The sequence below is a fragment of the Rhodopseudomonas sp. RCAM05734 genome (assembly GCF_052658035.1).
Genome location: NZ_CP199742.1, coordinates 2,833,151 through 2,886,750 on the forward strand (window position 1 = coordinate 2,833,151; position 53,600 = coordinate 2,886,750).

A 53,600-nucleotide genomic window follows, 5' to 3' on the forward strand; every position below is an offset into this window, starting at 1 on the left:
GGTGCACGGCTCGTCGGGATCGAGCGGCGGCACCATTCACGCGCTGTCGTCGGCGCTGCAGCAGCGTGGCGTGCAGACCTATGCGGTCGACATTCGCGGCCACGGCGCGTCCGGAACGCGGGGCGATATCGGCTATGTCGGCCAGCTCGAGGACGACCTGGCCCGCCTCGTCGCCGTGATCAGGCGCGACAACCCGACGGCGCCGCTGACGCTGATCGGCCATTCCTCCGGAGGCGGCTTCGCGCTGCGGATCGCGGGCTCCCCGATCCAGAATCTGTTCGACCGCACCATCCTGCTGGCGCCCTATCTCGGCTACGACGCGCCGACCAACAAGCCGGACGGCGGCTGGGCCCGCGCGGATGTCCCGCGCATCATCGGACTGCTGGCGCTGAGCAAGCTCGGCATCACCTGCTGCGACCACCTGCCGGTGGTGGCCTTCGCCGTGCCGCCGGGTTCCACGAACAGGCTGGTGGCGACCTACAGCGAAAGGCTGCGCAGCAATTTCGGCACTCACAGCGACTTCCGCACCGACCTCTCTGCGGCCAGCAAACCCATCACCGTCTTGTCGGGTACCGACGACGAACTGATGGAATCCGGCAAGTACGAAGCGGCGCTGCGCAGCGTATCGCCGTCCATCAAGGTTCGCTTGCTTGACGGCATCGACCACATGGGCATTGTCGCGGATTCCCGCGCGGTGTCGGTGATCGCCGACGAGGTCGTCAAATCCGAGGTGAGCACGCGATGAGCATCGATCTCCACGAGGCTGCCGCCGCGCTGCATGATATCGACGACATCGTCCAGCGCGTCAAACGGTCCCGCAGCTATCAGCTCGCCAGCCTGATGCTGATGCTATGGGGACCGCTCATAGCGCTGGGTTACGCGGTGTCGTGGGCATGGCCGCGTTATGCCGGTTATGGCTGGGTGCTGATCGATCTCATCGGCGTCGCCGGCTCCTACGCCATCAGTGCGCGCGGTCGCGCCAGCGACGGCACACATCGCTTCGATGGCCGCATGTTCGTGGCCCTCGTGCTGTTCTTCGGCTTCGGCCTGTTGTGGAGCATCGGCATCGTGCATTTCACGCCGCGCCAGTTGGGCGCGTTCTGGCCGATCTATTTCATGCTGGTCTACAGCATCGCCGGGCTGTGGCTCGGCGCGGCCTTCGTCGCCATCGGCCTCGGCATCACCGCGCTGACGCTGGTGGGATATTTCTTCGCCGGCCCCTGGTTCGAACTGTGGATGGCGGTGGTCAACGGTGGCGGGCTGCTGCTCGGCGGCTTCTGGATGCGGCGGAACTGACATGGCCGAGCTTGACGAGATCATTCACCAGCCGCTGCGGCTCAGGATCATGGCGGCGCTGAACGCGCTGCCGGACGGGCAGGGGATGGATTTCCCCCGCCTGAAGAAACTGACCGGCGCCACCGACGGTAATCTGGGCGCGCATATCGAGACGCTGTCGAAGGCTGGCTATGTCGGCGTCGACAAGGCCTTCGTCGGCAAGAGGCCGCAGACCACGGTGACTGCGACGGCGGCGGGGCGCGGCGCCTTCGCCCGCCATGTGGCGACGCTGCGCGAGATCATCGCGGGGGCTGGGGGCTAAAACTGTCATTCCGAGTTCGCGCGGGGCTGGCGCCGCGCACACCCCGGAATGACAGGGCGCGTGTTGCAGCCCCCGCCGTCCGCGGCTAAACCCTGCGCTTCCTCGCGCAAACCAGTCTGGCTGCATCCCATGAACATTCTTCTTCTCGGTTCCGGCGGGCGCGAACATGCGCTGGCGTGGAAGATCGCGGCGTCGCCGCTGCTGACCAGGCTCTGGTGCGTGCCGGGCAATGCCGGCATCGCGAAAGAGGCCGAGTGCGTGGCGCTGGATATCACCGACCATGCCGCAGTGATCGCCTTCGCCAAGGCTAATGCGGTGGATTTCGTGGTGGTTGGGCCGGACGCGCCGATCGCCGCGGGGATGGTCGACGATCTCAACGCCGCCGGCTTCAAGGCGTTCGGCCCGACCAAAGCCGCCGGCCAGCTCGAGAGCTCGAAAAGCTTCACCAAGGCGCTGTGCCGGGACAACAACATTCCGACCGCGGCCTATGGCCACTTCCACAGCGCCGATGAAGCGAAGGCCTATATCCGCAAGCAGGGCGCGCCGATCGTGGTCAAGGCCGACGGTCTCGCCGCCGGCAAGGGCGTGGTGGTCGCGATGACCGAGGCCGAGGCGCTGGATGCCGTCGACATGATGTTTTCAGGCGGCTTCGGCGAAGCCGGCGCGGAAGTGGTGGTCGAGGAATTCATGCAGGGCGAGGAGGCCTCGTTCTTCGCGCTGTGCGACGGCGAGCACGCGCTGGAGCTTGCCACCGCGCAGGACCACAAGCGCGCCTTCGACGGCGACAAGGGGCCCAATACCGGCGGCATGGGCGCCTATTCGCCGGCGCCTGTGATGACCGAGGCGCTGCGCGCACAGGTGATGGAGGAGATGATCAAGCCGACCCTGCGCGCGCTGGGCGCCATGGGCACGCCCTACAAGGGCGTGCTCTACGCCGGCGTCATGGTCACCGCGCAGGGCCCGAAGCTGGTGGAATACAATGCCCGCTTCGGCGATCCGGAATGCCAGGTGCTGATGATCAGGATGATGTCGGATCTTCTGCCGGCGCTGATCGCCTGCGCCGATGGGCAGCCGAAGAATTTCAGCCTGCGGTGGTTCGACGACGTGGCGCTGACGGTGATCATGGCGACCAAGGGCTATCCCGGCGACTACGGCAAGGGCTCCGAAATCCGCGGTCTCGCCGCCGCTGCTGCCATCGAAGGCGTGGAGATTTTTCACGCCGGGACCAAGGCCGATAACGACAGGATTTTGGCCAACGGTGGGCGCGTGCTCAACATCTGCGCGTCCGGCAAGACCGTGCGCGAGGCGCAGCAGAAGGCCTATGCGGCCGTGGACCTGATCGACTGGCCGGAAGGCTTCTGCCGCCGCGATATCGGCTGGCAGGCGGTGGCGCGGGAAGCGAAGGGTTAGAGATGCACGGCGTCTTCGCCCCAGGTGCCGTTGTCGTCCCCGCGCATGCGAGGACCCAGTAAACACAGGCGCTGGTGATTACTGGGTCGCCCGGTCCTGGCGCGCAATTGCGCGCCGGCCGGGCGATGACAGTTGAGCGCGGGGCAGTCGCGCCAAACGCCCCTATCGCCTTGCCTTGAAAAATTCCCGCAGCATTGTCGCCGATTCCTGTTCTCCCACCGCCGAATAGACCTCCGGCGCATGGTGGCATGTCGGCGACGCGAAGAAGCGCACGCCGGAATCGACCCCGCCGCCTTTCGGATCCATGGCGCCGAAATATAGCCGGCGGATCCGCGCGAAGGAGATCGCCGCGGCGCACATGGTGCAGGGCTCCAGCGTCACATAGAGATCGCAGTCGGTCAGGCGTTCGCTGCCGAGCAGGCGCGCGGCGTCGCGGATGGCGAGGATTTCGGCGTGGGCGGTGGGATCGCGGTCGGTCAGGGTGCGGTTGCCGGCCGAGGCGATCACGGCATTATCGCGCACGATCACGGCGCCAATCGGCACTTCGCCGGCTTTTGCGGCGTTTTCGGCCGCTTTCAGCGCCAAATCCATGAAAGAGGGTGCGTTCATGCCTCGTATCACATCGAAAACTCTGCTAGGGAGTGCATTCAGCAAAGTGGATACCGGTTTTGCGTGACAATGCGCCCCAAGGTTGAGCGCGCAATGTCGAGTGCGAATCCATCTGCACCGCTCAACCCCATTCAGCCTCAGCTGCAGTGAGACCCTTCATGCCCCGCGACAACGACAGAAGCAACGGCCCCTCGCGCGGCCGACCGCCCGGCGGCAAGGGCGGCGGCACCGGACCGAGCAAGGGCCGCTCCGGCGCCGCCCGCGGCCCCGACAAGAAATTCGCCAAGCGCGACGGCACCTATGCGCCCAAGCCCCACGATGCCGGCGGCAGCGAGCGCAAGACCTACGGCGCAAAACCCTATTCCGGTCCGGGCAAGCCCTATGCCGGCAAGCGCGAAGGCGCGCCGCCGCGCCGCGACGACGACCGCGCCCCGCGCCGCGACTACGGCGACGCGCCGCGTCCGCGCTTCAACAAGGATGAGCGCCCGGCGCGCAGCTTTGGCGGCGACCGCCCGCAGCGCAGCAGTGGCGGAGATCGTCCGGATCGCGGCCCGCGCAAGGAGTTTTCCCCGCGCAGCGGCGGTGGCGAGAAGCGCCCGTACCAGTCGCGCGATGGCGGCGGCGAGAAACGTCCGTACACGCCGCGGGAAGGCGGCGGTGAGAAGCGGCCCTATACGCCGCGTGGCGATGCGCCGCGCGGCGAGCGTCCGAGCTTCAAGCGCGACGATGCGCGCAATGAGGGCCGTCCGGCGGCGCGTTTCTCCGACAAGAAGTTTGGCGACAAGAAGCCTTATTCCGCGCGCGATGGTGGTGGCGACAAGCGGCCCTATACGCCGCGCAGCGATGGTGATCGGCCGCGTCCGTCGGGCGATCGCCCGTACAGTGCTCGTCCGTCGCGCGACGGCGATCGTCCGTTCAGCGGCGGGCCGAAGAAATTCGGCGACAAGAAGTTTTCCCGCGGTGCGCCGGACCGTGGCGGTCCGCGCAAGAGCTTTTCGGACCGTGGCGATCGCGGCGAGAGCCGAGGCCCGGATCGCGGCGAGTCCAAGCCGTGGCAAAAGCGCGAGGAGGGCGGCCGCGATGCGCGTCCGGCGCGCGATGGCGCCCGCAGCTTCGACAAGCCGCGCTCTGACCGGCCGCGTGAGGATCGTCCCGCTGGCGACCGTCCGCGCTTCGAGCGTCCGCGCGAGGAGCGTCCAAAATTCGACCGGCCGCGCGAGCGTCCGAGCAATGATTTTCACGAGCATCCGCGCAACAACAGCGGCCTCGAGCGTCCGCGCCGCGAGAACGAGGATGACAGCCGCATCTTCGCCAAGCGTCCGGCCTTCGGCGGTCGTGGCGACTATCGCGAGCGCAAGCCCGAAGAGCGCCGTCCGCCACGCCCGCCCGCGCCGAAGAAGGCCGGCGAGCGCGTGGCAAAAGTGGTGTCGCGCGCGGGCCTGTGCTCGCGCCGGGATGCCGAGGAATGGGTCACCCAGGGCCGCGTCGCGGTCAACGGCCGTATCATCAATTCGCCGGCGCTCGATGTGACCACCCGCGACGTCATCACCGTCGACGGCAAGCCGTTGCCGGCGCCGGAGCGCACGCGGCTGTTCATGTATCACAAGCCGCGCGGCCTGATGACCACCCATGCCGATCCCGAGGGACGGCCGACGGTGTTCGACCATCTGCCGGAGCATCTGCCGCGGCTGATCTCCATCGGCCGACTCGATTTCAACACCGAAGGCCTGTTGCTGTTGACCAATGACGGCGGCCTCGCGCGTACGCTGGAATTGCCCGACACCGGCTGGCTGCGCCGCTACCGCGTCCGCGCCCATGGCGATGTCACCCAAAGCCAGCTCGATCAGCTCAAGCACGGCGTCGAGGTCGACGGCGTCAAGTACGGCTCCATCGACGCCAAGCTGGAACGCGACCAGGGCGCCAACGTGTGGCTGGTGTTCGCGATCCGCGAAGGCAAGAACCGCGAAGTGCGTAACGTGCTGGCGCATCTCGGCCTCGAGGTGAATCGCCTGATCCGGATTTCCTACGGCCCGTTCCAGCTCGGCGAGCTGGAAGAAGGCGGCGTCGAGGAAGTCAAAACCCGGGTGCTGCGCGAGCAGCTCGGCGAGAAGATTGCGGAAGCCTCCGGCGCCGATTTTGCGCGGCAGATTCCCAGCAAGGGCGATCCGTCGGACGATCCGATCATCGTCAAGAAGCCGGAGTTCAAGCGCTCCACCGTGGAGGACCGCAAGGGCCGCCGCGTGCTGGTGCAGCGCACCGGAAGCGACGAATCGCGGGCGCGCAACGAGGAAGAAGCCTCGGGCTACGGTCCGCCGAAGCGCCCCAAGCGCGGCTATCACGGCAAGCGCGATCTGAAGCCGCGCGACGAGTGAGCTGGCTGCGTGATGTCGATGCGATCGATTTTTTGTAGCGTTCCGACCGCAATGTCCCCTCCCCCCTTGCGGGGGAGGGTCAGGGAGAGGGGTGAGCCACAAGCGACATCGCCCGCGGCTCCCCCTCTCCCGTCTGCGCTGCGCGCAGCCACCCTCCCCCGCAAGGGGGAGGGGACCAAAACATGCAGGCCGCGGCTTTGTTACCAACGATGCGAGCCCTCTAATGCGCGTCGTTGGCGGGCGGCTGAAGGGCCGCAACATTGCGTCACCGCAGACCCAGGCGATCCGCCCCACGGCGGACCGGCTGCGCGAGGCGCTGTTCAACATCCTGATCCATGCCTACGACAATCCGGTGCTCGACGCCCGCGTGCTCGACCTGTTCGCCGGCACCGGCGCGCTCGGTATCGAGGCGGTGTCGCGCGGCGCCGGCTTCACGCTGTTCGTCGACAACGGCGCCGAGGCGCGCGCGCTGTTGCGCAACAATGTCGAGGCGCTCGGCCTCGGCGGTGTGACCAAAGTGTATCGCCGCGACGCCGCCGATCTCGGGCCGGCGCATCCGGTCGAGCCGTTCAGCCTCGTGTTTCTCGATCCGCCCTATCGCATGAAGCTCGCCGAGAAGGCGCTGGCGTCCTTGCGAGACGGCGGCTGGCTGACGCCGGACGCGCTACTGGTGGTCGAGGAGCACAAGGCCGCCGGCTTCGTCGCGCCGGACCGCTTCGAAGAACTCGAACGCCGCGCCTATGACGACACCGAGTTCACGTTTTTGAGGTTTGCCAATACGTAGATCGTAGGATGGGTAGAGCGCAGCGAAACCCATCTTCTCCTGGTGCTCGCTACTGATGGGTTTCGCTGCGCTCTACCCATCCTACAAGAAACGTTGAGGAGAGCTTGATGTCCGTCACGCCGAACTACACTTGGGATCATGTCCATATCCGCACGCCGAATGTCGAAGCCACCGCGCAGTGGTTTGCCGACATGCTCGGCGCCGAGATCGTGCGTGCCCCGGGCCGCGTCAATATCAAGCTGGGCGACGCCATGATCTTCCTCGCGCCGGTCACGCCCGACATGGGCGTCAATCCGCCGCCGGTGACGCCGTATCAGGGGCTGGATCATTTCGGGCTGAGCGTGACCGATATCGACGCGGTCGCGGCCTCGTTGAAGGCCAAAGGCGTCGAGTTCACCAAGGAGCCGTTCACGCTCAATCCAGGGGTGCGCATCTGCTTCATCCGCGCGCCGCAGGGCGTGTCGATCGAATTGCTGGAGCGCAACGAGAAGTATCAGTGAGCGTTGGGGGACGCGCCTGCCTCACACAGGCTGTCATGCCCCGCGAAAGCGGGGCATCCAGTAGACACAAGTATCGCGTAAATCACTGACGCCGCCGGATACTGGATCGCCCGCTTTCGCGGGCGATGACAGCCGAGTTTGCGGCGCGAAAAATTCATCTCCGCCCGAACAGTTTCTCGATATCCGCCAGCTTGAGCTCCACATAGGTGGGGCGGCCGTGGTTGCACTGGCCGGAGTTCGGCGTGTCTTCCATTTCGCGCAGCAGCGCGTTCATTTCCTCGGGCCGCAGCCGGCGGCCGGAGCGCACCGAGCCGTGGCAGGCCATGGTGGCGGCGACGTGCATCAGCCGGCGCTCCAGTGGCAAAGCTTCATCCCATTCCGCCATGTGCTCGGCGAGATCGCGCAGCAGCGCGCCGGCATTGGTCTTGCCGAGCAGCGACGGTGTCTCGCGCACCGCGATGGCGCCGGGGCCGAAGGAGTCGATGGCGAGGCCGAACGACGCCAGTTCCTCGGCGCGGTCGACCAGCTTCTCCACGGTGCTCTCGTCCATCTCGACGATCTCCGGAATCAGCAGCAATTGCCGCTGCACGCCGTTGCGAGCGATCGAGGCCTTGAGCTTCTCGTAGACGATGCGCTCGTGGGCGGCATGCTGGTCGACCACGATCATGCCGTCGCGGGTCTGCGCGACGATGTAGTTCTCGTGGATCTGCGCCCGCGCGGCGCCCAGCGGCCGGTCGATCAGGTCTGGATCGGGGGCCACCTCGAAGCGCACATCGGCGGAGGGGCCGCCGACATCGAAGGCGGCCTGGCCGGGTTCGGCAAGGGCCGCGCTGCCATCGAAGGATGGCATCGGGCCTGTCGCATAGTTGGCCGGATAAGACGGCGACGCCCGCCAGTCCCAGTTGGTTGCCGGGCGCGGCGGAAAATTCGGCGCGAAGTTGGGGCGGAACGAGGCCAGCACCGCGCCGTCGCTGTTGGCGGCGGTGCGACGCCCCTCGCGGGCGAGGCCTTCCTTCAGCGCGTGCACGATCAGTCCACGCACCAGCCCGGCATTGCGGAAGCGCACCTCGGTCTTGGCCGGATGCACATTGGCGTCGACCTCCTGCGGGTCCAGCGTCACGAACAGCGCCACCACCGGATGCCTGTCGCGCGGCAGATAATCGGAATAGGCGGCGCGCACCGCGCCGATGATCAGCTTGTCGCGCACCGGCCGGCCGTTGACGAACAGATACTGGCCGAGCGCATTGGCGCGGGTCAGCGAGGGTGCTGCGGCAAAGCCTTCCACCACCACGCCTTCGCGCTCGGAGCGGACCTCGATGGCGCTGAGGCGAAACTCGGCGCCGAGGATATCGCCGAGCCTTGTCAGTTGGCCCGCGGGGCCGGGCAGTGCCGCCGCCCAGGTCACCGGTGCGCGCTCTTCGCCGGCCATGGAGAAGGCGATGTCCGGCCGCGCCATGGCAAGGCGGCGGATGACCTCGCGGATCGCTTCGGCCTCGGTGCGGTCGGTCTTGAGGAATTTCAGCCGCGCCGGCGTCGCATAGAAGAGATCGCTGACCTCGACGCGGGTGCCCTTGGTCAGCGCGGCCGGCACGATGGGTGCCTTGACGCCGCCCTCGACGCTCATCGACCAGGCATGCGGCTCGCCGGCGTGGCGCGTCGTGATCCCGAGCCGGGCCACCGCGCCGATCGACGGCAGCGCTTCGCCGCGAAAGCCCAGCGTGCGGATCGCCAGCAGGTCCTCGTCGTCGAGCTTCGAGGTGGCGTGGCGGTCGACCGCTAGCGTCAGATCGGCATGGGTCATGCCCCCGCCATCGTCGGTGATGGCGATCTTTCGCCGGCCGCCGCCGTCGGTGAAGATGTCGATGCGGCTCGAGCCGGCGTCGATGGCGTTCTCGACCAGTTCCTTGACCACGCTGGCCGGGCGCTCCACCACCTCGCCGGCGGCGATGCGGTTGACGATCATTTCGGGCAGCTGGCGGACGGGCATGGCGCGACTCTGGGGGCGGGCGCCCAATTTAGGCGGTTTTATCGGGCTGCGGGAGGGGCAGGCAGGATCTCTCCCCGCTGTTATCGCGCCGAGTTCCGTTCCCCGGACGTGGTGCAGCGCGTCCAGAACACGGACACAGCGAATTTATTGTGACGGCGCGCCGCCCGGTATATCGTTTGGAAAAGCTCTAAAAAACACGGGAAAAACGCCATGTGCACGCTGTTCGCCCATCAGCCGTCGCGCGACTACGAATCGCAAACCCGCTCCTTGCGGATCGGCGGCCATTCCACCTCGATCCGGCTGGAAATGTCGTTCTGGGACACGCTGGAGGAGATTGCCGCGCAGCAGGGCCTCAGCCTGGCGAAGTTCTGCACCACCTTGCACGACGAGGTGCTCGATCATCGCGGCGAGGTCAGCAATTTTGCCTCGCTGCTGCGCTGTTCCTGCCTGATCTACCGCTCGCGCGCGGCGTCGGCCGCTGTCGGCGCCTTCGACGCCACCCAGATGCTGGACGCAGCGGAGTAGGGGCGACGGTTTTCAACCGTGTCCCGGACGCGGTGCAGCGTTCTTACGCTGCTCCGCAGATCCGGGACCTTACCAAGCTCGGAGCCTGAGGCGGTCCCGGATCTGCAGTGCACTACGCCGCCGAGAGGCGTCGCATTGCACTGCGTCCGGGACACGAGTCCCATGAGCTATGTTCGCTCCCTCAAATATCCTTCTTCTGCATCGCGCCGGCGATGTGGTCGGCCTGGCGGATCGCCAGTGCGACGATAGTCAGGGTCGGGTTGCACGCCGCGCCCGATGTGAACTGGCTGCCGTCGGAGACGAACAGGTTCTTGATGTCGTGGGTCTGGCCGAACTTGTTGACCACGCCGTCCCGCGCCTTAGCACTCATGCGGTTGGTGCCCATGTTGTGCGTGCTCGGATAGGGCGTGGTCGGATAGGTGACGGTGGCGCCGATCGCCTCATAGACCGCCGCGCCCTGTCGGTAGGCGTGGTCGCGCATGGCGATGTCGTTGGGGTGGTCGTCGTAATGCACGCTGGCGACCGGCATGCCGAACTTGTCCTTGGCCTTGGGATCCAGCGTGATGCGGTTGGTTTCCTGCGCCATGTCCTCGCCGACCAGCCACATCCCGGCCATCCGCGGATATTGCTCCATGGCGCTGGTGAACGGCCGACCCCAGGCGCCGGGATTGAGGAACGCCGCCATGAACGGCAGGCCGAGCGACAACGTCTCCATCTCGTAACCGCCGAGGAAGCCGCGTGACGGATCGTGCCGCGCCTCGTCGCGGATGATGCCGGCCATGGTGGTGCCGCGATACATGTGCACCGACTTCTCGAATGCCGCATAGACGCTGCCGGTCATGTGCCGCATGTAGTTGCGGCCGACCTGGCCGGAGGAGTTGGCAAGGCCGTCGCTGAAGGTGCTGGAGGCGCTATTGAGCAGCAGGCGCGGGCTCTCGATCGAATTGCCGGCCACCGCGATGATGCGGGCCTTCTGGCGCTGCGTCTTGCCGGCATCGTCGGCATAGACCACTGCGGTGACCTTGCCGGAGGCGTCGTGCTCGATCTTCAGCGCCATGCAGCCCGGTCGCACTTCGAGATTGCCGGTGGCTTCGCCCTTCGGGATTTCGGTGTACAGCGTCGACCACTTGGCGCCGGACTTGCAACCCTGGAAGCAGAAGCCAATCTGCTGGCACGAGCCGCGCCCGTCGCGCGGCTCGCTGTTGATTGCCATGCGGCCGGTATGGACCTCCTTGTAGCCGACCTTCTTAGCGCCGGCTTCCATGACCTTGTAGTTGTTGTTGCCGGGCAGGCCGGGGATGTTGTTGGTGCGCGTCACGCCCATCTTGTTCTCGGCGCGGGCATACCACGGCTCCAGCTCGGCGAGCGTGATCGGCCAGTCCAGCAGGTTGGCGCCGGGCACGTTGCCATAGACGCTGCGGGTGCGGAATTCATGCTCGTCGAAGCGCAGCGACGCGCCGGCCCAGTGCACAGTGGAGCCGCCGACCGACTTGACGATCCAGGCCGGCAGGTTGGCGAAGTCTTTTGCGACGCGCCACGAGCCCGAAGTGGTGCGCATGTCGGTCCAGGCGAGCTGCGTGAAGCTCTCCCATTCGTTGTTGACGAAGTCCTGGATTTCGTTGCGCGCGCCGGCCTCCAGGATCACCACCTTGATGCCCTTCTGCGCCAGTTCATTGCCGAGCGTGCCGCCGCCGGCGCCGGAGCCGACGATCACCACCACGCCATCGTCATTGAGATCGAATTTAGCCATGCTGTATCCTCCCAACCTTTGTTGCGCGATGTCGTTCAGGCCTTCGGCAGCCAGTCGATGTCGTTGAAGCCGCGCTTGATGTAGCCGCCATGCTCGGCCGAGGAGCCCTCGTAGCCGAATTTCGGCCACAGCTGCTCCTGGTTGTAGAGCGACACCACGAGGTCGCCGCGCAACGTCTTGAAGAACGCGGTCTGTTCGATGCCCTGCAGCAGCACGACGCGATCGGCCTCCCACGGCACCTGTGTATAGGCGACCTTGTGGCGGTCCTTGGCGTCGGCATCGAGCCGGCGCACGCCGTCTTCCAGCATCGCCTTGACGGCAGGATCGGCGGCGGCCTTGCCATCCCACGGCTTGATGGCGGTGATGTAGTAGCTGTCGCCGAGGAAATCGTGCGGATAGATATCGCGCGCCACTTTGACCATGGTTTTCAGGGTCGCGGGCGCCAGCGCGGTGGCGTCGGCGGCCCAGGCATCCTCGATGCCGGCGGCGCCGATCGCGGCGGCTACGGGCACTGCGGTCGCTGCGCCCTGAAGAAAGATCCGGCGGCTGTACTGGCTGCGTCGATCAACTTCTCTCATATGATCCTCCCTGAAAGTATTTTTATAATCTTGGTCGTTGAGCTGCTATCCGAAACGTCCGCCCTTCTCGATCACCTCGATCTTGTAGCCATCTGGATCGGTGGCGAAGAAGAACCGCGCCATCGTGCGGCCGTCATGCTTGAAATCGCGCAGCGGTCCCGGCGACAGCTTTTCACGTTCGAAGCGCGCGTGCTCCGCATCGACGTCGTCGACGACGACGGCGAGATGGCCGTAGCCGTCGCCGATCACATAGGGCTCCTTGCGGTCGAAATTCACCGTCAGTTCCAGCTCGAACGGCGAGGAGGGGTGGCGCAGATAGATCAGCGCGAAGTCGGGCCATGCCAGTCGCTCGGCGATTTCAAGCCCGAAGGCTCGGGCGTAAAAATCCAGCGCACGGGCTTCGTCGAGCACGCGGATCATCGAATGCACAGGCTTGGCCATTCAGTTCAGTCCCTTGAGATAGTTGATGACGGCGGCGCGAATCTCCGGCTTCGACTGGCGGTAGGCCATGTTGCTGCCGGCGACGACCGCCTGCGGATTGGTGAGCCAGGCATCGAGCCGGCTTTCGTCCCAGACGAAATGCGCCTGCGCCAGCCCCGCCGAATAGCGAAAGCCGTCCTGCTTGCCGGCCTCGCGGCCGATCACGCTCGCCAGCGACGGTCCCTGGCGCGGCGGGTCGGCCAGATTCGTGGTATGACATGTGGCGCATTGCTGCTTGAACAAAGCGGCGTCATCGAGCGGCTTGGCGGATGGCAGCGCCATCTGCGCGACGGCCATGTCGATCGACAGCAGAGCGCTGCAAAATGCCAGTGTCGTCGGAACAATCGTTCGCCGCATCATGCTCACCGTTCTTTGCAGCAAGCTTAGGTCGCGTCATCCGGCCAGTGGTAGTAGCCGGCTGTTGTGAGCAGAACAAAGCGAAACTGCAGGGAGCGGGCGCGGCAGTGAGACCCGGATCGGCACCGGGCTTTGCCGCATATAAGACGGAGCCCCACAAAACCATCGCGAAATGACCGCTCTGTCTCTCAATTGCGGACACAGCCGGCGGCTTCCATGGCCATGCGTCCCCGCGACAGACGTTCGTGCGTGACGGTGCCGTAACATGCGGGCGGCGCAACCATCCGCGGCACCATTCATCGCGCGACATTCCAGGAGAAGCGAATGAAGATTGTAAAAACTTCGGCGATCGCACTCACCCTCTCGGCCATGCTGGCCGGCCCGGTTCTGGCGCAGGGCGCCGCATCGGGGACACATACCGGCGGAACCGTGCAGCAGGGCGGCGCGATGCAGCGCGGCGGCGCGGCGGGAGGCGCCGACACTGAACTCAATGCCGCGACGCCCGGCGGCAAGGCGGGCGCAGGCGCGGCCACCAAGGGCACGGTCGGCTCCGGCAATGGCGGCATGGCCCGCGGCACCGCCGGCGCCACCGGCAGTGCAGCTCCCAACGCCGCGCCCAACGGGTTGGGAGCCGGCGATCCCGCCGCAGGGACCAAACGATAGCAGGTCGCGATCATGCTCTAACAATCGCGCGCGGTCGGGCCGCGCGCGTCTCAACGGCTCTCCCGCAAGGGAGGGCCGCTTTCGTCTGTGAGGATCAGTCGTCAAACCCGCCGGAGCCGCGCTTCGATTTGACGTCGCTGCGGCGCTTCTTGCCTTCGAGGCGGCGGGTCTTGGAGCCCAAGGTCGGCTTGGTCGGCCGCCGGGTGACCGGCCGGAATGCCGCCTCGGCCAGCAGTTCGGTGAGCCGCTCGATCGCGTCGGCCTTGTTGCGCTCCTGGGTGCGGAAGCGCTGGGCGTGGATCACGATCACGCCGTCCTTGGTCATGCGCTGCCCGGCGGCCACGCGCAGCCGGATCGCCATATCCTCGGGGATATTCAGCCGCTTGGAGTCGAAGCGCAGTTGCGCCGCGGTGGAGACCTTGTTGACGTTCTGCCCGCCCGGACCGGAGGCGCGCACGAACGTCACCTCGATGTCGTTCTCGTCGATGGACAGGTTTCGCGCAATTCGCAGCATGGGTCACCGGCGCACTCCCGGGATGGGAATCGACGGGAGCAGGATAGCGGAGTTTCGAATTGTTTGCGCCAAGCAGCAGGGGCGTTCCCCGGATACTGTGCAACGCGCTGCACTTGCAGCGTGGTGCGCCGCTGATCCAGGGGCCCCGGTATCGCTTCAAAGAAAGCGGGATCCCGGATCTGCGGAGCAGCGTTTCGGCCGATGCTGCGCATCGTCGCTCACGCCGCACCGCGTCCGGGAAACCAGCCGGCGCCAGTCCGCCTCAGTTCGCCTTCGGTGCCGGGGCCACCGGCTCTGCCGCTGCGGCCTGGGCGCGGCCGACGCTGACGGTGAGCAGGCCATCGCTCCACAGCCGCTTCGCTGCGGCCTTGGCCTGGTCGAGGGTGACGGCATCGACGATGGCGTTGCGCTTGTCGATATAGTCGATGGGCAGCTTGTCGAGCTGGTACTGCAGCAGCGCGGACGCGAGCTTCGAGGAGGTGTCGAGCGCCAGCATCTGCGAGCCCTTGAGATAGGACTTTGCCTCGTCGAGCTCCTGCTGCGTCGGACCTTCCTCGGCCATCCGCTTCACTTCGCGGTTGATGGTGTCGACGGTCTCGGTGGCGCGGTCGGCGCGGGTCGCGGTGTTGCCGATGAAGATGCCGGAATGCGCCATCCACAGCAGCGAGCCGTAGACGGAATAGACCAGGCCGCGCTTCTCGCGCACCTCGTGATACAGCCGCGACGACAGCGTGCCGCCGCCGAGAATGTGGTTGACGATATAGGCGGCCATGAAGTTGGGGTCGTCGCGCTTTAGGCCCGGGCTGCCGAAGGTCACCACGGTCTGCGGCACGTCGAGCGCGATCGACACGCGCTGCGGCGGTTTGGCGGCGACGATGTCCGGCACTGCAGTGAGTTCGGCCTTGGCCGGCAGCCCGCCAAAGGTCTGGTCGAGCAGCTTGCCCAGCGTGGCGGCGTCGATATCGCCGACCACGGCGACGCGCAGCGTGTCCTTGGCCACGACGCGGCGCTTGTAGTCCCTGATGTCGTCGACAGTGATGGTCGGCACGCTGGTCAGGGTGCCGCCGGGCTGGCGGCCATAGGGATGCTCGCCGAACGCCACTTCGAGGAATTTGCGGCTGGCCAGCGAGCCGGGAGTGGAGCTCTCGCGGCGCAGGCCGGACATGATCTGGGCGCGGATGCGCTCGACATCGGGGGCATCGAAGCGCGGCACGGAGAGCGACAGCCGCAGCAGGTCGAAGGCCTCGTCGCGGTTCTCGGTCAGCATGCGCAGCGAGCCGCGCAGGTAATCGCGGTTGGCGCTGTAGCTGAGCTCGATGGCGCGGCGCTCGAGCCGCTCGTGGAAGGTCTTGGAATCCAGATCGCCGGCGCCCTCATCCATCAGGCTGGCGACCATGTTGCTGACCCCCGGCTTGCCGGCGGGGTCCTGGGTGGCGCCGCCGCCGAAGGCGTATTCCATGGCGATCAGCGGCACGGTGGCGTCCTGCACGAACCACGCCTGGATGCCGCCCGGCGACACCAGGTGCTGGATCTTCGCGGCAGCCTGCGACGGCGTGGCCGGGAACAGGGTTCCGAGCGCGAGGCCGGTGGCGGCGATCAGCGCAACGCGACGGGTGAGATGGATGCTGTGCTTCACGACCGCTTCTCCTCGCGCTTCGGCGCGGTGGTGTCCTTGACCAGATAGCCGGTAACCGAGCGCTTCTTGTCGAGCCATTTTTCGGCTGCGGCGCGCACCTGTTCGGCGGTGACGGCGCGGATGCGATCCGGCCAGGCGCGGATGTCGTCGACGGTGAGGCCGGTGGTCAGCGCCGCGCCGTACCAGCGCGCCAGCGTCGCCTGGTTGTCCTGCGCATAGACGGCCTCGGCAATCGGCTGCGTTTTGACGCGCTCCAGATCCGCCGACGGCGCCGGGTTCACCGCCATGCCTGATATTACCGCGTCCATCGCCTTTTCCACGTCGGCGAATTCGACGCCTGGCTTGGGCGATGCCGAGATCATGAACTGCGCACTGTCCAGCGCCGTGCCCTGGTAGCCGGCGCCGGCGTTGACCGCGAGCGGCTTGTCGATCACCAGCGCACGATAGAGGTAGGAGTTGCTGCCGCCACCCATCGGCTGCGCCAGCACGTCGAGCGCCGCACTTTCACCCTTCGCCGCGGTGGTGGCCGACGGCACCAGGTAGGAGCGCCGCAGGCTGGTCTGTTCGACGCGCGGGTCGGCCAGCGTCACGGTGCGCGGACCTGCAGGTGTCGGCTCCTGCGGACGGATGCGATGCGCCGGGATCGACGGCTGCGGCGCGACCGCGCCGAAGGTACGCTCGGCCAGCGGGCGGACCTCGGTGGCGTCGACGTCGCCGGCAATCACCAGCGTGGCGTTGTTGGGCGCGTAGAAGCGCTTGTAGAAGGCCAGTGCGTCCTCGCGGTCGAGCTTCTCGATCTCCGAGTGCCAGCCGATCACCGGGCGTCCGTAGGGATGGTTGAGATAGAGCGCGGCCATGATCTGCTCGGACAGACGCGCATCCGGGCTGTTGGCGACGCGCATGTTGTATTCTTCCAGCACGACGTCGCGCTCCGGCAGCACGTTCTCGTCCTTGAGCACGAGGCCGGACATGCGGTCGGCCTCGAACTCCATCATCTTGCCGAGCTGGTCCTTGGTGACGCGCTGGAAGTAGCCGGTGTAGTCGGTGGAGGTGAAGGCGTTCTCGCTGCCACCGACGCGCTGCACCGTCTGCGAGAACTCGCCGGCCGGGTGTTTCGCGGTGCCCTTGAACATCAGGTGTTCGAGAAAATGCGCGAGGCCGGACTTGCCGGCGGTCTCGTCGGCCGAGCCGACCTTGTACCAGACCATCTGCGTCACCACCGGGGTGCGATGATCGGGGATCACCACCACCTGCATGCCGTTGCCGAGGGTGAAGGTGGTGGGTCGCTCCGAAGTCACGGTCTGGGCGCTCGCGCCGGCGATCGGGGTCAGCAGCAGTGCCAGCGTGGCGAAGGATCGCAAGGCGAGTCGGGATGATGGTGACATGGCGGGGCTAGCAGCTCCTCGGCGCAGTTTCGCGATCTCGCCGCACGCATTCGCGCGCGCAAGCCGATCGCCATGAAATGATTAAAGGGGGAGAGTGGCGCAACGGCGCCGCGCTCAATACTTGCCCGTCATCGGGTTGATGTCGGCCGAATTGCGCATGACTTCCTTCGGCCCGGTACCATAGGCGTAGTTGGGCGAAGGGGTCTGGTAGCCGACCGGAGGCTGCGTCAGCTCGCCGCGTGACGGCTCGCCCTTGAACTCCGCGGTCTCGCTCTTGTTGCCGCCGCCGAACATGTTCTTGAACATGCCGCCTTCATAGCCAAGCTGCTTCGGACTCAGCACGATGTTCTTGTTGGGGTCGCCCGGAGAGCTGACGTCGTTGGCCGTCGATGTCCTGCGCACACGCTTCGGGGCCATCTCGGCCGGGGTCAGCGGGCGCGCGGAAGTGAGCGCGGTTTCGCCTGGCGCGTATTTATCGTTAGCGCCGGCAGCCGCGGCCTTGCGCGCGGCAACGTCGGGATCCTTCGGCCAGTTCGGCACCTGAAGCTTGGCCGAGCTGTCGGGCGGCGGCAGGTCGATCTTGGGCGGCACCACCAGCGGCGAGCGCTCGCGATAATCGATGCCCTGGTTCTCCATGTTCGTGCCGCCGAGGCCGCTCATGATATTCTTGATGACCTTGTCTTCGAAGCTGGTCTGGTCTTCCTCGTCGTCCTGGGCGCGGGCCATCCCGGTGGACAACACACAGCCGAGTGCGAGGGTGACGGCGGCCAGCCGCGCGGTGCGCTGCAGCGCACCCGATGAGATCCGCAACCTCCAACCGTTCTGTTCGGTCTCGCGCATCGCGTTCATCCTGTTCAGTTTTCCGGCGGGGCGCCGACCGGCAGCTCCGCTTGTGCGGTATCGCCCCGCACCCGCCCGTATCTGCCGTGATCAGGGCGCTTTTGCGGCGGGTGTCCCGAAGAACGAGTCATACAGCAGGGCCGCAACCCCGGCAACGATGGCGCAGTCGGCAAGGTTAAACACGTACCAGTTCCAGGTTTTTCCCGAGATCTGGACGTGCAGCAGGGCGAAGTCGACCACCGCGCCCCAGGCGAAGCGGTCGATGCCGTTGCCGATGGCGCCGCCGATGATCAGCCCCAGCGCCACGGTGGCCAGCCGGGTGGTCGATTTCGCCATCCAGATCGCCAGCACCACGATCGCCACCGCCTTGACCGCCACCAGCACGGTCTGGCCGGTGGCGCCGGATTCGGCGAACCAGCCGTAGCTGATGCCGGTATTCCAGGCCAGCACCAGGTCCAGGAACGGCGTCACCGCCACCGCGCCGCGGCGGCCGAGGTCGAACACGAACAGCAGCCAGAGTTTCGAGGCTTGGTCGAGGATCAGGGCAGCGACCGCGGCGAGGATGCCGGAGCGGAGCAGGGGGGTCACACGGACACCCCCAGCGCCTTCCATTCGCGCAGCGCCTGGGCGTCGCGCGGGGTGACGTCGGGATATTCGGCGTCTTCGCCCACCGTCGGCAGGATCTTCCACGACCGCGCGCATTTGGTGCCGATCGCCTTCTCCACCACCACGGCGACGCCGGAGACGTCGTTGAGGGTGAAGGCGCCGGCCGGCGCGTCGTCATTGGTCATCATGGCGTTGGACGTGATGAACACCTCGGCGAGATCGATATCGGCGAGGATGCCGAATGTCGCCTTGTCGGACACATACAGCAGCGGCGAGGCCTCCAGCGACGAGCCGATGTTCTTGGCGGCGCGTTCGACCTCCAGCGCGCCGGTGACCACGCGGCGGACGTTGCGGATGATCTCCCACTTCGCGGCCAGCGCGTCGTCGCGATACTGGCCGAGGCCTTCGGGAAATACCGTCAGATGCACCGAGGGCTCGGCATCGGGCCTGTACATCCGCCAGGCTTCTTCCGCAGTGAAGGACAGGATCGGCGCCAGCCACTTCAGGATCGCATTGCACAGCATGTCGATCGCCGTCAGCGCCGCCTTGCGCGTCACCGATGACGGCGCGTCGCAATACAGCGTGTCCTTGCGGATGTCGAAATAGAACGCCGACAGTTCGGTGTTCATGAAGGTCGACAGCGAGGCTACGACGGTCTTGTAGTCGAACGTCTCGTAAGCCTTGCGCACGATGGCGTCCTGCTCGGCCAGTGCGTGCAGCATCAGTCTTTCCAGCTCGGGCATCTCGTCGAACGCAACGGCGTCGGCCGGCTTGAAGTGAGCCAGCGTCCCGAGCATCCAGCGAACGGAATTGCGTAGCTTGCGATAGGTCTCGATGGTGGTCTTGAGGATTTCCGGGCCGATGCGCTGGTCGTCGGCGTAGTCGGTGGCGCAGACCCAGAGGCGCAGGATGTCGGCGCCGGATTGCGCGATCACCTTCTGCGGCTCGACGGTGTTGCCGACCGACTTCGACATCTTGCGGCCGTTCTCGTCGAGGGTGAAGCCGTGGGTCAGCACGATGTCGTAGGGCGCGCGGCCGCGGGTGCCGCAGCTTTCCAGCAGCGACGACTGGAACCAGCCGCGATGCTGGTCGGAGCCTTCCAGATACATCACGGTGTCGTCGCCGCCGTCGACCTTGCGGTGGATGCCGGCGAGGCCCGGGAAGTTCTGCCGGTCTTCGAGCACGAAGGCGTGAGTGGAGCCGGAGTCGAACCAGACGTCGCAGATGTCGTCGACCTTTCTCCATTCCTCCTTGGCGCGCTCGCCGAGGAAGCGCTCGCGCGCGCCTTCGGCATACCAGGCGTCGGCGCCCTCGCTCATGAAGGCTTCCGCGATCCGCAGATTGACGGTCTCGTCGATCAGGATCTCGGCGGAGCCGTCGCCCTTCTCGCGCACGAACACCGCGATCGGCACGCCCCAGGCGCGCTGCCGCGAGATCACCCAGTCCGGCTTGGTGTTGATCATGCCGTTGATGCGGTTCTGCCCGGCCGCCGGCACCCATTGCGTGACCTTGATGGCCTCGAGCGCGCGATGGCGCAGGGTGTCGCCCGGTTTCGCCTTGCCGTCGTCGACGATGTCCTTGTCCATCGCGATGAACCATTGCGGCGTGTTGCGATAGATCACCGGCTTCTTGGAGCGCCAGGAATGCGGATACTGATGCTTCAGCCGCGAGCGGGCCAGCAGCATGCCGGCCTCCATCAGCGCCTTGATCACCGCCTCGTTGGCGTCGCCCTTTTCGCCCTTGTCGTTGATCACCCGCTTGCCGGTGAAGCCCGGCGCCTGCGCGGTGAGCGCGCCATTCTCGTCGACCGTGTAGGGGATAACAGAACTGATGCCACGCGCCTCGAGCGCGCGCGCATTTTGCATCCAGATATCGAAATCCTCGCGGCCGTGGCCGGGCGCGGTGTGCACGAAGCCGGTACCGGTATCGTCGGTGACATGGTCGCCGTCGAGCAGGGGGACGGTGAACTCATAGCCGCCGGCAAAGCCCGCCAGCGGATGGCGGACTTCCAGCGCGTCAAGGATCCCGGAGTCGACATCGCCGCTCTTTTCATATGCGGTGACGCGGGCCTGCTTGAACACGCTCTCGGCCAGCGCGTCGGCAAGGATCAGCAGTTCGCCGGGCTTCACCCAGTTGTCGTCCGGCGCCTCGGTGACCTTGTAGAGGCCGTAGGCGATCTTGTTGGAGAAGGAGATGGCGCGGTTGCCGGGCAGCGTCCATGGCGTGGTGGTCCAGATCACCACCGACGCCTTGGCGAGCCTGCCGAACTCCGCCTTGACTGGAAACTTCACCCACACCGTATCCGACGTATAGTCCTCGTACTCCACTTCGGCTTCCGCGAGCGCGGTCTTTTCCACCACGCTCCACATCACCGGCTTGGAGCCGCGATACAGCGTGCCGTTGGCCGCGAACTTCATCAACTCGCGGGCGATCTGCGCTTCCGCGAAGTAATCCATGGTGGCGTAGCGGTGGTCCCAGTCGCCGATGATGCCGAGCCGCTTGAACTCGGTGCGCTGCACGTCGAGCCACTTGCCGGCATAGGCCCGGCACTCCTTGCGGAAGGCGATCATCGCCGCCGCGTCCTTGAAGTCCGGCTTCGGCTTGCCCTTGGAGCGGTAGTTCTCTTCCTCGATCTTCCATTCGATCGGCAGGCCATGGCAGTCCCAGCCCGGCACGTAGTTGGAATCGAAGCCGAGCATCTGCTGGCTCTTGGTCACCACGTCCTTGAGGATCTTGTTGAGCGCGTGGCCGATATGGATGTTGCCGTTGGCATAGGGCGGGCCGTCATGCAGCACGAATTTCGGCTTGCCCTTCGACTGCTTCCGCAGGCTGCCGTAGAGGTCGATCTCCTGCCAGCGCTCGAGCACTTTCGGCTCGGCCTGTGGCAGGCCGGCGCGCATCGGAAACTCGGTCTGCGGCAGGTACAGGGTCTTGGAATAGTCGGTGGTCTCGGGTTTCGCTGAAGTGTCGGACATGAAGGCTCTGGCTCGGCTAAATGGCGCGGAAACGCGTGGGGGACGCGATGAACGGCAACGATCCCGGTCTTGCGCCGAGCAATGCTCAGGCGGAAGCCGGGCCGATAATGCGGATGATGGGGCGCCGTGCAGACATCCCGCACTCAATAGCAGCCGGCGGGGGGAAGCGCAAAGGCTTGAGAGGGCTTGGGCAGCAGTCTGGGAGGGCCCTGGAGCCGTCATCCCCGCCGAAACGCAATTGCGCTTCGGCGGGAGGTGCCGAGCGCAGCGAAGGCCTCGAAGGACGACGGCGGGCCGCTCGGACGGCGCCGAACAGCATCCTTCGAGGCTGGCCGAAGACGGCGAGCGCCTCAGGATGACGGTTGAGTTTGTTTCAATACCTTGGCCGGATTGCCGCCGACAATCGCCCCCGGGGCGACATCCCTTGTCACCACGCTGCCGGCGCCGATCACCGCGCCATCGCCGATGGTCACGCCGGGGACGATAATGGCACCGCCGCCGATCCAGACATCGGCGCCGATGCTGACCGGGCGGCCGAATTCGAGGCCCTCGGCCCGGGTTTTGGCGTCGCGCGGGTGGTCGGCGGCATAGATCTGCACCGCCGGCCCGATCTGGGTGCGGTCGCCGATGGACACCGTGACGACGTCCAGGATCACGCAATTGAAGTTCAGGAACACCCCGTCGCCGAGGCGGATATTGTAGCCGTAATCGCAAAAGAACGGCGGGCGGATCACGCAGTCATTGCCGACCGCTCCGAAATGCGCCTTCAGCAGCGCCAGCCGCTCCTTGACCGGCCGGTCGAGCACGGCGTTGTAGGCGGCCAGCCAGGCCTTGTTGGCCTTCTCGTCGGCGCTCAGCTCGGGCGAGCCGGGACGATACAGCTCGCCGGCCAGCATTTTCTGTTTCTCGGTCCTGCTCATCCCACCACTCCCAGCTTCGGAAATGCATCCGGGGCCGCTGCCAGTGCGGCGCGGGCTTTTGCGCTGTCGTCGTTCATCTGGCGGATCAGCGGCTCGATGCCGTCGAATTTCAGCTCGTCGCGGATGAAGGCGATGAAGGCCACATCCAGCGTGGTGCCGTAGAGGTCGCCGGCAAAATCGAACAGGAAGACCTCCAGCAGCGGTGCGCCGTTGTCGAAGGTGGGACGGCGGCCGAAGCTGGCGACGCCGTCGAAGCGCTCGGAGCCGCGGCCGACCCGCACCGCATAGATGCCGTGCTTCAGGCCGCAACTGGCGGGCAGGCGGATATTGGCGGTGGGATAGCCGAGATCACGGCCGAGTTTCTTGCCGTGGATCACCTCGCCGGTGACGAACCAGGGCCCGTCGAGCATCCGGGTGGCCTCGGCGAGCTCACCCTCGGCCAGCGCCATGCGGATGGCGGTGGACGACACCGGGCGCTCGTCAATGTCGATATGCGGCTGCACGTCGACCTCGATGCCCAGCCGCGGCGCCTCGGCAACCAGCAAGGCGGGGGAACCGACCCGGCCCTTGCCGAAATGGAAGTCGTAGCCCACCGCGATGCCGCCGATGCCGAGCCGGCCGATCAGGTCATGGTGAATGAAGTCTTGCGCGGTGGTGCCGGCACGGCCCTTGTCGAAGGTCATTACCACCGCCCCGGCGAGGCCGGTGCCCGCCAGCAGCCGCAGCTTGGTGGTCTCGTCGGTCAGCCGGAATTGCGGCGTGTTGGGGCTGAAATAGCTGCGCGGATGCGGCTCGAAGGTCACCGCCAGCGCCGTTGTCTTATGCAGCTTCGACATTTCCAGCGCGGCCTGGATGACCGCGCGATGGCCAAGATGGACGCCGTCGAAATTTCCCATCGCCACCACGCATCCCCGGGGGATGGCGGCGGCTGGCGTGGTGTCGCGGATGACGCAAAAGCTTGATGTCATGATGGGATTCGGGATCATTGCGGCGGGCGCGGGACCGTGGCGCACTGCCGGCCGGGAAGTCAAGCCGGCGCAGATCTTGGGGGTTGTTCGAGTTTTAGGTATTCGTTGCCGGGGGGCAGTTAACGCGCTGTTTAACCACAGGTGCTAATCCTTCAGCGGGCTGCGGAAGACAATTTCGCTGTCGATCCAGCGCCCGGACGTATTTGCCTCTCTGGCATCTATTCCAGTGTGTTTTGCGCGTCGTATCAGGGGGAATGAAGATGGCGGTTGATTTGTCGATGACGGTGCTGGTGGTGGACGACTATAACACCATGATCCGCATCATTCGCAATCTTCTGAAGCAGCTGGGATTCGAACACATCGACGATGCCAGCGATGGCTCGATGGCGCTCGACAAGATGCGCACCAAGAAATACGGCCTGGTGATTTCCGACTGGAACATGGAGCCGATGACGGGCTACGACCTGCTCAAGGAAGTCCGCGCCGATCCCAACCTGTCGCAGACCCCGTTCATCATGATCACCGCGGAATCCAAGACCGAGAACGTGATCGCCGCCAAGAAGGCCGGCGTGAACAACTACATCGTCAAGCCGTTCAACGCGGCGACGCTGAAGACCAAGATCGAGGCCGTGTTCCCCGACACCGTGCCGGCGTAAGGCGCCCCTTTTCCCGGACGCGCTGCGGCATTCCTACGCCGCTGCGCAGATCCGGGATCCCTGTCCAATCAAATAAAGCTGGCCCCCGGATCAGCGGCGCACCACGTCGCAAGAGCGACGCGTTGCACTGCATCCGGCGAACGCGTCTGAGCGTGCGTCGAAGCCCCGTTTCGTCGCCCTACCACTTCAATTCCCGCATCAGCGCCTTTGGCGGGGTGCCGAACAGCTCCTTCACCGCCGCAGGCTCCATCCGCTCGATGCCTTCGAACTCGCCGGCGTGAATGCCGCGGGTGATGAACAGGCAGTCGATGCCGAATGCGTGGGCGCCGGTCAGGTCGGTGCGCACGGAATCGCCGATCGCCAGCACCCGGTCGAGCGGCGTATCCAATCCACGTTTGGCCTTCGCCAGCGCCATGGCCTGGTCGTAGATCGGCCGGTGCGGCTTGCCGTAGAACACCACGTCGCCGCCGAGTTCGCGATACAGTTCGGCAATGGCGCCGGCGCAATAGATGAGGCGGTCGCCGCGCTCGACGATGATGTCGGGATTGGCGCAGACCAGCGTCAGCTTGCGCGCCAGGGCCTGCTGCATCATCTCGCGATAGTCTTCCGGCGTTTCGGTCTCGTCGTCGAACGGACCGGTGCAGACGATGTAGTCGGCCTGTTCCAGCGGCGCGAACCTGGCATCGAGCCCGCGATGGATCGAATTGTCGCGGTCCGGGCCGATCCAGTACATCGACTGGCCGAGCCGGCTGGTGACGAAATTGCGGGTCAGGTCGCCGGACGAGACGATGGCATCGTAGACATCGTCGGCGACGCCGAGTTTCCGCAATTGCCGCTGCACCGAATCCGCAGGACGCGGCGCATTGGTGATCAGGATCACCGTGCCGCCCTGCGCACGAAACGTGTGCAGCGCCTCGCAGGCCTCGGGGAACGACTCCAGGCCGTTATGAACGACGCCCCAGATATCGCTGAGCACGACATCGACGCCGGCGACGAGGTCGCGCAGCTGCGCGACAAAACGCAATGTGGTCATGAGAAGGATTGCCGATCAGTTCGGGCCCGTGGCGCGGCGCGCCAGTGCAGCATTGCCGGTGGTGCGCGGCGGCTCGGACCGGGCCGGCTCGATTCTGGGTTCTGACTTGATCTCAGGCTTGATCTCAGTTCTGGCAGGCTTGGCTGAACCATTGGTATCCTGTGGCGCGTGGGTGGACGGCTTCGCGGAGCCGCCGCCATTCGGCTGCTCCGGCCGCAGCGGACGGGGCGCCGCGAACAGAAACCCTTGCCCGAAGCGGACGTCATAGTCGAGCAGATCGATGACCGCGCGCTCGCCCTCGATACGCTCGGCGATCAGATCGATGCCGAAGCGGCCGAGCAGGTCGGACAGGTCGGCCGGATGGATGTCCGCCGTAGAACTCTGCTTCGGGTCGAGCAGCAGGGTTGCCGGTACCTTGATAAAGCGCACGCCGCGATCGGCCAGTTCGCGCGGCTCGATCCGGAGATCGGCGACATGGTCGATGGAGAAACGGTAGCCGCGCTGCGCAAGGGCTGCCAGATGCTCGCTCTCCACCGGGCCGAGGTTGCGGAAGGTGGCGTGCTTGAATTCAAGCACGAAGGACGAGGCCAGCGCACGGTTGGCCTCGAGGAAATCGATGCATTGCGCGAAGGTCTCGGCGTTGGACAGCGTCACCGAGGCGATGTTGCAGAACACGCCGACGTCCTTGTTGCGGACCATCAGCCGGCGCAGCACCTGCATGCAGCGAAGCATCACGGTGTGATCGATCTGCGCCATGACCCCGGCGGATTCCGCCGCGGCGATGAAATCGTCGGCGACGATGATCTGGTCGTTTGCGTCGCGCAGCCGGGTCACCGCCTCGTAGAAGCGCACCTTGCGCTGCGGCAGCGTCACCATCGGCTGCAGATAGATGTCGATGCGGTTCTCCGCGACTGCGGCCTTCACCGTCGCCATCAGCTGCGCATCGCTGGGTGCCGCGGCCGGGACCGTCGCGGTCGTGGCCGGCTTGTCGGCGATCACGCTGACGGTGTCTTCGGCGACAATGGCGGCTGGAGGCTGCTCGACGGCTGCGACCTTGTCGGCGGGGCTCGGCGGCGCCACCGGAATGTAGGCCGTCGGCGCCGAGACGGCGACAGCCGGCTGGGTCGCAAGCATGTCCTCGTGGTTGGCCACCGAACTGGCGAGTTGCTGGACCAGCGTGCCGAGCTCGTTGATCTCGCCGATGACAGACTGGATGCGATCCTGACCGGTGGCGTTGACGGCGGCAATCTTGCCCTCGACGGCGGCGAGACGGCGACCGAATTCCGCGATCTGGCGCGCCAGGTCGGCGGTGCCGCGCGAGAGGTCGCCGATCTGGCTGCTGGTTTCGCTGCGATCCTGCAGCCGGGTCGAGATGGCGCCGTAGAGAATCAGCAGGGTCAGCGCCGTCAGGGCGATGATCGCCGACTGCGACGCGCTGACGCCGGCCCCGGCATACAGCACCATGCCAAGCGAGGCCGCGACCAGCACCATGCAGATGGTGATGAACATCGTGGAGATGCGAATCATGACGCGCGCAACATCCTCAGGCCTGTCTCCGGGTGTCCGCGAGAAGCCATGCAGGATCGCATAAGCCCATCGCTTTCCGAAGCTTAGCATTATTGCTGATTCGGAAAGCCGCGTTGTGGCGCCGCAACCGCGCCGTGCACGGAAATCAGGCGGTGGCGCGGCCCAGCGTGTCGGCCATGGCGGCGCCGCGCGCCCCCATCGGCAGGCCCGGTCCGACGGTGGTATCCACCGCCGTCTGGTGCTCGATCTCGGAGTTCAGCTCGGCGCCGTACAGCACGATGATGGCCGACATCCACATCCACATCATCAGGCCGATCGCGGCCCCCAGCGATCCGTAGGTGGCGCTGTAGTTGCCGAAGTTGGACAGATACCACGACAGCAGCGAGGAGCCGGCAATCCACAGCAGCGCCGCGACGACGGTGCCGACGCCCAGCCACTGCCAGCGCGCTCCGGGCCGGCTCGGGCCGAAGCGATAGAGAATGCCGAGTGCCAGCAGCAGCAGCACCAGCAGCACCGGCCAGCGGGCCAGGCTGATGATGATCTTGCTGTCGTAAGCGAGGCCAATTCTGTCGAGCGTCAGCGGCAGCGCCACCACCGCGCCGACCATCAGCAACAATGCCGCGATGGCCCCGGTGGTGAAGGCCAGCGACAGCAGGTTCAACTGGATGAAGCTGCGCTTCTCGCGCTCGCCATAGACGACGTTCAGCGCGTCGATCACCGCCTTGACGCCGGCATTGGCGCTCCACAACGCCAGTGCGAGACCGAACAGGAAGGTGAGGCCGAGGCTGGTCTGGCCGTTGCCGAGCACGCGCGCGATCTGATCCTGCACGATCTGGAACGAGCCGTCCGGCAGCATGTAGGCCAGCGTCTGCAGGTTGTCGGCGATGGTCGCGGGGTTGGCGAACAGGCCGTAGCAGGAAACCAGCGCGGTGATCGCCGGAAACACCGCGAGCAGGCCGAAGAACACCACGCCGGCGGCAATCGCCAGCAGGCGATCCTCATTGGTGCGGTCATAGGTGCGCCACAGGATGTCCTTCCAGCCGGCCGCCGGGATCTGCAGCGGCGTCTCCGAAAAGCGGCCGCGGCCACGCTGGGCCAGTTCGCGGGTGAACGTCGCGGGCGGCGGCACGCCGGTATCGCCGATCTGCGGCGGCACCTCGCCGGCCGGCGGATCGGCCGGCGCCGCCGATGCGGCCGACGCCCCATACCAGCGCTGCAGGGTGAGGGCGATGAAGGCGGTGGCGGCGATCAGAACCAGGCTTTCGGCGGTGCCGGATCGTCGGGCGGGCATCAGGCGTCAGCTTCGGCCACAGGTCTCGCCATGGGCTGTCTGCCCAGCGAACGGCGCCGGGCGAGCGCCCAGCCCATCAGGGTGGCGGCCACCACCAGCCCGGCCTTGGTGGCGGTGGAGGGTTGCACCGGGGCGTGAAGGCGTTGCTGCGATGACGGGCGGAATTCGGCAGCCGGGCTCGGAGACGTCCGCAGCACGCCGGTGGCCGTATCGCGCGCGGTGTCGGCGCGGTCGGGCTGCGGGCTGGCATTGACCGCAACCCGCAGCCGGCTGCCGAGGCTGACGATCGGCCTGGTCTTCTGATTTAGCCGGCTGGCGGCCGCGGCCGCGCAAATGATCGCGAGAACGAGCAGCACCGCGGCGCTGGCGCCGAACGCCTCGAACAGGCCATAGCGCAGCTCGACCCAGCGAAACAGCGCGGCGACGCCGACCAGCAGCAGCGCGATGGCGAAGATTCCGGCCGCGGCGTAGAGGCCTGCGGCGACCCCGTAGGACACCACGGCACCCTGGCTCTGTGCCATCCGGTCGCGCGCATAGGATTCGGTGGCGCGTTTGACTCGACTGATTTTGATCGCCAGCCCCGTCCGGATCAGGGCACTTGCGAGTGGATGCATGGTCGGATTCCTCGGTTCATCAAACGGCGCCGAAAACGGCAGCCCGGCGGATGAACGAGGAGGCGCGGCGAAGGTTCCAGGGGGAGAAGGCGTGTGGATGGTCTCGTGGCGCTCACGCCGCCCATGGGCGCCGCATCTTTAGTTTGAGCCTATTCGGGTGCTTTCACGGAGCCCAGTGGCACGTCCAGCGTGTAGACGAAACCTGTGGGCTCATAGGCCAGCGTCACCTCGCCCTTGAGCTGCTTGCCGAGGGTTTCCATCAGCCGGGTGCCGAAGCTGCGGCGGGTCGGAGGATGCACCTTTGGGCCGTCGGTTTCGGTCCAGGTCAGCCGCAGCCGCTCTGTCACCTCGTCGACAGACCACGCGATACTGACCCGGCCGGCCGGCACCGACAGCGCGCCGAATTTGGTGGTGTTGGTGCACAATTCGTTGAGGGTCATGGCCAGCGCCAGCACCGCGCCGGAGGTGATCTCGATCGACGGTCCGTGCTGCGAAAACCGGTTGCTGCCCTTGCTGTCATAAGGCTCGGTGGCGCCGCGTACGATGGTCGCCAGGCTGGCGCTCGACCAGCGCGCCTGCAGCAGCAGATCGTGGGCGCGGCCCAGCGCTAGCAGCCGGCCTTCGATCGCCTGCTGGCCATGCTCGATGGAGGTGGCGTTGCGCAGGCTCTGCGAAGCGATGGCGCTGACAGTGGCCAAAGTGTTCTTGATGCGGTGGTGCAATTCCTCCAGAATCAGCTTCTGCAGCTTCTCGGCCGCCTCGCGTTCGCGGGCGTCGATGCCGACCTGGGCCAGCAGCGCCTGGGCGTCGATGTTGGCCTGCTCCAGCAGCAGCCGCAGGCCGGTATTCTCGGCCTTGAGAAAATCCTGGGGCAGACTCGGGCCAGACATCGGTTCGCATTTTCCGGAGGTATTTTGCTACGTCGTTCGCCCGACATTACGGCGGTTCGGAGGTCCGGGGTAAGAAATCTTTCCGCTACCTCAACGGGCCAATCCGGCTGCCGGAGGTGCGGCCGGCGGCTTGCCCGGTTTCGGCGCGGCTGGTACCACCCGCCGCATGAGTGAAAAACCCAAAAAGCCCCAGAAATTGCGTGCCCGGCTGCCGCGCGGCCTCGGCGACCGCGGCCCCACCGATATTGCCGCCACAAGGCGCATGATCGAGACCATCCGCGAGGTCTATGAGCGCTACGGCTTCGAGCCGGTCGAGACGCCGACCATGGAATTCACCGACGCGCTCGGCAAGTTCCTGCCCGACCAGGACCGGCCCAACGAGGGCGTGTTCTCGTTCCAGGACGACGACGATCAGTGGATCTCGCTGCGCTACGACCTGACCGCGCCTTTGGCGCGCTATGTGGCCGAGAATTTCGACCATCTGCCAAAACCCTATCGCAGCTACCGGCAGGGGTATGTCTACCGCAACGAAAAGCCCGGCCCGGGCCGCTTCCGCCAGTTCATGCAGTTCGACGCCGACACGGTGGGCTCGGCCTCGCCGGCGGCGGATGCCGAGATGTGCATGATGGCGGCGGATGCGATGGAAGCGCTGGGGATTCCGCGCGGGTCGTATGTGGTGAAGGTGAATAACCGCAAGGTGCTTGATGGCGTGATGGAGAGCATCGGGCTGGGCGGAGACGACAAGGCCGGTCAGCGGCTCACCGTGCTGCGGGCGATCGACAAGATGGACAAGTTTCCCGTCGATGAAATTAAGAAGCTCCTCAGCGCCGGTCGCTGGGACGGCGGCGAAGAAGGCAAGGGCGATTTCACCAAGGGAGCGGGACTCGACGCCGGTCAGATTGACGCTTTGCTATTTTATTTAGGGGCGCAGTACAGCACAGGTTTTTCAGGTGGAAGTTTAACCTCGTCTGAAAAGATAAAGATCGCTTGGAACGCAAGGTTTGACGCTTGGAAAAAAGCGGTCGGCACATCGGCGAGCGGCCTAGCCGGCGTTGAAGAGCTTCGTGAAATCGCGGACCTCGTTGTTGCTGGCGGCTTCCTCGAGGATCGTATTCGTTTTGAATCCTCCGTCGTCCGCGGCCTCGAATATTACACCGGCCCGGTTTATGAGGTCGAACTCACCCTCGAGACCAAGGACGAAAAGGGCCGCCCGGTGCGCTTCGGCTCGGTCGGCGGCGGCGGGCGTTATGATGGCCTCGTGTCGCGCTTCCGCGGCGAGCCTGTGCCGGCTACCGGCTTCTCCATCGGCGTGTCGCGGCTGCAGGCGGCGTTGACGCTGCTCGGCAAGATCGACACCACGCCGGCCTTCGGTCCCGTCGTCGTCACGGTGTTCGACCGCGACCGCATTGCCGACTATCAGAAGATGGTCGCGCAATTGCGCAACGCCGGCATTCGCGCCGAACTCTATCTCGGCAATCCCAAGAGCATGGGCAACCAGCTCAAATATGCCGACCGCCGCAACTCGCCCTGCGTGATCATCCAGGGCTCCGACGAGAAGGCCGCAGGCGAGTTGATGCTGAAGGATCTGATCCTCGGCGCCGAACTGTCGAAGCTCGGGGAAGGCGACCGCGAAGCGTACCTCGCGAAGCAGGGCGAAGCGCAGGTCAAGGTGCCGGAGGCGGCGCTGGTTGAAGAGGTGCGCAGGATTCTGGACAAGCACGCCGTGAAGTGGGGATGATCGAACCTCGGCTGTCATCCCCGCGTAGGCGGGGATCCAGTATTCCGAAATGCCAGTGTTCAAACATGAGCTTTGCGGAATACTGGGTCATCCGCTTTCGCGGATGACGACATCCATGCAGGATGCGAAACCGCGTGTCGGACGCGCGGACATGTTTCAACGCAAGAGCAACGGGAGACGACAATGCCTGAGATCACCATCAACCTGGCCGCCGGCCGCACCGACGAGCAGAAGAAGGGCATGATGCTCGACATCACTGCCGCGCTGGTGAAGAACCTCGGCGTCCCCGCGGAGGCCGTGGTGATCCAGATCAACGAGGCGCCGCACAACAACAAGATGAAGGGCGGCCAGACCTTCGTGGAACGCTACGCCGCGGCTGCGGCGGCGAAGAAGTAGGGCGGCTTTCTTCCCCTCTCCCGCCTGCGCAGCTACGCTGCTTGGAGGAGAGGGGAAAAGCGATCTACCCGAACACCGCGACGTTCTGCCGGCTGGCCATGATCGGCCGGCCGCGTGCGTTCCACAGCGTCATTGCCTGGCTGGAGTAGCCTTGGCCGATCTGTTCGGCGACGTTACGGATCAGCCACCAGCCGTCGTCGGTGGCGATGTCGTCGGTCAGCATGTCGATCGACCAGGTCATGGTGCTGATCGGCGCCGGCGCACTGGACATCACCGAGGCCGCCGGCGGTGGCGCGTCGGCCAGCGCCAGCAATGCCACCAGCGACGGCGCCACGGCATCGCGGTGGCGCAGCCACAGCGTCATCTGCGGATCGGTCGCGCCGCTGAACGGCAACGCGCCGGCCACGTGACGACCCTCGATATGTTCCAGGAAGCGCAGCATCGGCGGCGCGCCGCGAAAAAGTCCGGGCATTGCTCCGGCGCCTGCGGCTGCAGTGAGCCGAGTTCGGTATGGGCGAAGGCCGACGGCCGCGCTGCGCCGAAGCACAGCATCGCGCGGGTGGCGAGGCCGGCCTCGCCGATCAGGTCGACGCCGGCGAACACCGTGGATTTTCCCTTGCGCAGCAGGGTCGGGCGCAGTTGCAGCGCGCCGGTCGCCGGGCCGATGAAGGCGAACTGCGCCGAGCGCAACGGCGGCAGGTCGGCGAACGCGCGCTGCGCGGTCTCGGTACACAATGCGGCGGCAAGGCCGCCATAGACGGTGCGGCCCTGCAGCCAGTCGTCGCCCACGGTGATGCCCCAGTCGTCGCCGGCGCGCTCCAGGCTGGCCATCAGGTCGCTAAATCCGGTCATGGGCAATCCTCGTTGCTGGCGGCTTGCTGCGCCTTTGCATGATCATCGTCATATACAGGAAATCGGGCGGCGTCGGCAAACCTTCCGACCGTCTTGTCTGCGGGCGGTCGCCGGCCTAAAGACAGGCCATGGACGCACGCGACATTATCAAGACCGGACTCAGCGCCGAACGCAACCTCACCGTCGCCGCGGAGAACACCGTCCGGCACTTCGTGCCGACGATGCCTGCGGTCTATGCGACGCCGATGATGATCCTGGAAATGGAATTGACGTCCGGCGATGCGCTGGACGGGCATTTGCCGGAAGGCTGGGTCACCGTCGGCACCGAGGTCAATATCCGCCATCTCGCGGCGACTCCGATCGGGCGCGTGGTGCGCACCACGTCGCGCGTCGTCAGCGTGGAAAAGCGGGTGATCCGTTTCGCGGTCGAGGCGTTTGATGGCGAGCGCAAGATCGGCGACGGCACCCATGCCCGCGGGCTGGTCAATGTCGCGGAATTTTCCGCGCGGTTCGGCGCGCGCTGATCCCGGCCTACTTCGTCGGCATCAGGCCCTTCAGCTTTTCCATGTCCTTGATGTTCATGCTGAAGCCGCCGGGCATCACGATGTCGCCGGGCTGCTGCGTGGCGGCGCAGGCGCCGAGCCACTTGGCCTCCAGCGTCATGGAAGTGTCCTGCGGCATGCCGGCCGGCGGCTTGTCGTTATGCGAGGTGACCTTGACGGCATAGGCGGAGTTGAAGTCGCCGGTGACCTCGGAATGCGAGGTCATGGTGGTGCCGTTGAAGCTGCACACCGCATCCGTGCTGTAGCCGGTCGCGGTCTTCTGGGTCTCGTTCTTCGCGCACTTTTCCTTCGACATCGGCGAGAATGTCGCGGTCATCTGCTTGTCGGTGGCCTCGTCGGTGCAGTGCTGCATGGTGATTTCGGGCGTCGGCGAGCCGGCCCGCACCATCTTCAATTCCCACAGCCCGGCCTTGCGAGTCGGCAGTTCCACTGCGGAAGCGAGCGCTGGCAGTGTCGCGAGCAGCAGCCCGGCGGTGCAGAAGGTGAGGGCAGGTCGTCGCATCATGGTTCGCTCCGTGACGAGGATGAGCCTTGAAGATGAGCCTTGAAGATGAGCCTTGCAGATTAGCCTTGCAGATTAGCCTCGAAGATGAGCCGTGCCGTCGCGCTCAGTAGCGAACGCGCAGCGGTCGGTCCGATGCCCCATAAGGCACCCAGCGGCAGGCGAACGAGATGTAGCCGCCGTAATAGGCCTGGGCGCCGAGGAACTTCGCCACCTTGCCGTAGCGCGCGCAGTGATCGACCGCCATTGCGCGGACGTCGCTCTGGCTGACCAGCGAATAGGCGATGATGCCGCCGGTGTCGTTGCCCTTGAACGGCGGCACGGTGTCGGCGCGCGCGGCGCTTCCCAGCACACAGAGAACAGCAGCAGCCAGGATAGCCGGCCGAATCATTCGCATCGTCGTCTCCATTGTCGTTGCCGCTACCTTAGAGCGCATCGGGGGCCGTGAAAAGAACGCCGGCAGATCCGGCCGGGTTTGTGCGCAGGGTGTTGCCGCGGTGCACTTGACCTCGCCCGGGCTTCGCGGCACCGTTCGGAACCATCATCAGCCGGCGGATTCCCCATGCGCGACCTCATCTCATCCTGGAAGAAAGCTGCTGTGGCGACGATCGCCGGCGTCGCATTCGGGGTGCTGGCTCTGGCGCCCGGCGCGCAGGCCGCCAACCCGCTGGAACTGAATTTCGGCCTGTTCGGCCCGAGCTATGACGGCCGCGTTGCCGACTGCCAAGCCGGCCTGTCGAGCATCAGTTCGCAGTTCGCCGAAAAGGAAAGCACGTTCTGGAACTCGGCGCTGCAGATCACCGGCTACGCCAATGTCCGCGAGACCGCGTTCCGGCCCTGGCAGTCCGACAACATTCCGCGCCGCTATTGCACCGCCAGCGCCATGCTGAACGACGGCAAGCTGCGCACCGTGCATTACTCCATCATCGAGGACGGCGGCTTCGCCGGTTTCGGCCAGGGCGTCGAATTCTGCGTGGTCGGCCTCGATCGCGACTGGTCCTACAATCCGGCCTGCAAGGCCGCACGGCCCTGAACCTGACGCGGGCTATTGCGTCCCGCGGATCGGATTTTGTTCTTGAGATGTTCTTGATGGCTGGCTAGGCTTGTCCCGGTCAGGGCTGGGGCGCGTGATGTTTGATCGATTTCCTCTGCTGATTGCGCTGTGCGTGGCCGCCTTCGCGGCGCTGGCCGGCCCGGTGGCGGCGCAGGACCGCCGCCAGAACGCACCCGGCGAATTCGATTTCTACGTGCTGTCGCTGTCGTGGTCGCCGTCGTTCTGCGAGGCGGCGCAGGAGCGCGGCAATGCCGGCCGCGCCCAGATGCAGTGCGGCGGGCGGCCCTATTCCTTCGTGGTGCACGGGCTATGGCCGCAATACGAGCGCGGTTTTCCCGATTATTGCCAGCGGCCGTCGCCGCGGCTCGACCGCAACATCATGACCTCGATGCTCGACCTGATGCCGGCGCCCGGCCTTGTCTTCAACGAATGGGACAAGCACGGCACCTGTTCGGGGCTGGGGCCGCGCGGTTATTTCGAGACCATTCGCAAGGCGCGCGCCGCGGTGAAGATTCCGGCTGAATTCCTCGCACTGGCCGATCCCAGGACCATCGCGCCCCTGGCCATCGAGGAGGCCTTCATCAAGGTCAATCCGGGCCTCAGCAATGCCGCGATCGCCGTCACCTGCGACCGCGCCCGGCTCAGCGAGGTCCGGATCTGCATGAGCAAGGACCTCCAGTTCCGCGCCTGCGAGGAAACCGACCGCCGCGCCTGCCGCCGCGACAACGTGGTGATGCCGCCCATGCGCGGCGGGTAGGGGCGGCAAGCACCTTGCGGTCGTCCCCGCGCATGCGGGGACCCGGTACACGCTGGCTTTGCGGCTCCATCAATTCGCCGGTGTTTACTGGATCGCCCGGTCCTGGCGCGCAATTGCGCGCCGGCCGGGCGACGACAGCGGAGTGAGCGGCTGGGTCGGCCACACGACCATTCTTTGCTGAATCCGCCGCGTTAGCGTAAAGCCTGCCGCATGAATTATCGCCACGCCTTTCACGCCGGCGGCTTTGCCGATGTCATCAAGCACATCGTCCTGGTCCGCATTCTCAGCTACCTCAGCGAAAAGCCGTCGGCCTTTCGGGTCATCGACAGTCATGCCGGGGCCGGGCTCTATGACCTCAGCGGTGAGGAATCCCAGCGCACCGGCGAATGGCTGACCGGCATCGCCCGGGTGATGCAGGCGCGGCTGTCGGAAACCGCGCTCCCGCTGGTCGCGCCCTATCTGGACATCGTCCGCTCGTTCAACCCGCCGCGCGAACTAAAGACCTATCCCGGCTCGCCGCTGATCGCCCGCAGGATGCTGCGGCCGCAGGACAGCTTGGTGGCCTGCGAGGTCGAGCCCAAGGCGCGCAAGCAGCTGATCGGGGCGCTGCGCCGCGACAAGCAGGCCCGCATCGTCGATCTTGACGGCTGGGTCGGGCTGCCGGCCTTCGTGCCTCCGAAGGAGCGCCGCGGCGTGGTGCTGATCGATCCGCCGTTCGAGGCCAAGAACGAATTTGAGCGCATGGCCGCAGGCTTCGACGAGGCCTTCGCCAAATGGGCGACCGGCATCTATGTGCTGTGGTACCCGGTCAAGAGCCGGCGGGCCACCGACACGCTGGCGGATCACGTCGGTCACACCGTTGCCGCCGCCGGTCCCGGCAAGGTGCTGCGGCTGGAATTCAGCGTGGCGCCGCAGGCGCCCGATGCCGGGCTGACGTCGGCCGGCCTGCTGGTCGTCAACCCGCCCTGGAAGCTGATGGCCGATCTCAAGGCGATCCTGCCCGAGCTGGAAAAGCCGCTGGGGCAGGGCGGCGCCGGCCGCTTCCGGCTCGAGACCGTCAAGACCTGAACTACACTCAGTCCGGTACTGTAGCCTACCTTCGCGGCGCAACCGCGCACCGATCCGCATCAGGGCGGTAGTCAATCCGTCACAAACCGTATTATGCTACGGCCATTGGACTGGCTTTACGTTCCGTCTCCGCGAATGGGGGCGGCGGAGTGACAAGGCCTCGGGTTTGCGCGAAGCGGAAATTGTCGCCGGCTTCGCGAGATGGCCGAGCTTTCCGGCAGTGATGTCCGGTCGCGCCGATACGTGGGCGTAGCGGCGGAGCATTGCGGGGAGAGGAGTTTCCCGATGGCCATGAGCGGGACGGTCAAGTTCTTCAATGGCGAGCGCGGCTACGGCTTCATCAAGCCCGACGACGGCGGTCGCGACGTGTTCGTGCACATCACCGCGGTCGAGCGCGCCGGCCTGAAGGACCTCGCCGAAGGACAACGCATCACCTTCGAAGTCGAGCCGGACAAAAAGGGCAAGGGCCCCAAGGCGGTCAATCTGGTGATCACAGCTTAAACGCAACCGTCTGCCGCAAACTCACGCCGTCATCCCCGCCGAAATGCAATTGCGTTTCGGCGGGGATGACGGCGATGGAGTTGCCGGAGAGCAAAAAAATCCCGGCCGCCGCGGCAGCCGGGAGTTCGAATGCATATTTTTTTATACTTGGAGCCGTGATGACTAGAAGTGATAGTTGACGCCGAGGCGGACGGTGCCGAAGTCGAGGCCGTTGCTCGCATTGGTGAGCGTGTAGTCGTTGCTCGACAGGTTGACGTAGAGATATTCGATCTTGGCGGTCCAGTTCTGGTAGATGCCGACTTCGGCACCGACGCCGACGGCGTAACCGGCCGAGGTCTTGGACTGCTGCAGACCGGTGATGAGCGATTCGCCCTGCAGGCTGCCGAAGGCGAGACCGCCGGTGCCGTAGATCAGGACGTTGTTGAAGGCGTAACCGATGCGGCCGCGCACGGTGCCGAACCACGGGTTGGAGAACTTGTAGCTGGCGAACTTGTCGTCGGCGCCGGTGGCCTGCATGTCGCCTTCGAGGCCGAACACGATGTTCCCGCTCTGCCAGTTGTAGCCGCCGGTCACGCCGCCGGCGATGCCGGAGGGCTTCGCGCCGGTGTTGGAGACGTTGCCCCACTCATAGCCCAGGGTGCCGCCGAGATAGGGGCCGGCCCAGCTGTAGCCGTTGAGCGGCTGGTTCACCGTATAGGGCGCGCGCGAGCGGTACGGAAGGTCCGCCGCCGACGCTGCCGCGACGCTGGCAACGGTGATGCCTGCTGCCATGACGGCCGCTGCCGCAAACGTGAACTTGGTCATCTTACTCTCCACAACGCTGACTCGGCAGTTCCGGCGGTCGGTTCGGGGCATGCCCGACCAAATCCTTAGGGTTACGAAACTGCATCTTTTCTCGAGACAAGTTATCGAGAGTTTTAACTTAAGCAGTTCTTAAGGGCCCGTTTCGGCGCCTTATTGGCGTTAATGAAGTCTTACTTGCGGCAGCCGGATGGAATGAGCGAGGCGCTGGCGATGATCCGCTGCAGTGCCTAAATTGGTCCCATGATTCAGGATCCCACCCCTTTCCCGGAGCCGGCCGAACCCGCGGCGGAGCCGGGTTCCACCGATGCACCGATCCAGCCGTCCACGGCTGCGCAGGATCTCGATCCGGCCACCGTCACCGCCGAGGACGATGAGGATTCGCGGCTGCCCGACGTGGTGGACGATTCCAGCGAGCCGGTGCTCGAGGGGCCGCTGGCGGTCGGTCGCGCGGCCATCGAACATGCCGTGAAACATGCGCCCACCTCGCCGGGCGTCTACCGCATGCTCAACGCGGCCTCCGATGTGCTCTATGTCGGCAAGGCCAAGAACGTGAAGAAGCGGCTGTCGTCCTATGCGCGGCCCACCGGCCATGTGATGCGCATCGCGCGGATGATCGCGGCCACCGTGGTGGTGGAGATCATCTCGACCGCCACCGAGACCGAGGCGCTGCTGCTCGAAGCCAACCTGATCAAGCAGCCGCGGCCGCGCTTCAACGTGCTGCTGCGCGACGACAAGTCGTTTCCCTATATCCTGATCTCCGGGGATCACTGGGCGCCGCAGATTCTCAAGCACCGCGGCGCGCAGTCGAGGCCCGGGCGCTATTTCGGTCCGTTCGCCTCGGTCGGCGCGGTCAACCGCACCATCACCGCCTTGCAGCGCGCGTTTCTGGTGCGCTCCTGCACGGATTCGTTCTTCGAGAGCCGGACCCGGCCATGCCTGCTGTACCAGATCCGGCGCTGCGCCGGCCCGTGCACCGGCGAGATCGACTTTCCCGGCTATACCGAGCTGGTCAAGGAGGCCAAGGATTTCCTGTCCGGCCGTTCCCGTGCGGTGAAGCAGCCGCTTGCCGGCGAGATGGAGAAGGCATCGGATGAACTCGCCTTCGAGCGCGCGGCCTTGTACCGCGACCGCTTGGCGGCGCTGTCGGCGATCCAGTCGCAGCAGGGCATCAACCCGCGAACCGTGGAGGAGGCCGACGTGTTCGCCATCCACCAGGAGGGCGGCTATTCCTGCGTCGAGGTGTTCTTCTTCCGCACCGGGCAGAACTGGGGCAACCGGGCGTATTTTCCGCGTGCCGAAAAATCCTTCACCCCGGAGGAGGTGCTGTCCTCGTTCCTGGCGCAGTTCTACGACGACAAGCCGCCCCCCAAGCTGATCCTGCTGTCGCATGGCATCGAGGACAGCGACGTGCTGGCCAGCGCGCTGACCATCAAGGCCGGCTTCAAGGTCGAGGTGATCTGCCCGCAGCGCGGCGAGAAAAAGGAACTGGTGACCCATGCGCTGACCAATGCCCGTGAGGCGCTTGGCCGCAAGCTGGCAGACACCGCCACCCAGGCGCGGCTGCTGCAGGGCATGGTCACCGCGCTCGGCCTGCCGCACGTGCCGAAGCGCATCGAAGTCTACGACAACAGCCATATCCAGGGCACCAATGCGGTCGGCGCGATGATCGTGGCCGGGCCCGACGGCTTCATGAAGAACCAGTACCGCAAGTTCAACATCAAGTCGGAGGGTCTGACGCCGGGCGACGATTACGCGATGATGAAGGAGGTGCTGCAGCGCCGCTTCAAGCGGCTGCTGGCGCCGCCGCAGGACGGCGTGGCCAAGGCCAAGGACGAGGATTTCCCGCAGTGGCCGGACCTGGTGATCATCGACGGCGGCCGTGGCCAGCTCAACGCGGTCAAGGAGATCTTCGACCAGCCGGCGCTGACCGACGTGACGCTGATGTCGGTCGCGAAGGGGCCGGAACGCGACGCCGGCCAGGAAACCCTGTTCATGCCGGACCGCCCGGCGATCAAGCTGCAGCCGCGCGACCCGGTGCTGTATTTCATTCAGCGGCTGCGCGACGAAGCCCATCGTTTCGTGATCGGTTCCCACCGCAAGCTGCGCAAGAAGGATATTCGCGAGGCCGGCCTGCAGGAAATCCCCGGCATCGGGCCGACCCGCAAGCGGGCGCTGCTGCACCATTTCGGCACGCTGAAGGAGATCGAACGCGCCTCGGTGGGCGATCTCGGCAAGGTTCCCGGCATCTCGGCGGAAAGCGCGCGCAAGATTTTCGATTTTTTCCACGCTCAGGGCAGCCGAGAGGTTGCCGACCACCGTCCGAAGATGGACGTAAAGTAATGCGCCGGCGACACGAAAGTCCCGCGCGAATGTCGTCGGTCCGGCCTATAAGATTTCCCGGGGGCGGTTGACCTCCGCGCCTTGGCAGTATTGGTAAGACGAATGACCGCTGCAACCACACGAGGGACTGTGAACTCCGCGCTGTCCCTGCCGAATCTGCTGACCTATGCCCGCATCGCCGCAATCCCGGTGGTGGTCGGATGCCTGTACGCCCAGTCGGTCCAGGACGGCCCGCTCTGGCTGCGCTGGGTGGCGCTGGCGGTGTTCATCGCCGCCGGGATTACCGATTTTCTCGATGGCTATATCGCGCGGATGTGGGACCAGCATTCGGCCTTCGGCCGCATGCTCGACCCGATCGCCGACAAGCTGCTGGTGGCGTCCTGCCTGCTGATGCTGGCGGCGGATACCAGCATTCACGGCTGGACGCTGTGGGCCGCCGTCGTGATCCTGTGCCGCGAGATCCTGGTGTCGGGCCTGCGCGAATATCTCGCCGCCTTGCGCGTCAGCGTGCCGGTGACCAAGTTGGCCAAGTGGAAGACCACGATGCGGCTGGTCGCCATCGGGTTCCTGCTGGCTGGTGAAGCAGGCGACATGGTGTTGCCGTTCACGACCCTGACGGGGATCGTGCTGCTCTGGCTGTCGGCGCTGCTGACCATCTACACCGGCTACGACTATTTCCGCTCCGGCATTCATCACCTCATCGCGGAGGATGCATGAAGGTTCTGTATTTTGCCTGGGTGCGCGAGCGTATCGGCAAGGCCGAAGAAATCGTCGAGCCGCCGGCCGCCGTGCAGACGGTGGGCGACCTGATCGGCTGGCTGACCACGCGCGGCGAGCAATATGCGTACGCTTTCGAGACGCCGAAGGTGATCCGCGCCGCCATCGACCACACCCACGTCAAGCCGGAGACCATGATCGCCGGCGCGCGCGAGATCGCCTTCTTCCCGCCGATGACCGGCGGCTAGCGTCGTCATGACGACCGCCGCCACCATCCGCATCCAGCAGGCCGATTTCGACATCGCGCAGGAGATCGCCGCGCTGACCGACGGCCGCACCGATATCGGCGCAGTCGTGACCTTCAGCGGCATCTGCCGCGGCAACGACAGCGGGCAGGGCGACGCCACCACGGCGCTGATGCTGGAGCACTATCCCGGCATGGCGGAAGCCGAGATCGCCCGTCACGCTGACGAGGCCATGACGCGCTGGCCGCTCACCGGCCTCACCGTCATTCACCGCGTCGGGCGGATCGTCCCCGGCGAAAACATCATGGTGGTGCTGACCGCGTCGGCGCATCGCCAGGCGGCATTTCAGGCGGCGGAGTTTCTGATGGACTATCTCAAGGCACACGCGCCGTTCTGGAAGCGCGAGGAGACCGCCGAGGGCTCCGGCTGGATCGAGGCCAAGAGCCACGACGATGCGGCCGCCGCGCGCTGGACCAAATCCTGATGGCTAAAAAGACAAAGGTCGCGGCGAAGAAGGTAGTGAAGCGCAAACCCGCCCCGGCGAAGCCGGCCAAGGTCGCCGCCGCGCCAAAAGTCGGCATCGGCGAACTGGTCACGCTGTTCGATTTCGTCCGCTATGGGGTCAGCCGCTTCGTTGCGGCGAAGCTGGTGTTCGCCCACGGCACGACCGATCCGGTGGCCGAGGCCGCCTTCATCGTCTGCGAAGTCCTGCATCTGCATCCAGACCAGTTCGAGACCTTTGCCACCGCCCGCGTCACCGCGGTGGAAGCGCGGCAAATTCTCGACGTGATCGACAAACGCGTCAGCACGCGAAAACCTGCCGCCTACCTGGTCAACAGGATCTATATGCACGGCATGCCGTTCTATGTGGACGAGCGCACCATCGTGCCGCGGTCCTTCATCGGTGAATTGCTGGACTCGCATTTTTCCGGAGAGGACGGCTCGCTGATCGACGATCCCCTCGCGGTGGAGTCCGTGCTCGATCTGTGCACCGGCTCCGGATGCTTGGCGATCCTAGCCGCCCGGGCGTTTCCGAATGCACGCATCGACGCCGTTGACCTGTCGAAGGACGCGCTCGCGGTCGCGGCACGCAATGTCGCGGATTACGGGCTGGAGGAGCGCATCACGCTGTACCAGGGCGACCTGTACAAGCCGCTGCGCGACACCCGCTACGACCTGATCATCAGCAATCCGCCCTATGTGGATGCGCAGGGCATGGCCGACCTGCCGCGCGAATGCCTGTTCGAGCCGCGCATGGCGTTCGATGGCGGCGACGACGGCATCGACCTTGTCAGGCGCATCGTCGAAGAGGCCGGCGATCACCTTAATCCCGGCGGCGGCCTGCTGTGCGAGGTCGGCCGCTGCCAGCCCACGCTGGAATATGCCTATCCGGACGCCGGATTCCTGTGGCTCGACACCGAGGACTCCGAGGGCGAAGTGTTCTGGCTGCCGGCGGCCAGCTAACGAACGAACCAAGGCGCCGATGTTTTGGTCCTTCTCCCGGCCACGCCGCTGCGCGGCGCCGGGGGAGAGGGGATCCGTCATTGCGGTCGTGCAGCTGTAACGGGTTTCGCCAGCGCTCCGCCCGTCCTACAAGATCCTCATGTTGAGCACGGATAAATCCCAAGCTTTTACGCGCGCGGCCTGGCTCGGCGAGTTCCGCGCGATGCTGGCGCTCGGCTGGCCGTTGGTGCTGACGAATCTGGCGCAGATCGCGCTGACCACCACCGACGTGCTGGTGCTGGGCCGGCTGGGCGCCTCGGCCTTGGCGGCCGCGGCGCTCGGCGTGAACCTGTATCTGGCGATCCTGATCTTCGCCATCGGCCTCATCACCGCGACGTCGCCGATGATGGCGGACGCCGTGGGCCGCAAGCTGCATGTGGTGCGCGATATCCGGCGCACGTTCCGGCAGGGTCTGTGGTCGGCCGTCATCATTTCGGTGCCGGCGTGGATCGTGCTGTGGCACACGGAACAGGTTCTGCTGCTGTTCGGCCAGGAGCCGCAGGCGGCGGCCGACGCGCAGACCTTCGTGCGCCTGCTGCAATGGGGCTTTCTGCCGACACTTGGGTTCATTGCGCTGCGCTCTTTCGTGGCAGCGCTGCAGCGGCCGACGTGGGCACTGGTGGTGACCGCCGTCACCATTGCCTTCAACATTGTCGCGAACTGGGTTCTGGTGTTCGGTCATCTCGGCTTGCCGGCGCTGGGGCTTCGCGGCTCCGGCCTCGCCACCACGCTGTCGAACCTGTTTCTGTTCGTCGCCTTTGCGATCGTGATCAGTTTCCATGGCAGATTCCGCCGCTACCATCTGTTCGGGCGCTGGTGGCGCGCCGACTGGCCGCGCTTCCTGAAACTGTGGCGGCTCGGCCTGCCGATCGGCGCGACCATGGCGTTCGAGATCACGGTGTTCAATGCCGCGGTGTTCCTGATGGGCCAGTTCGGCACCGCGGCGATCGCTGCGCATACCATCGCGATCCAGATCGCTTCGGTGACCTTCATGGTGCCCATGGGCCTGAGCCAGGCCGCCACGGTGCGGGTCGGTCGCGCCCATGGCGCCGGCGACCGCGATGGCGTCACGCGCGCCGGCTGGACCGCCTTCGCGCTCGCCATTGTGTTCATGGCCTCCATGAGCGCGCTGATGATCCTGGCGCCGCGGACGCTGATCGGCGCCTTCATCGACACGGGCGACGCCGCAAACGCTGCCGTCGTCAATTTCGCGGTGTCGTTCCTGTTTTGCGCCGCCGTGTTCCAGATCGCCGACGGCGCGCAGTCGGTCGGCGCCGGCATGCTGCGCGGCCTGCAGGATACCAGGATGCCGATGCTCTTCGCGCTGCTCGGCTATTGGGGATTCGGCATGTCGCTCAGCCTGCTGTTCGCCTTCCAGCTCGGCTTCGGCGGCGTCGGCATCTGGATCGGGCTGGCCGCCGGGCTCGTCGTGGTCGCGATCATGATGATCAGGCGATGGACGCAGCGGGCGCGGCTCGGGCTGGTGGGAGTGTAGTTGCCGCCGTGAACGCTGTTGTCTTTCCCTCTCCCCCGCGCGCAGCGAAGCTGCGCGAAGGTGGGAGAGGGTGGCTTCGCGAAGCGAAGACGGGAGAGGGGGCGCACTCACTCGGAAACAAGAGCCCCCTCTACCGGCTCGAATGCGCTTCGCGCCTTCGATCCACCCTCTCCCACCAACGCCGCTGCGCGGCGCCGGGGGAGAGGGGAAGAAGAGGCGCTTTCGCTCAGATCACCTTGCGGATCCAGTTATGCGGGTCGGGCGCGCGGCCGTACTGGATATCGACCAGCTGCTTGCGCAGGCCCATCGCGACCTCGCCGGCGACGCCGCCGTTGATGGTGAAGTCGCCGCTCGCGGAGCGCACCGTGCCGATCGGCGAGATCACCGCGGCGGTGCCGCAGGCGAACGCCTCTTTCAACTTGCCGCTGGCGGCATCGGCGCGCCACTGCTGGATCGTATAGGCCTCCTCGCGCACCGTCCGGCCCGCGTCGCGCGCCAGCGCGATGATCGAATCGCGGGTGATGCCGGGCAGGATGGTGCCGAGCGGCGGCGTCGAGAGCGAGCCGTCGTCGAACACGAAGAACACGTTCATGCCGCCGAGCTCCTCGATGTAGCGGCGCTCCAGCGCATCGAGGAAAACCACCTGGTCGCAGCCGTGATCGATGGCTTCGGCCTGCGCGCGCAGGCTCGCGGCGTAATTACCGCCGCACTTGACGGCGCCGGTGCCGCCGACCGAGGCGCGCGTGTAGTTCTCCGACACCCAGATCGACACCGGCGCCGGGCCGCCCTTGAAATAGGAGCCGACCGGGGAGGCGATGACGGCGAAGATGTACTCCGCCGAGGGCTTCACACCGAGGAAGATCTCGCTGGCGATCATGAACGGCCGCAGATAGAGGCTGCCTTCGCCACCTGGAATCCAGGCGCTGTCGATGCGCACGAGTTGCTCGACGGCTTCGACGAAGGTCGGTTCGGGCAGCGGCGCCATCGCCATGCGCTCGGCCGAGTTCCTGAAACGCCGGGCATTGGCGTCGGGGCGGAACAGGTTCACGCCGCCGTCGTCGCGCCGGTAGGCCTTCAGGCCTTCGAAAATCTCCTGCGCGTAGTGCAGAACGGCGGTGGCCGGGTCGAGCGGGAAACTGGCGCGGGACCCGATGCGCGCGCCATGCCAGCCTTCCACCTCGTTATAGCGGACGATCGCCATGTGTTCGGTGAAGACCCGGCCGAAGCCGGGGTTCACCAGCTTTGCCGCGCGATGCTCTTCGGTCACCGGATTTGCTTCGGGCTGAACGTCGAACTTCAGCAAGGCCGCGCCATCGATTTTGTCGAACGAAATTCCCATGGACCTAACTCCTGGCTTGCGGCGCAGCGGCTGGGCGGCAGCGTCGGTGTTTCTACGCTCACTTCGCGCTCTGCAACACAGTATTGTTGCCGGTCACCCGCTTTTGCGGATGACGCGAAATTCAGTATGGTGAGACGGTTGTCACGCGACAATCGCCGGTGGTGGATGCGCAGCCAGGCTGCGTATCCGTTGTATCGGGCGTTTCTGACCGCCGCGCGGCGAAGGTTCTAATATTTCGTCGCGATGGGTCGTTTTGTAAGATTGAACCCAAGATATGTCAATATGCCTGACATAAATTTCAAGAACGCCGCTTCACGATCGCCTGACGCGGTCGCTGGCGGGCCGTCCCCGGATGGGGCGCCGAAACCGCGCTGGGACGTCATCGAGCTGTTGTTCTTCGCCTATCGCGACTTCGTCGGCGATCCCGATCACGTGCTGGATGCCTTCGGCTTCGGCCGGGCGCATCACCGCGTGGTCCATTTCGTCTACCGCTATCCCGGGCTGAAAGTGGCCGACCTGCTCGACGTGCTGCGCATCACCAAGCAGTCGCTGGGCCGGGTTCTGAAGCAATTGCTCGACGAAGGGTATATCGTCCAGAAGGCCGGCGCCGCCGACCGGCGGCAGCGTCTTCTTTTCGCCACCGCCAAGGGCGAAGCGCTGGTGGCGCAACTGGCAGGCCTGCAGACCGATCGCATCACGCGGGCGCTGCGGGACTTCAAGCCGGCGGAGGTCGAGGCGGTGAACCGCTTTCTGATCGGAATGATTGATCGCGGCGATCCCGACAAGGTGCTGCAGGGCATCCTCGGGGCCGGGCCCGAACGAACCGCGGGATAGCAAGGGAATGATGCTGAACCTCGCTGCCAAACGAACGCCGCAGCCGTCGGACGACGCGCCGCACCTGCTGCTGGTCGACGATGACCGGCGTATCCGCGACTTGCTGTCGCGCTTCCTGGCCGGCGAGGGCTATCGCGTCACGACCGCCGCGAGCGCCAAGGATGCCCGCGCCAAGCTGCTCGGGCTGAACTTCGACATGCTGATCCTCGACGTGATGATGCCCGGCGAGACCGGCTTCGAACTGGCGCGCTTCATCCGCACCTCGTCGGCCGTGCCGATCATCATGCTCACCGCACGCCACGAGGCTGAGGCGCGCATTGAGGGCCTGCAAATCGGCGCCGACGACTATGTCGCAAAGCCGTTCGAGCCGCGCGAACTGGTGCTGCGCATCGGCAATATCCTCAAGCGCAGCGCCCCGGCGCCGGTCGAGCGGCTGGAGTCGATCGCCTTCGGGCCGTACATCTATCACCTGGAGCGCGGCGAGCTGCGCCACGGCGAGGAGATCGTTCATCTCACCGACCGCGAGCGCGAGATGCTGCGCGTGCTGGCCGCCGCGCCCGGCGAGACCGTGCCGCGGGGCGCGCTGACCGGCGGCGACGGCACCGTCAACGAGCGCGCGGTGGACGTGCAGATCAACCGGCTGCGCCGCAAGATCGAGCTCGATCCCGCCAATCCGCTGTTCCTGCAGGCGGTGCGCGGCATCGGCTATCGCCTGGTCGCGGCGCCGTGAACTTTCTCCAAGGCGATCCATTTGCCCGAAGCGACCTTGCTTCACCTCGCCCCGCCGCGCGAAGCGAAGCTTCGCTAGGCGGGGAGAGGTCGTCTCGAAGGCGCGAAGCGCGTTCGAGGCGGGTGAGGGGGAGTCGGCGTTTCACTCGCTGGCTCCCCCTCACCCAGAGCCTTCGCTGCGCTCAGGCTCCGACCTCTCCCCGCAAGCGGGGCGAGGTGACGTCTGCGTTTGGGGCCCGCCCATGAGTACCCTCGACACCAGCCTCACGCTGATCCGCACCGCAGGGCGGCGCGTCTCCGCGGCCAATGGCTGGATGGGCCGCCGCTTCAACAGCTTCATGCCCAAGGGGCTGTATGCCCGCGCGCTGCTGATCATGATCGTGCCGATGGTGATCCTGCAGTCAGTGGTCGCCTTCGTGTTCATGGAGCGGCACTGGAACACGGTGACGCGGCGGTTGTCGCAGGCAGTGGTGCAGGACATCGCGGCGCTGATCGATGTCTATTCAGTCTATCCGCAGGACAAGGATCGCACCCAGCTGCGCACTATCGCCCAGCAACGGCTCGGCCTGGTGGTGGACTTCCTGCCGACCGGCGATTTGCCGGCGCCGGGCCCGAAGCCGTTCTTCTCGCTGCTCGACCAGGCGCTGTCGGTGCAGATCGGCCGGCAGATCGCGCGGCCATTCTGGATCGACACCGTCGGCCGCTCCAATGTGGTGGAGATCCGCATCCAGCTCGACGGCGCGGTGATGCGGATCTTCGCGCAGCGCAGCGCCGCCTATGCGTCGAATTCGGAGATCTTCCTGTTCTGGATGATCGGTACTTCATCGATTCTGCTGATCGTCGCGATCCTGTTCCTGCGCAATCAGATCCGCCCGATCCTGCGGCTGGCGGATGCCGCTGAGAGCTTCGGCAAGGGCCGCGAGGCGCCGAACTTCCGGCCGCGCGGCGCCCGCGAGGTGCGGCGCGCTGCCAATGCCTTCATCGAGATGAAGGCGCGCATCGAGCGCTCAATCGAGCAGCGCACTGCGATGCTCGCCGGCGTCAGCCACGACCTGCGCACCATCCTCACCCGCTTCAAGCTGGAGCTGGCGCTGCTCGGCGACAGCCCGGAAATCGACGACATGCGCAAGGATGTCGACGAGATGGCCGGCATGCTGGAGGCCTATCTGGCCTTCGCGCGTGGTGACTCGGGCGAGCAGGCGCAGCCCACCGACATGGCGGCGGCGCTGGAGGAGTTGCGCAGCGACGCCGAGCGCAACGGCCATGCGGCCACCGTGCAATTCCATGGCCTGCCGGTGGTCACGGTGAAGCCGGCCTCGTTCAAGCGCTGCCTCGGGAACCTCGTCTCGAACGCAGCACGTCACGCCAACGCCATCGCCATCACCGGGCATCGCGACCATCGCTATCTGACGGTGACTATCGACGACGACGGCCCCGGCATTCCCGCCGACATGCGCGAAGAGGTGTTCAAGCCGTTTTTGCGGCTCGATGACGCCCGCAACCAGGACGAAGGCGGCACCGGTCTCGGCCTTGCCATCGCCCGCGACATCGCGCGCTCCCATGGCGGCGACATCACGCTCGGTGACAGCCCGATGGGCGGCTTGCGCGCAACGGTGCGGGTGCCGGTGTAGTTGGCGATTTCGTTTTCTTCACACACGCCAACGTCATCCTTCGAGGCCGTCGCTCTTGCGACGGCCTCGAAGGATGCGCTGCCAGCGCTTGCGTCCGCATCCTTCGAGGCTCGCCGAAGTCGGCGAGCACCTCAGGATGACGGCGTGTGAGTTTGCGATTGCTACTTCGCCAATTCCCGCGACCGCTTGGTCGCAGCCGCCACCGCGCGCTCCAGCAGCGGCTGGAAGCCATCCGCGCCCATCAACACCTCAAGCGCAGCCGCCGTGGTGCCGCCGGGCGAGGTGACGTTCTTCCGCAAGGTCGCGGAGTCCAGTTCCGAGCGGTGCAGCAACTCGCCGGAGCCGGACACGGTGGCGCGCGCCAGCTTTGTCGCGAGTTCGGGCGGCAGGCCGGCGGCGACGCCGGCGCGGGCCAGTTCTTCGGCCAGCAGGAACACATAGGCCGGCCCCGAGCCGGACACGGCGGTGACCGCATCCATCAGCGCCTCGTCATCCACCCATTCCACTGCGCCGGTGGCGCGCAGCAGTGCGTCGGTGGTGGCGCGCTGCGCTTTGCTGACATCGCTCGCGGCGACCGCCACGGTTATGCCGCGGCCGATCGCCGCCGGCGTATTGGGCATCGCCCGCACCACCTTGCCGCCGCACACATCGGAAATGGTCTTGATCGGCGTACCGGCCATGATCGAGATCACCAGCGTGTCCGGGCCGGCGAATGATCTGAGCATCGCGCCGGTCTCGCGAAACATCTGCGGTTTCACGGCGACGACGAGCGTGGAGACGGCGCCGACCTCGGCGGCGAGGGGGTTGATACGCACGCCGCGCGCGGAGAGCGCCTTGATGTCATCGGACGGGAACGGATCGATCACCGCGACGTCGCCGCCGTCGAGGCCCTGCGCCAGCCAGCCGGTGAGCAGCGCGCCGCCCATCTTGCCGGCGCCTGCCAGCACGATGGGGCCGGTGATATGAGTGAGCGCTTGCGTAGTCGATGAGGTCATAGCGAAATCCCGAGGAGCGAAATACGCCGGGACCATATCACCGCAAATGCCGCAGGGTAGCCCGCAGCGGGCTAGACCAGGCTCTTTTTCATAAAGAACCGCGCCCCGCCGCGCGGATAATCGTCGAGTGCGCCGAACACTTCGTAGCCCTGCTTCTCGTAGAACGCGCGGGCCTGAAACCAGTAGGTGTCGAGCCACACGCCGACGCAGCCGCGTTCGCGCGCGATGTCTTCGGCCTGGGCGAGCACCCTGGCGCCGAGATCCTGGCCGCGGAATCGCTCGGGGATCACGAACAGTTCGACGAAGCACCAGTTGTAGGCGGTCTTGCCCCACAGCCCGCCGGCCGGCTCGCCGGTGACCGGATCGTTGATCAGGATCGCCAGCGGCTGATAGCCGGACGGCCCGACCGACTTGTCGTTGTAGTCCATCAGCGCCTTCACCACGACATCGCGGTGGCTGTCGTTCGGTTTGGCGGGAACGACAATGGTCGGCTGCGGCGTCGTCATGGTCAGCTTACGCCTCACCCATGGTATCGAACATGGCCGCGGACATCGCCTCCGACGCCGACTTGCCGGCCCACACCACGAATTGCATCGCCGGATAGTAGCGCTCGCAGGCATGGATGGCGCCGACCAGCATGGCTTCGCATTGCGCGGTGGTGGCGGTGAGGCCGTCGGGCAGTACCAGGGCCTGCCGGAACATGATCATGCCGGTGTGAGTCCAGATATCGAAATGGCCGACCCACATCTGCTCGTTGATCGCGGCGATCAGCCGCTGCACCTCGGCGCGGCGCGCAGTCGGGATCTTCATGTCGAAGGCGCAGGCCAGATGCAGCGCCTCGATCTCGTTCATCCACGTGAAGGAGAGTTGATAGTCGGTCCAGTCGCCCTTCGAGATGATCGTGACTTCATCCTCGCCGGAGCGCTCGAACGACCAGTCGTGATCGGTGGCGATGTCTTCCACCACGGCGAGCGGGTTGTTGCGTGAATCGATAGTGCCTTCGAGGAGGGACATGCCGTCTCGACCTTGCCTTTGTGGGATACGCCCAAATTTGCTGATACGCGCGGCAGGCCGATACGCAACAATCTCGGTGTGCCGCTGCTTGCTGCAGTCTCCGTTACTTCGGAGCTTGCGAGTTTGAAGTGATGTGATTTGCGGAATCGGCGCAACGGCACTGCGAATCCATCCACAGGCAAACATGACATCATCCACAGCTCATCGCATCGCGATGAGAACAAACCGGAATCGGATTCCCGGCATGCGAGTCCCGGGTGTCGCGCTCACGCGGCACGAGTCTGGTTTGACGCGTTAACCATTTGATTCGGGCAATGCAAAGTGAGTCCGTGCGACGGGCGCAAGCGCGAACGGCGCGATGCCGCTCATCCTGTGGATGGCGGTTGCTGCGCCGGCAGGGTTTCGGCATAGTTCCGGAAAGCCTGCCGATGGTCACCGAGAGCAAATCCAATGAACGAGATCGCGCCCGACGCCTCCGAAGCCGAAGCTGCCGGCGTCGCTCATCCACGCTTCGCCAAGCCGCAGCGCGTTGCCTTCGTGCAATCGTCGTGGCATCGCGACATCGTCACGCCGTGCTGGCTGTCGTTCCTGGCGGAGATCGAGGTGCGGCATATCCAGCCCTCCCAGGTTGACCTGTTCGAGGTGCCGGGCTCGTTCGAACTCCCGCTGCATGTGCAGATCCTCGCCAAGACCCGACGCTACACTGCGATCGTGGCCGCCGGCCTGGTGGTTGACAGCGGTGTGCGCGGCTATGTCGCCGATACTGTGATCAAGGCGCTGATGGAGGTGCAGCTGCGCACCGAGGTGCCGGTGTTCTCCGCGGTGGTGACGCCGGAAGAACTCGTCACAACTGACGAGAGTGTGGAGTTCCTGCGCCAGCATTTTGCCACCAAGGGAGTGGAGGTGGCCGCAGCCTGCGCCAATACCCTGCTCAGCCTCGAGCGGCTGCGCGGTCAGGTGGCGGCGGGGATTGTGTAGGATTCTTTCTTCCCCTCTCCCCCGCGCGCAGCGCAGCTGCGCGAACGTGGGAGAGAGGGGCTCAAACGAGCGAAGCGAGATTGAGACGGGGAGAGGGGGCTTACGTGTGTGTGTCTTGCCCTCTCCCGCCTTCGCTTTGCGAAGGCACCCTCTCCCGCTGCGCAAAGCTTCGCTTTGCTGGGGGAGGGGGGAAAAGTGCGCGACTTGGTTTCAGTCGAACAGGCTAGAGACCGACTCTTCCGCGGCGGTGCGGGCGATGGCTTCGCCGATCAGCGAGGCGATCGACAGCACGCGGATGTTCGGCGCCTTGACCACGGCGTCGGTGGGCTGGATCGAGTCGGTGATCACCAGTTCCTTTAGCCTGGAGCCGGCGATGCGCGCCGCGGCGCCGCCGCTCAACACGCCGTGGGTGATGTAGGCGTAGACATCCGTGGCACCGTTGGCGAGCAGCGCGTCGCCGGCGTTGACCAGCGTACCGCCGGAGTCGACGATGTCGTCGATCAGGATGCAGGTGTAGCCTTCGACCTCGCCGATCACATTCATCACTTCGGACTCGCCGGCACGTTCGCGGCGCTTGTCGACGATCGCCAGCGGCGCGTTGATGCGCTTGGCGAGGCCGCGGGCGCGCACCACGCCGCCGACGTCGGGCGAGACCACCATCACCTTGGTGAGGTCGAATTTTTCCTTGATGTCGCGCACCATCACCGGCGAGGAAAAGAGATTGTCCACCGGGATATCGAAGAAGCCCTGGATCTGGCCGGCGTGGAGGTCGAGGGTCATGACGCGATCGACGCCGGCATGGGTGATCAGGTTGGCCACCAGCTTGGCGGAGATCGGCGAGCGCGAGCCGACCTTGCGGTCCTGCCGCGCGTAACCGAAATACGGCACCACAGCGGTAATGCGGCGCGCCGAGGCGCGGCGCAGCGCGTCGGTGATGATCAGCAATTCCATCAGGTGGTCGTTGGTCGGGAACGACGTCGACTGGATAATGTAGATGTCGGAGCCGCGGACGTTTTCCTGGATCTCGACGAAGATTTCCATGTCGGCGAAGCGCCGGACGCTGGCCTTGGTCAGCGGCAATTCAAGCCAGTTGGCAATCTCCAGCGCCAGCGCCGGGTTGGAATTGCCGGCGACCAGTTTGATGGAGCCGTTCTTGGCCGACATCGACGCGTCTCCCCGGGTCTTGGTGGACACAACGTTCAGCATATCGGATTACCCATGGACTCGCTGGATTGAACGAGCGAGGTGATATCAAGGACGGGCCTCTGCTGGCAACCCGTTGGGCGCGGTTTTCCTGCGCAAATTCAGGGTTTGATCGTTAACGCGCGCTGAAGCTTAGTGTGCTTTCGGCGACTGCCGTCGAATGCGGCACCAGGTCGTCGGCGCTGGCAATCGCCGGCCCGTCGCCGCGCGGTGCGGGAGCAGCGGGTGCAACCTCCGGTGCGGTCCCGTTGATCATGCTGCTCAGCCCGGTGAGGCCGGATTGCGCGACCCTGCGCAGCACCACGTCATCCACATTGGCCCAGGCATCGCGGCCGGCCTTGGCGGTGGGCTCCTCGCCGGACAGGCGCAGCGCGCGTTGCTGGTCGCGGTCATAGACGTCCCAGACCCAGGCGATGGTGGTCTTGCCGCCGCGGATCTGCGCCGCAAGGTATCCGCGCACCCGATAGGCAGCGGGATCCTGTCGCGAAACAACAGCGAGGTTGCGCAATCGCGCTTCGCTGTCGAGCTGGCTGACCAGGCGGTCGAACAGCTGCGGCGGCGGCCCGTCGATGGAGTCGAAGGCCACGGTGGCGCCGGTCGGGCTGCCCATGCTGGCCTGCGCATTGGAGGGGCCGCCGGCGCTGCCGACATTGGCGCAACCGCCCAGCGAACTGCCGAGCCCGCACAGCGCCGCCAGCACCAGCACGGCGCGCGCAAGGCGCGGTGCGCTTCGGTTGGCTGTCAGTGTGGCAAGGCGCATGCAACGTCCCGACTTCGACGACGGCCGTCAGCAGGCCATCCGATGGGTCGAGCGATATCGTTAAAATGCGTTAAGGTCTAGGGCAGCCCGGACACGATGTCCCGCAAGGTGACCG

General features: G+C 65.8%; 57 protein-coding genes (1 of these 57 cut by a window edge). 27 read left to right on the top strand and 30 right to left on the bottom strand.

Going from position 1 to position 53,600, the window contains the following annotated elements:
• From ACUXVA_RS13425 to purD, 4 genes are all read left to right on the top strand, one after another.
• Window positions 1-745, top strand: partial view of an alpha/beta hydrolase gene (locus tag ACUXVA_RS13425; RefSeq protein WP_265079852.1) — the 3' portion only. The gene continues 263 nt to the left of window position 1, outside the view; the window shows 745 of its 1,008 coding nt (coding positions 264-1,008); the start codon falls outside the window, past its left edge; it ends in the stop codon at window positions 743-745.
• Window positions 742-1,296 carry a hypothetical protein gene (locus ACUXVA_RS13430; RefSeq protein ID WP_265079851.1) on the top strand — a complete coding sequence of 185 codons (555 nt, stop codon included), beginning with the start codon at window positions 742-744 and terminating at the stop codon, window positions 1,294-1,296. The genes ACUXVA_RS13425 and ACUXVA_RS13430 overlap by 4 nt, the downstream gene beginning before the upstream one ends.
• A 1-nt stretch (window position 1,297) precedes the next feature.
• The gene (locus tag ACUXVA_RS13435; protein ID WP_445492612.1) at window positions 1,298-1,597 is read left to right on the top strand and encodes a winged helix-turn-helix domain-containing protein; all 300 of its coding nucleotides are present in this window, start codon (window positions 1,298-1,300) and stop codon (window positions 1,595-1,597) included.
• 129 nt (window positions 1,598-1,726) lie between these two features.
• On the top strand, window positions 1,727-3,007 hold the full coding sequence (purD, locus tag ACUXVA_RS13440; protein WP_445492614.1) for a phosphoribosylamine--glycine ligase: 1,281 nt from the start codon (window positions 1,727-1,729) through the stop codon (window positions 3,005-3,007).
• Window positions 3,008-3,169: 162 nt separating this feature from the next.
• Here purD and ACUXVA_RS13445 read toward each other — a convergent pair whose 3' ends face one another.
• Window positions 3,170-3,616, bottom strand: a complete 447-nt coding sequence (locus ACUXVA_RS13445; protein WP_265079849.1) for a nucleoside deaminase — start codon at window positions 3,614-3,616, stop codon at window positions 3,170-3,172.
• 158 nt (window positions 3,617-3,774) lie between these two features.
• Here ACUXVA_RS13445 and ACUXVA_RS13450 point away from each other — a divergent pair, with 158 nt between their 5' ends.
• From ACUXVA_RS13450 to ACUXVA_RS13460, 3 genes are all read left to right on the top strand, one after another.
• Window positions 3,775-5,988: a pseudouridine synthase gene (locus ACUXVA_RS13450; protein WP_445492616.1), complete on the top strand. Its 2,214-nt coding sequence runs from the start codon at window positions 3,775-3,777 to the stop codon at window positions 5,986-5,988.
• A gap of 223 nt (window positions 5,989-6,211) precedes the next feature.
• Window positions 6,212-6,772 (top strand): 16S rRNA (guanine(966)-N(2))-methyltransferase RsmD, encoded by a 561-nt coding sequence (gene rsmD / locus ACUXVA_RS13455; protein WP_265079848.1) that lies wholly within the window; start codon window positions 6,212-6,214, stop codon window positions 6,770-6,772.
• Window positions 6,773-6,879: 107 nt separating this feature from the next.
• Window positions 6,880-7,272, top strand: a complete 393-nt coding sequence (locus ACUXVA_RS13460; RefSeq protein WP_445492619.1) for a VOC family protein — start codon at window positions 6,880-6,882, stop codon at window positions 7,270-7,272.
• A 154-nt stretch (window positions 7,273-7,426) separates the two neighbouring features.
• Here ACUXVA_RS13460 and mutL read toward each other — a convergent pair whose 3' ends face one another.
• A complete protein-coding gene (gene mutL / locus ACUXVA_RS13465) occupies window positions 7,427-9,259 on the bottom strand; it encodes a DNA mismatch repair endonuclease MutL (protein WP_445492621.1) in 1,833 nt (610 codons plus the stop codon).
• Between the two features lie 210 nt (window positions 9,260-9,469).
• On the opposite strand from mutL, the gene ACUXVA_RS13470 reads away from it, so the two are divergent.
• A complete protein-coding gene (locus ACUXVA_RS13470; protein WP_265079845.1) occupies window positions 9,470-9,784 on the top strand; it encodes a ribbon-helix-helix domain-containing protein in 315 nt (104 codons plus the stop codon).
• A 181-nt stretch (window positions 9,785-9,965) separates the two neighbouring features.
• Here ACUXVA_RS13470 and ACUXVA_RS13475 read toward each other — a convergent pair whose 3' ends face one another.
• Genes ACUXVA_RS13475 through ACUXVA_RS13490 form a run of 4 tightly spaced genes read right to left on the bottom strand, consistent with a single transcriptional unit; the run spans window position 9,966 to window position 12,874 of the window.
• Entirely contained in the window at window positions 9,966-11,534 is a 1,569-nt protein-coding gene (locus ACUXVA_RS13475; protein WP_265079844.1) for a GMC family oxidoreductase, read from the bottom strand.
• A gap of 35 nt (window positions 11,535-11,569) precedes the next feature.
• A complete protein-coding gene (locus tag ACUXVA_RS13480) occupies window positions 11,570-12,112 on the bottom strand; it encodes a gluconate 2-dehydrogenase subunit 3 family protein (RefSeq protein WP_445492624.1) in 543 nt (180 codons plus the stop codon).
• A 45-nt stretch (window positions 12,113-12,157) separates the two neighbouring features.
• A complete protein-coding gene (locus ACUXVA_RS13485; RefSeq protein WP_265079842.1) occupies window positions 12,158-12,553 on the bottom strand; it encodes a VOC family protein in 396 nt (131 codons plus the stop codon).
• Window positions 12,554-12,874, bottom strand: coding sequence for a c-type cytochrome (locus ACUXVA_RS13490; RefSeq protein WP_265083806.1), 321 nt, complete (start codon window positions 12,872-12,874; stop codon window positions 12,554-12,556).
• 399 nt (window positions 12,875-13,273) lie between these two features.
• On the opposite strand from ACUXVA_RS13490, the gene ACUXVA_RS13495 reads away from it, so the two are divergent.
• On the top strand, window positions 13,274-13,612 hold the full coding sequence (locus ACUXVA_RS13495) for a hypothetical protein (protein WP_265079841.1): 339 nt from the start codon (window positions 13,274-13,276) through the stop codon (window positions 13,610-13,612).
• Between the two features lie 94 nt (window positions 13,613-13,706).
• Here the strand turns inward: ACUXVA_RS13495 and arfB are convergent, their stop codons facing one another.
• The 8 genes from arfB to ACUXVA_RS13535 form a co-directional block, all read right to left on the bottom strand.
• Window positions 13,707-14,126 (bottom strand): alternative ribosome rescue aminoacyl-tRNA hydrolase ArfB, encoded by a 420-nt coding sequence (gene arfB, locus ACUXVA_RS13500; protein WP_265079840.1) that lies wholly within the window; start codon window positions 14,124-14,126, stop codon window positions 13,707-13,709.
• Between the two features lie 262 nt (window positions 14,127-14,388).
• Complete coding sequence (locus tag ACUXVA_RS13505; protein WP_265079839.1) at window positions 14,389-15,840, bottom strand: M16 family metallopeptidase; 1,452 nt, start codon at window positions 15,838-15,840, stop codon at window positions 14,389-14,391.
• Window positions 15,759-17,147 (bottom strand): M16 family metallopeptidase, encoded by a 1,389-nt coding sequence (locus tag ACUXVA_RS13510; RefSeq protein WP_445492627.1) that lies wholly within the window; start codon window positions 17,145-17,147, stop codon window positions 15,759-15,761. The genes ACUXVA_RS13505 and ACUXVA_RS13510 overlap by 82 nt, the downstream gene beginning before the upstream one ends.
• A 114-nt stretch (window positions 17,148-17,261) precedes the next feature.
• Window positions 17,262-17,987: a hypothetical protein gene (locus ACUXVA_RS13515; protein ID WP_265079837.1), complete on the bottom strand. Its 726-nt coding sequence runs from the start codon at window positions 17,985-17,987 to the stop codon at window positions 17,262-17,264.
• Window positions 17,988-18,077: 90 nt separating this feature from the next.
• Window positions 18,078-18,575, bottom strand: a complete 498-nt coding sequence (gene lspA, locus ACUXVA_RS13520; RefSeq protein ID WP_445492630.1) for a signal peptidase II — start codon at window positions 18,573-18,575, stop codon at window positions 18,078-18,080.
• Window positions 18,572-21,568, bottom strand: a complete 2,997-nt coding sequence (ileS, locus tag ACUXVA_RS13525) for an isoleucine--tRNA ligase (RefSeq protein ID WP_445492632.1) — start codon at window positions 21,566-21,568, stop codon at window positions 18,572-18,574. The genes lspA and ileS overlap by 4 nt, the downstream gene beginning before the upstream one ends.
• A gap of 350 nt (window positions 21,569-21,918) precedes the next feature.
• Entirely contained in the window at window positions 21,919-22,488 is a 570-nt protein-coding gene (locus tag ACUXVA_RS13530; protein WP_265079836.1) for a sugar O-acetyltransferase, read from the bottom strand.
• The gene (locus ACUXVA_RS13535) at window positions 22,485-23,456 is read right to left on the bottom strand and encodes a bifunctional riboflavin kinase/FAD synthetase (protein ID WP_265079835.1); all 972 of its coding nucleotides are present in this window, start codon (window positions 23,454-23,456) and stop codon (window positions 22,485-22,487) included. Before ACUXVA_RS13535 ends, ACUXVA_RS13530 begins: the two co-directional genes overlap by 4 nt.
• A gap of 260 nt (window positions 23,457-23,716) precedes the next feature.
• On the opposite strand from ACUXVA_RS13535, the gene ACUXVA_RS13540 reads away from it, so the two are divergent.
• On the top strand, window positions 23,717-24,112 hold the full coding sequence (locus ACUXVA_RS13540; protein WP_265079834.1) for a response regulator: 396 nt from the start codon (window positions 23,717-23,719) through the stop codon (window positions 24,110-24,112).
• 178 nt (window positions 24,113-24,290) lie between these two features.
• Here ACUXVA_RS13540 and ACUXVA_RS13545 read toward each other — a convergent pair whose 3' ends face one another.
• The 5 genes from ACUXVA_RS13545 to ACUXVA_RS13565 form a co-directional block, all read right to left on the bottom strand.
• Window positions 24,291-25,145, bottom strand: a complete 855-nt coding sequence (locus ACUXVA_RS13545) for a TIGR01459 family HAD-type hydrolase (RefSeq protein ID WP_265079833.1) — start codon at window positions 25,143-25,145, stop codon at window positions 24,291-24,293.
• 15 nt (window positions 25,146-25,160) lie between these two features.
• Window positions 25,161-26,672 carry an EAL domain-containing protein gene (locus ACUXVA_RS13550; protein ID WP_265079832.1) on the bottom strand — a complete coding sequence of 504 codons (1,512 nt, stop codon included), beginning with the start codon at window positions 26,670-26,672 and terminating at the stop codon, window positions 25,161-25,163.
• 145 nt (window positions 26,673-26,817) lie between these two features.
• Window positions 26,818-27,963 (bottom strand): YihY/virulence factor BrkB family protein, encoded by a 1,146-nt coding sequence (locus tag ACUXVA_RS13555; RefSeq protein ID WP_445492636.1) that lies wholly within the window; start codon window positions 27,961-27,963, stop codon window positions 26,818-26,820.
• Window positions 27,963-28,577: a phage holin family protein gene (locus ACUXVA_RS13560; RefSeq protein WP_265079831.1), complete on the bottom strand. Its 615-nt coding sequence runs from the start codon at window positions 28,575-28,577 to the stop codon at window positions 27,963-27,965. Before ACUXVA_RS13560 ends, ACUXVA_RS13555 begins: the two co-directional genes overlap by 1 nt.
• Before the next feature lie 149 nt (window positions 28,578-28,726).
• Entirely contained in the window at window positions 28,727-29,467 is a 741-nt protein-coding gene (locus ACUXVA_RS13565) for a sensor histidine kinase (protein ID WP_265079830.1), read from the bottom strand.
• A gap of 166 nt (window positions 29,468-29,633) precedes the next feature.
• Between ACUXVA_RS13565 and hisS the strand changes: the two genes are divergently transcribed.
• A complete protein-coding gene (gene hisS, locus ACUXVA_RS13570) occupies window positions 29,634-31,205 on the top strand; it encodes a histidine--tRNA ligase (protein ID WP_445492639.1) in 1,572 nt (523 codons plus the stop codon).
• A 72-nt stretch (window positions 31,206-31,277) separates the two neighbouring features.
• Window positions 31,278-31,601 (top strand): 2-hydroxymuconate tautomerase, encoded by a 324-nt coding sequence (locus ACUXVA_RS13575; RefSeq protein ID WP_445492641.1) that lies wholly within the window; start codon window positions 31,278-31,280, stop codon window positions 31,599-31,601.
• Window positions 31,602-31,665: 64 nt separating this feature from the next.
• Here ACUXVA_RS13575 and ACUXVA_RS13580 read toward each other — a convergent pair whose 3' ends face one another.
• The gene (locus ACUXVA_RS13580; RefSeq protein ID WP_445492643.1) at window positions 31,666-32,007 is read right to left on the bottom strand and encodes a hypothetical protein; all 342 of its coding nucleotides are present in this window, start codon (window positions 32,005-32,007) and stop codon (window positions 31,666-31,668) included.
• Window positions 31,962-32,453, bottom strand: a complete 492-nt coding sequence (locus ACUXVA_RS13585; protein WP_445492645.1) for an acyl-CoA thioesterase domain-containing protein — start codon at window positions 32,451-32,453, stop codon at window positions 31,962-31,964. The genes ACUXVA_RS13580 and ACUXVA_RS13585 overlap by 46 nt, the downstream gene beginning before the upstream one ends.
• A gap of 128 nt (window positions 32,454-32,581) precedes the next feature.
• Here ACUXVA_RS13585 and ACUXVA_RS13590 point away from each other — a divergent pair, with 128 nt between their 5' ends.
• Window positions 32,582-32,977 carry a thioesterase family protein gene (locus ACUXVA_RS13590; RefSeq protein WP_265079825.1) on the top strand — a complete coding sequence of 132 codons (396 nt, stop codon included), beginning with the start codon at window positions 32,582-32,584 and terminating at the stop codon, window positions 32,975-32,977.
• A gap of 7 nt (window positions 32,978-32,984) precedes the next feature.
• Here ACUXVA_RS13590 and ACUXVA_RS13595 read toward each other — a convergent pair whose 3' ends face one another.
• Together ACUXVA_RS13595 and ACUXVA_RS13600 are read right to left on the bottom strand one after the other, a co-directional pair.
• Window positions 32,985-33,521 (bottom strand): DUF3617 domain-containing protein, encoded by a 537-nt coding sequence (locus ACUXVA_RS13595; protein ID WP_413776392.1) that lies wholly within the window; start codon window positions 33,519-33,521, stop codon window positions 32,985-32,987.
• Between the two features lie 103 nt (window positions 33,522-33,624).
• Complete coding sequence (locus ACUXVA_RS13600; RefSeq protein WP_445492648.1) at window positions 33,625-33,915, bottom strand: hypothetical protein; 291 nt, start codon at window positions 33,913-33,915, stop codon at window positions 33,625-33,627.
• Between the two features lie 165 nt (window positions 33,916-34,080).
• Here ACUXVA_RS13600 and ACUXVA_RS13605 point away from each other — a divergent pair, with 165 nt between their 5' ends.
• From ACUXVA_RS13605 to ACUXVA_RS13620, 4 genes are all read left to right on the top strand, one after another.
• On the top strand, window positions 34,081-34,551 hold the full coding sequence (locus ACUXVA_RS13605; RefSeq protein ID WP_265079823.1) for a hypothetical protein: 471 nt from the start codon (window positions 34,081-34,083) through the stop codon (window positions 34,549-34,551).
• A 97-nt stretch (window positions 34,552-34,648) separates the two neighbouring features.
• Complete coding sequence (locus tag ACUXVA_RS13610) at window positions 34,649-35,329, top strand: ribonuclease T2 family protein (protein ID WP_445492650.1); 681 nt, start codon at window positions 34,649-34,651, stop codon at window positions 35,327-35,329.
• Between the two features lie 210 nt (window positions 35,330-35,539).
• Window positions 35,540-36,397 carry a 23S rRNA (adenine(2030)-N(6))-methyltransferase RlmJ gene (locus ACUXVA_RS13615; RefSeq protein WP_265079821.1) on the top strand — a complete coding sequence of 286 codons (858 nt, stop codon included), beginning with the start codon at window positions 35,540-35,542 and terminating at the stop codon, window positions 36,395-36,397.
• A gap of 285 nt (window positions 36,398-36,682) precedes the next feature.
• The gene (locus tag ACUXVA_RS13620; RefSeq protein WP_265079820.1) at window positions 36,683-36,898 is read left to right on the top strand and encodes a cold-shock protein; all 216 of its coding nucleotides are present in this window, start codon (window positions 36,683-36,685) and stop codon (window positions 36,896-36,898) included.
• A gap of 162 nt (window positions 36,899-37,060) precedes the next feature.
• Here ACUXVA_RS13620 and ACUXVA_RS13625 read toward each other — a convergent pair whose 3' ends face one another.
• Entirely contained in the window at window positions 37,061-37,702 is a 642-nt protein-coding gene (locus tag ACUXVA_RS13625; protein WP_265079819.1) for an outer membrane protein, read from the bottom strand.
• Between the two features lie 240 nt (window positions 37,703-37,942).
• Between ACUXVA_RS13625 and uvrC the strand changes: the two genes are divergently transcribed.
• From uvrC to ACUXVA_RS13655, 6 genes are all read left to right on the top strand, one after another.
• On the top strand, window positions 37,943-40,042 hold the full coding sequence (uvrC, locus tag ACUXVA_RS13630) for an excinuclease ABC subunit UvrC (protein ID WP_445492654.1): 2,100 nt from the start codon (window positions 37,943-37,945) through the stop codon (window positions 40,040-40,042).
• A gap of 102 nt (window positions 40,043-40,144) precedes the next feature.
• A complete protein-coding gene (pgsA, locus tag ACUXVA_RS13635) occupies window positions 40,145-40,759 on the top strand; it encodes a CDP-diacylglycerol--glycerol-3-phosphate 3-phosphatidyltransferase (RefSeq protein ID WP_445492656.1) in 615 nt (204 codons plus the stop codon).
• Window positions 40,756-41,007: a molybdopterin converting factor subunit 1 gene (gene moaD, locus ACUXVA_RS13640; protein WP_265079817.1), complete on the top strand. Its 252-nt coding sequence runs from the start codon at window positions 40,756-40,758 to the stop codon at window positions 41,005-41,007. The genes pgsA and moaD overlap by 4 nt, the downstream gene beginning before the upstream one ends.
• Before the next feature lie 7 nt (window positions 41,008-41,014).
• Window positions 41,015-41,488 (top strand): molybdenum cofactor biosynthesis protein MoaE, encoded by a 474-nt coding sequence (locus ACUXVA_RS13645; protein ID WP_265079816.1) that lies wholly within the window; start codon window positions 41,015-41,017, stop codon window positions 41,486-41,488.
• On the top strand, window positions 41,488-42,468 hold the full coding sequence (gene prmB, locus ACUXVA_RS13650) for a 50S ribosomal protein L3 N(5)-glutamine methyltransferase (protein WP_265079815.1): 981 nt from the start codon (window positions 41,488-41,490) through the stop codon (window positions 42,466-42,468). Before ACUXVA_RS13645 ends, prmB begins: the two co-directional genes overlap by 1 nt.
• Window positions 42,469-42,607: 139 nt before the next feature.
• Window positions 42,608-44,002: an MATE family efflux transporter gene (locus tag ACUXVA_RS13655; RefSeq protein ID WP_445492659.1), complete on the top strand. Its 1,395-nt coding sequence runs from the start codon at window positions 42,608-42,610 to the stop codon at window positions 44,000-44,002.
• 226 nt (window positions 44,003-44,228) lie between these two features.
• Here ACUXVA_RS13655 and ACUXVA_RS13660 read toward each other — a convergent pair whose 3' ends face one another.
• Window positions 44,229-45,341, bottom strand: coding sequence for a branched-chain amino acid aminotransferase (locus ACUXVA_RS13660; RefSeq protein WP_265079813.1), 1,113 nt, complete (start codon window positions 45,339-45,341; stop codon window positions 44,229-44,231).
• A gap of 282 nt (window positions 45,342-45,623) precedes the next feature.
• Between ACUXVA_RS13660 and ACUXVA_RS13665 the strand changes: the two genes are divergently transcribed.
• The 3 genes from ACUXVA_RS13665 to ACUXVA_RS13675 all read left to right on the top strand — a co-directional run bounded on the left by ACUXVA_RS13665 (window position 45,624) and on the right by ACUXVA_RS13675 (window position 48,535).
• Window positions 45,624-46,175: a MarR family winged helix-turn-helix transcriptional regulator gene (locus tag ACUXVA_RS13665; protein WP_265079812.1), complete on the top strand. Its 552-nt coding sequence runs from the start codon at window positions 45,624-45,626 to the stop codon at window positions 46,173-46,175.
• Window positions 46,176-46,182: 7 nt separating this feature from the next.
• Entirely contained in the window at window positions 46,183-46,905 is a 723-nt protein-coding gene (locus ACUXVA_RS13670; protein ID WP_413776391.1) for a response regulator, read from the top strand.
• A 241-nt stretch (window positions 46,906-47,146) separates the two neighbouring features.
• Window positions 47,147-48,535: an ATP-binding protein gene (locus ACUXVA_RS13675; protein ID WP_265079811.1), complete on the top strand. Its 1,389-nt coding sequence runs from the start codon at window positions 47,147-47,149 to the stop codon at window positions 48,533-48,535.
• Between the two features lie 161 nt (window positions 48,536-48,696).
• On the opposite strand, the gene proC is transcribed toward ACUXVA_RS13675, so the two are convergent.
• From proC to ACUXVA_RS13690, 3 genes are all read right to left on the bottom strand, one after another.
• A complete protein-coding gene (proC, locus tag ACUXVA_RS13680) occupies window positions 48,697-49,530 on the bottom strand; it encodes a pyrroline-5-carboxylate reductase (protein ID WP_445492663.1) in 834 nt (277 codons plus the stop codon).
• 71 nt (window positions 49,531-49,601) lie between these two features.
• The gene (locus tag ACUXVA_RS13685; protein ID WP_265079809.1) at window positions 49,602-50,054 is read right to left on the bottom strand and encodes a GNAT family N-acetyltransferase; all 453 of its coding nucleotides are present in this window, start codon (window positions 50,052-50,054) and stop codon (window positions 49,602-49,604) included.
• Complete coding sequence (locus ACUXVA_RS13690; RefSeq protein ID WP_265079808.1) at window positions 50,044-50,544, bottom strand: type III secretion system chaperone family protein; 501 nt, start codon at window positions 50,542-50,544, stop codon at window positions 50,044-50,046. Before ACUXVA_RS13690 ends, ACUXVA_RS13685 begins: the two co-directional genes overlap by 11 nt.
• A gap of 450 nt (window positions 50,545-50,994) precedes the next feature.
• On the opposite strand from ACUXVA_RS13690, the gene ACUXVA_RS13695 reads away from it, so the two are divergent.
• A complete protein-coding gene (locus ACUXVA_RS13695; protein ID WP_265079807.1) occupies window positions 50,995-51,522 on the top strand; it encodes a 6,7-dimethyl-8-ribityllumazine synthase in 528 nt (175 codons plus the stop codon).
• Between the two features lie 210 nt (window positions 51,523-51,732).
• Here the strand turns inward: ACUXVA_RS13695 and ACUXVA_RS13700 are convergent, their stop codons facing one another.
• Both ACUXVA_RS13700 and ACUXVA_RS13705 read right to left on the bottom strand, forming a co-directional pair.
• Window positions 51,733-52,686, bottom strand: coding sequence for a ribose-phosphate pyrophosphokinase (locus tag ACUXVA_RS13700; RefSeq protein WP_445493283.1), 954 nt, complete (start codon window positions 52,684-52,686; stop codon window positions 51,733-51,735).
• 154 nt (window positions 52,687-52,840) lie between these two features.
• On the bottom strand, window positions 52,841-53,485 hold the full coding sequence (locus tag ACUXVA_RS13705) for a hypothetical protein (RefSeq protein WP_445492666.1): 645 nt from the start codon (window positions 53,483-53,485) through the stop codon (window positions 52,841-52,843).
• Between the last annotated feature and the right edge of the window lie 115 nt (window positions 53,486-53,600).

Excerpts from the sequence above, each read along its gene's own strand:
- ACUXVA_RS13590 (WP_265079825.1), top strand. The coding sequence starts at position 32,582 with ATGGACGCACGCGACATTATCAAGACCGGACTCAGCGCCGAACGCAAC.
- ACUXVA_RS13475 (WP_265079844.1), bottom strand. The coding sequence starts at position 11,534 with ATGGCTAAATTCGATCTCAATGACGATGGCGTGGTGGTGATCGTCGGC.
- ACUXVA_RS13620 (WP_265079820.1), top strand. The coding sequence starts at position 36,683 with ATGGCCATGAGCGGGACGGTCAAGTTCTTCAATGGCGAGCGCGGCTAC.
- ACUXVA_RS13600 (WP_445492648.1), bottom strand. The coding sequence starts at position 33,915 with ATGCGAATGATTCGGCCGGCTATCCTGGCTGCTGCTGTTCTCTGTGTG.
- ACUXVA_RS13660 (WP_265079813.1), bottom strand. The coding sequence starts at position 45,341 with ATGGGAATTTCGTTCGACAAAATCGATGGCGCGGCCTTGCTGAAGTTC.
- ACUXVA_RS13610 (WP_445492650.1), top strand. The coding sequence starts at position 34,649 with ATGTTTGATCGATTTCCTCTGCTGATTGCGCTGTGCGTGGCCGCCTTC.
- pgsA (WP_445492656.1), top strand. The coding sequence starts at position 40,145 with ATGACCGCTGCAACCACACGAGGGACTGTGAACTCCGCGCTGTCCCTG.
- arfB (WP_265079840.1), bottom strand. The coding sequence starts at position 14,126 with ATGCTGCGAATTGCGCGAAACCTGTCCATCGACGAGAACGACATCGAG.
- uvrC (WP_445492654.1), top strand. The coding sequence starts at position 37,943 with ATGATTCAGGATCCCACCCCTTTCCCGGAGCCGGCCGAACCCGCGGCG.
- moaD (WP_265079817.1), top strand. The coding sequence starts at position 40,756 with ATGAAGGTTCTGTATTTTGCCTGGGTGCGCGAGCGTATCGGCAAGGCC.
- rsmD (WP_265079848.1), top strand. The coding sequence starts at position 6,212 with ATGCGCGTCGTTGGCGGGCGGCTGAAGGGCCGCAACATTGCGTCACCG.
- ACUXVA_RS13460 (WP_445492619.1), top strand. The coding sequence starts at position 6,880 with ATGTCCGTCACGCCGAACTACACTTGGGATCATGTCCATATCCGCACG.
- mutL (WP_445492621.1), bottom strand. The coding sequence starts at position 9,259 with ATGCCCGTCCGCCAGCTGCCCGAAATGATCGTCAACCGCATCGCCGCC.
- ACUXVA_RS13470 (WP_265079845.1), top strand. The coding sequence starts at position 9,470 with ATGTGCACGCTGTTCGCCCATCAGCCGTCGCGCGACTACGAATCGCAA.
- ACUXVA_RS13695 (WP_265079807.1), top strand. The coding sequence starts at position 50,995 with ATGAACGAGATCGCGCCCGACGCCTCCGAAGCCGAAGCTGCCGGCGTC.
- ACUXVA_RS13510 (WP_445492627.1), bottom strand. The coding sequence starts at position 17,147 with ATGTCACCATCATCCCGACTCGCCTTGCGATCCTTCGCCACGCTGGCA.
- ACUXVA_RS13540 (WP_265079834.1), top strand. The coding sequence starts at position 23,717 with ATGGCGGTTGATTTGTCGATGACGGTGCTGGTGGTGGACGACTATAAC.
- ACUXVA_RS13555 (WP_445492636.1), bottom strand. The coding sequence starts at position 27,963 with ATGCCCGCCCGACGATCCGGCACCGCCGAAAGCCTGGTTCTGATCGCC.
- ACUXVA_RS13675 (WP_265079811.1), top strand. The coding sequence starts at position 47,147 with ATGAGTACCCTCGACACCAGCCTCACGCTGATCCGCACCGCAGGGCGG.
- ACUXVA_RS13530 (WP_265079836.1), bottom strand. The coding sequence starts at position 22,488 with ATGAGCAGGACCGAGAAACAGAAAATGCTGGCCGGCGAGCTGTATCGT.
- ACUXVA_RS13435 (WP_445492612.1), top strand. The coding sequence starts at position 1,298 with ATGGCCGAGCTTGACGAGATCATTCACCAGCCGCTGCGGCTCAGGATC.
- prmB (WP_265079815.1), top strand. The coding sequence starts at position 41,488 with ATGGCTAAAAAGACAAAGGTCGCGGCGAAGAAGGTAGTGAAGCGCAAA.
- ACUXVA_RS13535 (WP_265079835.1), bottom strand. The coding sequence starts at position 23,456 with ATGACATCAAGCTTTTGCGTCATCCGCGACACCACGCCAGCCGCCGCC.
- hisS (WP_445492639.1), top strand. The coding sequence starts at position 29,634 with ATGAGTGAAAAACCCAAAAAGCCCCAGAAATTGCGTGCCCGGCTGCCG.
- ACUXVA_RS13495 (WP_265079841.1), top strand. The coding sequence starts at position 13,274 with ATGAAGATTGTAAAAACTTCGGCGATCGCACTCACCCTCTCGGCCATG.
- ACUXVA_RS13665 (WP_265079812.1), top strand. The coding sequence starts at position 45,624 with ATGCCTGACATAAATTTCAAGAACGCCGCTTCACGATCGCCTGACGCG.
- ACUXVA_RS13430 (WP_265079851.1), top strand. The coding sequence starts at position 742 with ATGAGCATCGATCTCCACGAGGCTGCCGCCGCGCTGCATGATATCGAC.
- ACUXVA_RS13485 (WP_265079842.1), bottom strand. The coding sequence starts at position 12,553 with ATGGCCAAGCCTGTGCATTCGATGATCCGCGTGCTCGACGAAGCCCGT.
- ACUXVA_RS13505 (WP_265079839.1), bottom strand. The coding sequence starts at position 15,840 with ATGGCTCGACAAGAAGCGCTCGGTTACCGGCTATCTGGTCAAGGACAC.
- ACUXVA_RS13625 (WP_265079819.1), bottom strand. The coding sequence starts at position 37,702 with ATGACCAAGTTCACGTTTGCGGCAGCGGCCGTCATGGCAGCAGGCATC.
- ACUXVA_RS13645 (WP_265079816.1), top strand. The coding sequence starts at position 41,015 with ATGACGACCGCCGCCACCATCCGCATCCAGCAGGCCGATTTCGACATC.
- ACUXVA_RS13595 (WP_413776392.1), bottom strand. The coding sequence starts at position 33,521 with ATGATGCGACGACCTGCCCTCACCTTCTGCACCGCCGGGCTGCTGCTC.
- ACUXVA_RS13545 (WP_265079833.1), bottom strand. The coding sequence starts at position 25,145 with ATGACCACATTGCGTTTTGTCGCGCAGCTGCGCGACCTCGTCGCCGGC.
- ACUXVA_RS13450 (WP_445492616.1), top strand. The coding sequence starts at position 3,775 with ATGCCCCGCGACAACGACAGAAGCAACGGCCCCTCGCGCGGCCGACCG.
- ACUXVA_RS13445 (WP_265079849.1), bottom strand. The coding sequence starts at position 3,616 with ATGAACGCACCCTCTTTCATGGATTTGGCGCTGAAAGCGGCCGAAAAC.
- purD (WP_445492614.1), top strand. The coding sequence starts at position 1,727 with ATGAACATTCTTCTTCTCGGTTCCGGCGGGCGCGAACATGCGCTGGCG.
- ACUXVA_RS13605 (WP_265079823.1), top strand. The coding sequence starts at position 34,081 with ATGCGCGACCTCATCTCATCCTGGAAGAAAGCTGCTGTGGCGACGATC.
- ACUXVA_RS13705 (WP_445492666.1), bottom strand. The coding sequence starts at position 53,485 with ATGCGCCTTGCCACACTGACAGCCAACCGAAGCGCACCGCGCCTTGCG.
- ACUXVA_RS13560 (WP_265079831.1), bottom strand. The coding sequence starts at position 28,577 with ATGCATCCACTCGCAAGTGCCCTGATCCGGACGGGGCTGGCGATCAAA.
- ACUXVA_RS13690 (WP_265079808.1), bottom strand. The coding sequence starts at position 50,544 with ATGTCCCTCCTCGAAGGCACTATCGATTCACGCAACAACCCGCTCGCC.
- ACUXVA_RS13550 (WP_265079832.1), bottom strand. The coding sequence starts at position 26,672 with ATGATTCGCATCTCCACGATGTTCATCACCATCTGCATGGTGCTGGTC.
- ileS (WP_445492632.1), bottom strand. The coding sequence starts at position 21,568 with ATGTCCGACACTTCAGCGAAACCCGAGACCACCGACTATTCCAAGACC.
- ACUXVA_RS13565 (WP_265079830.1), bottom strand. The coding sequence starts at position 29,467 with ATGTCTGGCCCGAGTCTGCCCCAGGATTTTCTCAAGGCCGAGAATACC.
- ACUXVA_RS13655 (WP_445492659.1), top strand. The coding sequence starts at position 42,608 with ATGTTGAGCACGGATAAATCCCAAGCTTTTACGCGCGCGGCCTGGCTC.
- ACUXVA_RS13700 (WP_445493283.1), bottom strand. The coding sequence starts at position 52,686 with ATGTCGGCCAAGAACGGCTCCATCAAACTGGTCGCCGGCAATTCCAAC.
- proC (WP_445492663.1), bottom strand. The coding sequence starts at position 49,530 with ATGACCTCATCGACTACGCAAGCGCTCACTCATATCACCGGCCCCATC.
- ACUXVA_RS13490 (WP_265083806.1), bottom strand. The coding sequence starts at position 12,874 with ATGGCGCTGCCATCCGCCAAGCCGCTCGATGACGCCGCTTTGTTCAAG.
- ACUXVA_RS13615 (WP_265079821.1), top strand. The coding sequence starts at position 35,540 with ATGAATTATCGCCACGCCTTTCACGCCGGCGGCTTTGCCGATGTCATC.
- ACUXVA_RS13585 (WP_445492645.1), bottom strand. The coding sequence starts at position 32,453 with ATGACCGGATTTAGCGACCTGATGGCCAGCCTGGAGCGCGCCGGCGAC.
- ACUXVA_RS13515 (WP_265079837.1), bottom strand. The coding sequence starts at position 17,987 with ATGCGCGAGACCGAACAGAACGGTTGGAGGTTGCGGATCTCATCGGGT.
- ACUXVA_RS13670 (WP_413776391.1), top strand. The coding sequence starts at position 46,183 with ATGATGCTGAACCTCGCTGCCAAACGAACGCCGCAGCCGTCGGACGAC.
- ACUXVA_RS13480 (WP_445492624.1), bottom strand. The coding sequence starts at position 12,112 with ATGAGAGAAGTTGATCGACGCAGCCAGTACAGCCGCCGGATCTTTCTT.